At 44.3% G+C, this 55,162-nt stretch carries 59 protein-coding genes, 3 pseudogenes and 1 other annotated feature (1 of these 63 cut by a window edge); of the genes and pseudogenes, 28 read left to right on the top strand and 34 right to left on the bottom strand.

Translation table 11 applies throughout. The features are described from left to right. From ACIFQN_RS33685 to ACIFQN_RS33670, 4 genes and pseudogenes are all read right to left on the bottom strand, one after another. On the bottom strand, positions 1 to 64 hold the start of the coding sequence (locus tag ACIFQN_RS33685) for a thioredoxin family protein (RefSeq protein ID WP_429837415.1). Its footprint begins 437 nt before the window's first position; 64 of the gene's 501 nt are visible here — the first part of the coding sequence; it begins with the start codon at positions 62 to 64; its stop codon lies off the left edge, out of view. Between the two features lie 131 nt (positions 65 to 195). Beyond that, positions 196 to 321 (bottom strand): annotated as a pseudogene (locus ACIFQN_RS33680) (hypothetical protein); the annotation flags it as partial. 102 nt (positions 322 to 423) lie between these two features. Beyond that, entirely contained in the window at positions 424 to 870 is a 447-nt protein-coding gene (locus ACIFQN_RS33675; RefSeq protein WP_429837414.1) for a disulfide oxidoreductase, read from the bottom strand. A 54-nt stretch (positions 871 to 924) separates the two neighbouring features. After that, positions 925 to 1,335, bottom strand: a complete 411-nt coding sequence (locus ACIFQN_RS33670; protein ID WP_429837413.1) for a hypothetical protein — start codon at positions 1,333 to 1,335, stop codon at positions 925 to 927. Between the two features lie 161 nt (positions 1,336 to 1,496). Here ACIFQN_RS33670 and ACIFQN_RS33665 point away from each other — a divergent pair, with 161 nt between their 5' ends. Next, positions 1,497 to 2,168 carry a hypothetical protein gene (locus tag ACIFQN_RS33665; protein WP_429837412.1) on the top strand — a complete coding sequence of 224 codons (672 nt, stop codon included), beginning with the start codon at positions 1,497 to 1,499 and terminating at the stop codon, positions 2,166 to 2,168. A 4-nt stretch (positions 2,169 to 2,172) separates the two neighbouring features. Continuing rightward, positions 2,173 to 2,910: a hypothetical protein gene (locus ACIFQN_RS33660; RefSeq protein ID WP_429837411.1), complete on the top strand. Its 738-nt coding sequence runs from the start codon at positions 2,173 to 2,175 to the stop codon at positions 2,908 to 2,910. A gap of 451 nt (positions 2,911 to 3,361) precedes the next feature. Here ACIFQN_RS33660 and ACIFQN_RS33655 read toward each other — a convergent pair whose 3' ends face one another. The 4 genes from ACIFQN_RS33655 to ACIFQN_RS33640 all read right to left on the bottom strand — a co-directional run bounded on the left by ACIFQN_RS33655 (position 3,362) and on the right by ACIFQN_RS33640 (position 7,255). Further along, positions 3,362 to 3,502, bottom strand: a complete 141-nt coding sequence (locus ACIFQN_RS33655; protein WP_429837410.1) for a hypothetical protein — start codon at positions 3,500 to 3,502, stop codon at positions 3,362 to 3,364. A gap of 152 nt (positions 3,503 to 3,654) precedes the next feature. Further along, positions 3,655 to 3,816: a protein YhfH gene (gene yhfH, locus ACIFQN_RS33650; protein WP_084765575.1), complete on the bottom strand. Its 162-nt coding sequence runs from the start codon at positions 3,814 to 3,816 to the stop codon at positions 3,655 to 3,657. A 217-nt stretch (positions 3,817 to 4,033) separates the two neighbouring features. Next, a complete protein-coding gene (gene ilvA, locus ACIFQN_RS33645; RefSeq protein WP_429837409.1) occupies positions 4,034 to 5,290 on the bottom strand; it encodes a threonine ammonia-lyase IlvA in 1,257 nt (418 codons plus the stop codon). A gap of 99 nt (positions 5,291 to 5,389) precedes the next feature. Next, positions 5,390 to 5,648: a binding site (T-box leader), on the bottom strand. A 44-nt stretch (positions 5,649 to 5,692) separates the two neighbouring features. Next, positions 5,693 to 7,255 (bottom strand): Ig domain protein group 2 domain protein, encoded by a 1,563-nt coding sequence (locus tag ACIFQN_RS33640; protein WP_429837408.1) that lies wholly within the window; start codon positions 7,253 to 7,255, stop codon positions 5,693 to 5,695. Between the two features lie 459 nt (positions 7,256 to 7,714). Here ACIFQN_RS33640 and ACIFQN_RS33635 point away from each other — a divergent pair, with 459 nt between their 5' ends. Beyond that, a complete protein-coding gene (locus ACIFQN_RS33635) occupies positions 7,715 to 7,912 on the top strand; it encodes a hypothetical protein (RefSeq protein ID WP_429837407.1) in 198 nt (65 codons plus the stop codon). Positions 7,913 to 8,001: 89 nt separating this feature from the next. Here ACIFQN_RS33635 and ACIFQN_RS33630 read toward each other — a convergent pair whose 3' ends face one another. From ACIFQN_RS33630 to ACIFQN_RS33615, 4 genes and pseudogenes are all read right to left on the bottom strand, one after another. Next, positions 8,002 to 9,432 carry a YfcC family protein gene (locus ACIFQN_RS33630; RefSeq protein WP_429837406.1) on the bottom strand — a complete coding sequence of 477 codons (1,431 nt, stop codon included), beginning with the start codon at positions 9,430 to 9,432 and terminating at the stop codon, positions 8,002 to 8,004. A gap of 931 nt (positions 9,433 to 10,363) precedes the next feature. After that, a complete protein-coding gene (locus ACIFQN_RS33625) occupies positions 10,364 to 10,507 on the bottom strand; it encodes a hypothetical protein (RefSeq protein WP_429837405.1) in 144 nt (47 codons plus the stop codon). 200 nt (positions 10,508 to 10,707) lie between these two features. After that, a pseudogene (locus tag ACIFQN_RS33620) lies at positions 10,708 to 10,985 on the bottom strand (sigma 54-interacting transcriptional regulator). Positions 10,986 to 11,173: 188 nt separating this feature from the next. Then, positions 11,174 to 11,515, bottom strand: coding sequence for a hypothetical protein (locus ACIFQN_RS33615; protein WP_429837404.1), 342 nt, complete (start codon positions 11,513 to 11,515; stop codon positions 11,174 to 11,176). A 180-nt stretch (positions 11,516 to 11,695) separates the two neighbouring features. Here ACIFQN_RS33615 and rlmD point away from each other — a divergent pair, with 180 nt between their 5' ends. The 4 genes and pseudogenes from rlmD (at position 11,696) to ACIFQN_RS33595 (ending at position 16,849) form a co-directional block, all read left to right on the top strand. Next, positions 11,696 to 13,078, top strand: coding sequence for a 23S rRNA (uracil(1939)-C(5))-methyltransferase RlmD (rlmD, locus tag ACIFQN_RS33610; RefSeq protein ID WP_429837403.1), 1,383 nt, complete (start codon positions 11,696 to 11,698; stop codon positions 13,076 to 13,078). 309 nt (positions 13,079 to 13,387) lie between these two features. Then, positions 13,388 to 14,378: pseudogene (locus tag ACIFQN_RS33605) on the top strand (IS110 family transposase). A 526-nt stretch (positions 14,379 to 14,904) separates the two neighbouring features. Next, positions 14,905 to 15,558 carry a lysozyme inhibitor LprI family protein gene (locus tag ACIFQN_RS33600; protein ID WP_429837402.1) on the top strand — a complete coding sequence of 218 codons (654 nt, stop codon included), beginning with the start codon at positions 14,905 to 14,907 and terminating at the stop codon, positions 15,556 to 15,558. Between the two features lie 583 nt (positions 15,559 to 16,141). After that, positions 16,142 to 16,849: a DNA alkylation repair protein gene (locus tag ACIFQN_RS33595; RefSeq protein ID WP_429837401.1), complete on the top strand. Its 708-nt coding sequence runs from the start codon at positions 16,142 to 16,144 to the stop codon at positions 16,847 to 16,849. A 132-nt stretch (positions 16,850 to 16,981) separates the two neighbouring features. Here ACIFQN_RS33595 and ACIFQN_RS33590 read toward each other — a convergent pair whose 3' ends face one another. Continuing rightward, on the bottom strand, positions 16,982 to 17,563 hold the full coding sequence (locus ACIFQN_RS33590) for a type 1 glutamine amidotransferase family protein (protein ID WP_429837400.1): 582 nt from the start codon (positions 17,561 to 17,563) through the stop codon (positions 16,982 to 16,984). Positions 17,564 to 17,910: 347 nt separating this feature from the next. Beyond that, positions 17,911 to 18,504: a YdeI/OmpD-associated family protein gene (locus ACIFQN_RS33585; protein WP_429837399.1), complete on the bottom strand. Its 594-nt coding sequence runs from the start codon at positions 18,502 to 18,504 to the stop codon at positions 17,911 to 17,913. Between the two features lie 268 nt (positions 18,505 to 18,772). On the opposite strand from ACIFQN_RS33585, the gene ACIFQN_RS33580 reads away from it, so the two are divergent. Next, positions 18,773 to 19,108, top strand: a complete 336-nt coding sequence (locus tag ACIFQN_RS33580) for a hypothetical protein (protein ID WP_429837398.1) — start codon at positions 18,773 to 18,775, stop codon at positions 19,106 to 19,108. A 30-nt stretch (positions 19,109 to 19,138) separates the two neighbouring features. Continuing rightward, positions 19,139 to 20,425, top strand: coding sequence for a leucine-rich repeat domain-containing protein (locus ACIFQN_RS33575; RefSeq protein ID WP_429837397.1), 1,287 nt, complete (start codon positions 19,139 to 19,141; stop codon positions 20,423 to 20,425). A gap of 75 nt (positions 20,426 to 20,500) precedes the next feature. Here ACIFQN_RS33575 and ACIFQN_RS33570 read toward each other — a convergent pair whose 3' ends face one another. Then, positions 20,501 to 21,844: a hypothetical protein gene (locus tag ACIFQN_RS33570; protein ID WP_429837454.1), complete on the bottom strand. Its 1,344-nt coding sequence runs from the start codon at positions 21,842 to 21,844 to the stop codon at positions 20,501 to 20,503. A gap of 203 nt (positions 21,845 to 22,047) precedes the next feature. On the opposite strand from ACIFQN_RS33570, the gene ACIFQN_RS33565 reads away from it, so the two are divergent. Beyond that, positions 22,048 to 22,848, top strand: coding sequence for a TatD family hydrolase (locus ACIFQN_RS33565; protein ID WP_429837396.1), 801 nt, complete (start codon positions 22,048 to 22,050; stop codon positions 22,846 to 22,848). A 430-nt stretch (positions 22,849 to 23,278) separates the two neighbouring features. On the opposite strand, the gene ACIFQN_RS33560 is transcribed toward ACIFQN_RS33565, so the two are convergent. Further along, positions 23,279 to 23,644, bottom strand: coding sequence for a carboxymuconolactone decarboxylase family protein (locus tag ACIFQN_RS33560; RefSeq protein WP_429837395.1), 366 nt, complete (start codon positions 23,642 to 23,644; stop codon positions 23,279 to 23,281). 183 nt (positions 23,645 to 23,827) lie between these two features. Here ACIFQN_RS33560 and ACIFQN_RS33555 point away from each other — a divergent pair, with 183 nt between their 5' ends. Both ACIFQN_RS33555 and ACIFQN_RS33550 read left to right on the top strand, forming a co-directional pair. Further along, complete coding sequence (locus tag ACIFQN_RS33555) at positions 23,828 to 24,325, top strand: RNA polymerase sigma factor (RefSeq protein WP_429837394.1); 498 nt, start codon at positions 23,828 to 23,830, stop codon at positions 24,323 to 24,325. Next, positions 24,318 to 25,295, top strand: coding sequence for an anti sigma factor C-terminal domain-containing protein (locus ACIFQN_RS33550; protein WP_429837393.1), 978 nt, complete (start codon positions 24,318 to 24,320; stop codon positions 25,293 to 25,295). Before ACIFQN_RS33555 ends, ACIFQN_RS33550 begins: the two co-directional genes overlap by 8 nt. Before the next feature lie 28 nt (positions 25,296 to 25,323). Here the strand turns inward: ACIFQN_RS33550 and ACIFQN_RS33545 are convergent, their stop codons facing one another. Beyond that, positions 25,324 to 26,043, bottom strand: coding sequence for an SDR family NAD(P)-dependent oxidoreductase (locus tag ACIFQN_RS33545; RefSeq protein ID WP_429837392.1), 720 nt, complete (start codon positions 26,041 to 26,043; stop codon positions 25,324 to 25,326). 189 nt (positions 26,044 to 26,232) lie between these two features. Between ACIFQN_RS33545 and ACIFQN_RS33540 the strand changes: the two genes are divergently transcribed. The 3 genes from ACIFQN_RS33540 (at position 26,233) to ACIFQN_RS33530 (ending at position 28,256) form a co-directional block, all read left to right on the top strand. After that, on the top strand, positions 26,233 to 26,655 hold the full coding sequence (locus tag ACIFQN_RS33540) for an NUDIX domain-containing protein (RefSeq protein ID WP_429837391.1): 423 nt from the start codon (positions 26,233 to 26,235) through the stop codon (positions 26,653 to 26,655). Between the two features lie 131 nt (positions 26,656 to 26,786). Then, the gene (locus tag ACIFQN_RS33535; RefSeq protein ID WP_429837390.1) at positions 26,787 to 27,647 is read left to right on the top strand and encodes a helix-turn-helix transcriptional regulator; all 861 of its coding nucleotides are present in this window, start codon (positions 26,787 to 26,789) and stop codon (positions 27,645 to 27,647) included. Between the two features lie 90 nt (positions 27,648 to 27,737). After that, on the top strand, positions 27,738 to 28,256 hold the full coding sequence (locus ACIFQN_RS33530; protein ID WP_429837389.1) for an ankyrin repeat domain-containing protein: 519 nt from the start codon (positions 27,738 to 27,740) through the stop codon (positions 28,254 to 28,256). 109 nt (positions 28,257 to 28,365) lie between these two features. Here ACIFQN_RS33530 and ACIFQN_RS33525 read toward each other — a convergent pair whose 3' ends face one another. Both ACIFQN_RS33525 and ACIFQN_RS33520 read right to left on the bottom strand, forming a co-directional pair. Next, the gene (locus tag ACIFQN_RS33525; RefSeq protein ID WP_429837453.1) at positions 28,366 to 31,476 is read right to left on the bottom strand and encodes an ATP-binding protein; all 3,111 of its coding nucleotides are present in this window, start codon (positions 31,474 to 31,476) and stop codon (positions 28,366 to 28,368) included. A gap of 339 nt (positions 31,477 to 31,815) precedes the next feature. Further along, the gene (locus ACIFQN_RS33520) at positions 31,816 to 32,070 is read right to left on the bottom strand and encodes an alpha/beta fold hydrolase (RefSeq protein ID WP_429837452.1); all 255 of its coding nucleotides are present in this window, start codon (positions 32,068 to 32,070) and stop codon (positions 31,816 to 31,818) included. Positions 32,071 to 32,245: 175 nt separating this feature from the next. On the opposite strand from ACIFQN_RS33520, the gene ACIFQN_RS33515 reads away from it, so the two are divergent. Then, positions 32,246 to 32,671, top strand: coding sequence for a VOC family protein (locus ACIFQN_RS33515; protein WP_429837388.1), 426 nt, complete (start codon positions 32,246 to 32,248; stop codon positions 32,669 to 32,671). A 61-nt stretch (positions 32,672 to 32,732) separates the two neighbouring features. On the opposite strand, the gene ACIFQN_RS33510 is transcribed toward ACIFQN_RS33515, so the two are convergent. Continuing rightward, on the bottom strand, positions 32,733 to 33,689 hold the full coding sequence (locus ACIFQN_RS33510) for a helix-turn-helix transcriptional regulator (protein WP_429837387.1): 957 nt from the start codon (positions 33,687 to 33,689) through the stop codon (positions 32,733 to 32,735). 108 nt (positions 33,690 to 33,797) lie between these two features. Here ACIFQN_RS33510 and ACIFQN_RS33505 point away from each other — a divergent pair, with 108 nt between their 5' ends. Further along, on the top strand, positions 33,798 to 34,733 hold the full coding sequence (locus tag ACIFQN_RS33505) for a Gfo/Idh/MocA family protein (protein WP_429837386.1): 936 nt from the start codon (positions 33,798 to 33,800) through the stop codon (positions 34,731 to 34,733). Positions 34,734 to 34,760: 27 nt separating this feature from the next. Here the strand turns inward: ACIFQN_RS33505 and ACIFQN_RS33500 are convergent, their stop codons facing one another. The 7 genes from ACIFQN_RS33500 to ACIFQN_RS33470 all read right to left on the bottom strand — a co-directional run bounded on the left by ACIFQN_RS33500 (position 34,761) and on the right by ACIFQN_RS33470 (position 41,751). Continuing rightward, on the bottom strand, positions 34,761 to 35,240 hold the full coding sequence (locus ACIFQN_RS33500; protein WP_429837385.1) for an RrF2 family transcriptional regulator: 480 nt from the start codon (positions 35,238 to 35,240) through the stop codon (positions 34,761 to 34,763). Between the two features lie 18 nt (positions 35,241 to 35,258). After that, a complete protein-coding gene (locus tag ACIFQN_RS33495; RefSeq protein ID WP_429837384.1) occupies positions 35,259 to 35,981 on the bottom strand; it encodes a DsbA family oxidoreductase in 723 nt (240 codons plus the stop codon). Between the two features lie 143 nt (positions 35,982 to 36,124). Beyond that, complete coding sequence (locus tag ACIFQN_RS33490; RefSeq protein WP_429837383.1) at positions 36,125 to 36,766, bottom strand: ABC transporter ATP-binding protein; 642 nt, start codon at positions 36,764 to 36,766, stop codon at positions 36,125 to 36,127. Continuing rightward, on the bottom strand, positions 36,763 to 38,418 hold the full coding sequence (locus tag ACIFQN_RS33485; RefSeq protein WP_429837382.1) for an ABC transporter permease: 1,656 nt from the start codon (positions 38,416 to 38,418) through the stop codon (positions 36,763 to 36,765). The genes ACIFQN_RS33490 and ACIFQN_RS33485 overlap by 4 nt, the downstream gene beginning before the upstream one ends. 2 nt (positions 38,419 to 38,420) lie before the next feature. Next, positions 38,421 to 39,533, bottom strand: a complete 1,113-nt coding sequence (locus tag ACIFQN_RS33480; RefSeq protein WP_429837381.1) for a Fe(3+) ABC transporter substrate-binding protein — start codon at positions 39,531 to 39,533, stop codon at positions 38,421 to 38,423. 137 nt (positions 39,534 to 39,670) lie between these two features. Continuing rightward, positions 39,671 to 41,071, bottom strand: a complete 1,401-nt coding sequence (locus ACIFQN_RS33475; protein ID WP_429837380.1) for a HAMP domain-containing sensor histidine kinase — start codon at positions 41,069 to 41,071, stop codon at positions 39,671 to 39,673. A 2-nt stretch (positions 41,072 to 41,073) separates the two neighbouring features. Continuing rightward, the gene (locus tag ACIFQN_RS33470; RefSeq protein ID WP_429837379.1) at positions 41,074 to 41,751 is read right to left on the bottom strand and encodes a response regulator transcription factor; all 678 of its coding nucleotides are present in this window, start codon (positions 41,749 to 41,751) and stop codon (positions 41,074 to 41,076) included. Positions 41,752 to 41,926: 175 nt separating this feature from the next. On the opposite strand from ACIFQN_RS33470, the gene ACIFQN_RS33465 reads away from it, so the two are divergent. Then, positions 41,927 to 42,460: a superoxide dismutase family protein gene (locus ACIFQN_RS33465; protein WP_429837378.1), complete on the top strand. Its 534-nt coding sequence runs from the start codon at positions 41,927 to 41,929 to the stop codon at positions 42,458 to 42,460. A gap of 58 nt (positions 42,461 to 42,518) precedes the next feature. On the opposite strand, the gene ACIFQN_RS33460 is transcribed toward ACIFQN_RS33465, so the two are convergent. Next, complete coding sequence (locus ACIFQN_RS33460; protein WP_429837377.1) at positions 42,519 to 43,367, bottom strand: 1,4-dihydroxy-6-naphthoate synthase; 849 nt, start codon at positions 43,365 to 43,367, stop codon at positions 42,519 to 42,521. Position 43,368: 1 nt separating this feature from the next. Then, positions 43,369 to 44,028 (bottom strand): futalosine hydrolase, encoded by a 660-nt coding sequence (locus ACIFQN_RS33455; protein WP_429837376.1) that lies wholly within the window; start codon positions 44,026 to 44,028, stop codon positions 43,369 to 43,371. Between the two features lie 162 nt (positions 44,029 to 44,190). On the opposite strand from ACIFQN_RS33455, the gene ACIFQN_RS33450 reads away from it, so the two are divergent. After that, on the top strand, positions 44,191 to 44,979 hold the full coding sequence (locus ACIFQN_RS33450) for a class I SAM-dependent methyltransferase (protein ID WP_429837375.1): 789 nt from the start codon (positions 44,191 to 44,193) through the stop codon (positions 44,977 to 44,979). A gap of 81 nt (positions 44,980 to 45,060) precedes the next feature. On the opposite strand, the gene ACIFQN_RS33445 is transcribed toward ACIFQN_RS33450, so the two are convergent. Further along, entirely contained in the window at positions 45,061 to 45,423 is a 363-nt protein-coding gene (locus ACIFQN_RS33445; protein ID WP_429837374.1) for a VOC family protein, read from the bottom strand. A gap of 349 nt (positions 45,424 to 45,772) precedes the next feature. Here ACIFQN_RS33445 and ACIFQN_RS33440 point away from each other — a divergent pair, with 349 nt between their 5' ends. The 3 genes from ACIFQN_RS33440 (at position 45,773) to eutH (ending at position 48,511) form a co-directional block, all read left to right on the top strand. After that, complete coding sequence (locus ACIFQN_RS33440; protein WP_429837373.1) at positions 45,773 to 46,372, top strand: nitroreductase family protein; 600 nt, start codon at positions 45,773 to 45,775, stop codon at positions 46,370 to 46,372. A gap of 269 nt (positions 46,373 to 46,641) precedes the next feature. Then, positions 46,642 to 46,842 carry a cold-shock protein gene (locus ACIFQN_RS33435; RefSeq protein WP_023556290.1) on the top strand — a complete coding sequence of 67 codons (201 nt, stop codon included), beginning with the start codon at positions 46,642 to 46,644 and terminating at the stop codon, positions 46,840 to 46,842. Between the two features lie 391 nt (positions 46,843 to 47,233). After that, a complete protein-coding gene (gene eutH / locus ACIFQN_RS33430; protein WP_429837372.1) occupies positions 47,234 to 48,511 on the top strand; it encodes an ethanolamine utilization protein EutH in 1,278 nt (425 codons plus the stop codon). A gap of 101 nt (positions 48,512 to 48,612) precedes the next feature. Here eutH and ACIFQN_RS33425 read toward each other — a convergent pair whose 3' ends face one another. Both ACIFQN_RS33425 and ACIFQN_RS33420 read right to left on the bottom strand, forming a co-directional pair. Further along, positions 48,613 to 48,939 carry a YnfA family protein gene (locus ACIFQN_RS33425; protein WP_429837371.1) on the bottom strand — a complete coding sequence of 109 codons (327 nt, stop codon included), beginning with the start codon at positions 48,937 to 48,939 and terminating at the stop codon, positions 48,613 to 48,615. Positions 48,940 to 49,043: 104 nt separating this feature from the next. Then, complete coding sequence (locus tag ACIFQN_RS33420) at positions 49,044 to 49,511, bottom strand: SRPBCC family protein (RefSeq protein WP_429837370.1); 468 nt, start codon at positions 49,509 to 49,511, stop codon at positions 49,044 to 49,046. Between the two features lie 203 nt (positions 49,512 to 49,714). On the opposite strand from ACIFQN_RS33420, the gene ACIFQN_RS33415 reads away from it, so the two are divergent. Together ACIFQN_RS33415 and ACIFQN_RS33410 are read left to right on the top strand one after the other, a co-directional pair. After that, positions 49,715 to 50,596, top strand: a complete 882-nt coding sequence (locus tag ACIFQN_RS33415) for a YitT family protein (protein WP_429837369.1) — start codon at positions 49,715 to 49,717, stop codon at positions 50,594 to 50,596. A 126-nt stretch (positions 50,597 to 50,722) separates the two neighbouring features. Next, the gene (locus ACIFQN_RS33410) at positions 50,723 to 51,217 is read left to right on the top strand and encodes a GNAT family N-acetyltransferase (RefSeq protein WP_429837368.1); all 495 of its coding nucleotides are present in this window, start codon (positions 50,723 to 50,725) and stop codon (positions 51,215 to 51,217) included. A 34-nt stretch (positions 51,218 to 51,251) separates the two neighbouring features. On the opposite strand, the gene ACIFQN_RS33405 is transcribed toward ACIFQN_RS33410, so the two are convergent. Beyond that, a complete protein-coding gene (locus ACIFQN_RS33405) occupies positions 51,252 to 51,956 on the bottom strand; it encodes an HAD family hydrolase (RefSeq protein WP_429837367.1) in 705 nt (234 codons plus the stop codon). Between the two features lie 107 nt (positions 51,957 to 52,063). On the opposite strand from ACIFQN_RS33405, the gene ACIFQN_RS33400 reads away from it, so the two are divergent. After that, on the top strand, positions 52,064 to 52,354 hold the full coding sequence (locus ACIFQN_RS33400) for a hypothetical protein (protein WP_429837366.1): 291 nt from the start codon (positions 52,064 to 52,066) through the stop codon (positions 52,352 to 52,354). A 40-nt stretch (positions 52,355 to 52,394) separates the two neighbouring features. On the opposite strand, the gene ACIFQN_RS33395 is transcribed toward ACIFQN_RS33400, so the two are convergent. Continuing rightward, positions 52,395 to 52,820 carry an acyl-CoA thioesterase gene (locus tag ACIFQN_RS33395; protein ID WP_429837365.1) on the bottom strand — a complete coding sequence of 142 codons (426 nt, stop codon included), beginning with the start codon at positions 52,818 to 52,820 and terminating at the stop codon, positions 52,395 to 52,397. Between the two features lie 163 nt (positions 52,821 to 52,983). On the opposite strand from ACIFQN_RS33395, the gene ACIFQN_RS33390 reads away from it, so the two are divergent. The 3 genes from ACIFQN_RS33390 to ACIFQN_RS33380 all read left to right on the top strand — a co-directional run bounded on the left by ACIFQN_RS33390 (position 52,984) and on the right by ACIFQN_RS33380 (position 55,019). Then, positions 52,984 to 53,439, top strand: a complete 456-nt coding sequence (locus tag ACIFQN_RS33390; protein WP_429837364.1) for a DinB family protein — start codon at positions 52,984 to 52,986, stop codon at positions 53,437 to 53,439. Continuing rightward, positions 53,436 to 53,954 (top strand): GNAT family N-acetyltransferase, encoded by a 519-nt coding sequence (locus ACIFQN_RS33385; protein ID WP_429837363.1) that lies wholly within the window; start codon positions 53,436 to 53,438, stop codon positions 53,952 to 53,954. Before ACIFQN_RS33390 ends, ACIFQN_RS33385 begins: the two co-directional genes overlap by 4 nt. A 144-nt stretch (positions 53,955 to 54,098) precedes the next feature. Further along, entirely contained in the window at positions 54,099 to 55,019 is a 921-nt protein-coding gene (locus tag ACIFQN_RS33380; RefSeq protein ID WP_429837362.1) for a DMT family transporter, read from the top strand. The last annotated feature ends 143 nt before the right edge of the window (positions 55,020 to 55,162 follow it).

Here is a 55,162-nt window from a genome sequence, read left to right as displayed (position 1 = left end):
TTCCTAAAACAGAAATGACAAAGCCCAAAACTATTACTAATCTTCCTGTTTTTATTTTTCCCATATAAATCTCTCCCTCAATAAAATAAAGAGTCTCTCTGTTCCTCTCACTCTTTCGAACATTTTCATTAATAACAACTGAAGCATCATCGGAAGAAAGTAGAGTAAAAAGTGAAAATATGGAAGGGTGGCAAAGTAACGACCGTCTCGAACGAGCGAAGCGACAACTTTTGCATCCTTAATGTCATTCTTGGTTGGCGAATTGTCGTCAAGCTCTTTTCTCTTCTTGACATGGTAATAAGTAAAAAGGACCACCTGAATCTGTTGATTTTGATTGCTTGATTGGTTATGATTCCTAGCTAGCGTCCTCCTTAGATTAGGTCAGTGTATGTGCACATCATCGATACCCAGATACAGATGGCGCTATTCTTTTTTCAAACTATGCGTTAATTCATTACAGGAATGCTCCCTAACCCTTTTCCAAACAGTAAAAGATGTAATACTAATTATTAAAAATGCTATTAATGCAAGGAAAGGAATGGTTATGAAGCCAAACCAATTTAAATAATCAACTGTACAGGGAACTATTCCGCAAGAGGTTTTGGATTCAAAAGGAAGCATTTGAATCAAATAGTGTAATAGAGCTATTAGCCCTCCCAAAATTGAAAGTATACATACATAGTAGGCTTGTTTGTAATCTCTTTTTAGATAAGCTAATCCTAATATTAGGGTGAGGGGATACATCATAATTCTCTGAAACCAGCATAATTCGCAAGGAATAAAATACATGACTTCCGACAAAAACAAACTGCCTATTGTGGCTATTATAGCGACGGCCAAACCAATAAAAAGTAGGGAATTTTTTGACAACAATCTTTTTCCTCATTTCTCGATAATATATGACTAATTTTTACCCAAGTACTATTACTCAGACTGTAAATATCCACCGTACATATCTACTGTCCAAATATTATTAAACTCCGGCCATTGTTTTATGCTTACTTTGTATAACCACCTATCTTTCGTAATCACCAAAATATGGCGTCCATTATCGTCTTTATTTATGGTTTGAAATGACTCAATTTCCTTCTGTAAATGCTGCGTAAAGAATTCGGAAAGAACTATTTTATAATCCTTGCGTTTTGATTCATTCTGTATTTCCTTGAGCTTTTCCGTGTCGAACTCCTCACCAGAATTAAAGTCATGAATTAACTGATATTTCTCTACAAGTTCGTCACGATCTACAATAGAGGATGGGGATAGGGATATCAGGTTATCTTTTGCCTCACATCCAATTAAAAGAAAAACAACTAGACAAGAAGTTACCATTTTCATCAACATTCCCCTTTTTTTGGAAATTATGTATTGTGTTTCTATATCAATGATTATAATATAAGCTTGTACTGATTTCCACAATTTGCTTTTAAAGGGGGAGGTTTACTTATAATGAAAATTTTTATTTTCGATATTTAAAATAATTCAGGAGGTATTGAGTAATGAGAAGAATGTTTCAATTTCTAACCTTATTTTTACTGCTTATGCTTCTAGTTCAATCAACTGCATCTGCACACCACCCCTACTCTCCTAAGAGACATATTGTAAGCACACATTTAAGATCAGTGGATGAGTATTTTTGTGTCGAGACGGCAAAATCCTCATCTTGGAGTCAAAAAGATGCATACACTACCATTCGAGATATACTATATGCTGAAGGAGGATGGGATGAATTAGCAAATAATAGAGTTTATTTTTTTGGTCAAGGGTACAATAGTAATTGCAGTGACTTGACTTCTGCAGAGGAAAAAGAAACAACTTTTCGCTATTACATTGAGGATAATACGAACTCCACAGTAAAGTGCGATGATGAAACCAGCTTTTCCAAATACTCCTGCATACGAAGGTATGGCTTAGTTAAACAACCTGATGGCCATGAACACTGGAATTATGGTGTTGCTTATATACGATCAGTGGATTTAACCAATGGAGGGTCACACACGATAAATCATGAAACTGGCCATCTGCTTGGTTTAATAGATGGGGGAACTAAATTGGGGAATTCATGCACGAAGAGCATAATGCATAGTAGAGCTTATGGTTGTTCTACAAATTATGCACAACCGACACAGCTAGATTTAGATTCAGTTGATGCAGAAGTCAGGGGGGATTAGTAAAATGAATAAGAGAAATATTGGTTATTTTACTGTTATTACACTAATCGCTGCGATACTGATTGGTGGAAATTATTTTACTCAAGCTAAAGCAGCGTCTAATGAATCCGAAGAACTCTCCCATGAGCATGAAGACAATATGTTCGTAGGAGGTACGCTCTTAACAAAAAACCGTTCAAAAATGATAGTTTGTGTTGATAATGTTTCCACTATTCGTGGTAAAGATGTAAGTAATGACAAAATTGTAAAAAGGATCGAAAAACAAATTGAGAAGTTAAGTAAAGGACATAAGCGATATAAAGAAGTTAATTATCATTTAGTTGATGTGGAAGTTACAGCAGGTTGTTCCTTTACTCCCTTTCTCAATGATCCTAATAATTCTCATCCCTTGTATGGAGGAGGAGGGGGAGATAGAGTAGTTGATCAACCAAGTGAAGAATCTCTTGGCATATTTATTGTTGATCAAGAGATCATTGATAAGAATTTTAAGAAAGCTACAAATAGATGGTCTCCAGAAGAATTAATATGTGAAGGGCATGAATGCTTTGAGGTAACAAAAGGTATTTACTTCACTCCCGATGAAATCAAAGATGTAACAAAAGAATCAGCCTTATATCAAGAATTAGTATATGGATTTGGCCTAGAATCAATGATACCTATTGAAGGAAATGAGACTAAACAGAAAAAAGATCGTGAGAAGAAGGAAAAAGAGAAAAAAGAAATGAAGAATAACCAGCTTTAAAAGGATTTCAAGAAACGTCGGGGGTCTGTCAAGAATTTCGTGTAAACTCAATCAAACCGACATATGAAAAGGTTTCAACTCCATAATTGGGATATCTTTTTCGGAGCCAACAGAGTCAAGGGCGCAAGGCGAAGCGAACCCTTGACACGTTGGTGAAGAGAAAGATAATCCCTTCGGGGATGAAGCCTTTCATTTGTTAGCGAATGTACGGCTGTACACGATCCTCAAAGAAAACAGATAGCTGCAAGAGATTCTGACTCCTGTTCCGTAGTTTTCCTGTACACTCTCCTAATATCAATATTTTCCTGGAAAGGATGCAGTGTCGACCAGACGCGAATACTCTTCGCGAATCTGTGTACAATGCTACACAGAATATAGAGGATTTGGCTTGGTAGGATCAACTGAGATACATTCGCGATCTTCTGGCGTCGCCAATGGTATGCGTACTCCCTCAAGAGCACGTACCCGCATTTGCCTCTGCTTCCAATTGATCTGGCAAGGCATGAATAGCGGCACTTGCTCGTCGATGACACTGCGCTAACAATTTTCCCGCCTCTGTATTCACTCTGGCAGAAAAAGGAACGATTTTCAAAACGTCTCATCCTCTCTAGTCTCTTCTTAAATGTTACTACATTCTGAAGAGACACTAGGAGTACCTTGTTTGATCCCTTACAATTAAACAAAAAAGGCGCACCTGCTTTTGGCTGCTGCCAAGCGGTACACCTTATCTCTCGAATCGGTTCATTAGCGTTTTTGGTGGTAGTGCTTGTAGGCGTCGAAGGATGCCTGTTCCTGGCAAGTGAAGCATTCTGTAGCGTAGGATTCTGCCTGTTCGTTGATGGTTTGCCCGCAAGCAGCGCAGCATTTTGCTTCCAAATTGCGAAAGAAAGTAGTGATCGGCGTCATGATTTTAACCCCCCGTGTGTTGTTATCTGTATTGTATTACAACAGGGGCTGTTTTATAAAAGTTTGTTATAATACATTACGCCGCATTATCTTTCTCTCGCGCTCAATCTCTCTCGTTTGCTCTCTTTTTCGCTGTATTCATACATTTTTGCAAATTCGCAATCTGTTGTAACACAATGATCACAGCTCTGCTTTCCAGACTGTTTTAATAGCCCTTTTAAATCAGCAAATTGAACAGATAAGGATCATTTGTAATCTCTACATAGCTGATTCCGTGCTGTTTCATACGTGCTATCAGCGGCTGATAATCTGCCTGACACTTCATTTCAATTCCTACTAATGCAGGTCCATTTTCCTTGTTGTTCTTCTTGGTGTATTCAAAACGCGTGATATCATCATGCGGCCCGAGCACCTTTTCCATAAACTCGCGCAATGCTCCGGCACGCTGCGGGAAATGAATGACGAAGTAGTGTTTCAATCCTTCATGTAACAGAGAGCGCTCCTTGATTTCCTGCATCCGGTCAATATCATTGTTGCCCCCGCTGATGACACACACGACATTTTTGCCCGCAATCTGTTCGCGGTACAAATCAAGGGCTGCAATCGACAAGGCTCCCGCTGGCTCTACCACAATCGCATTGGTGTTATACAAATCCAGGATCGTTGTGCACACTTTTCCTTCCGGCACTACCACAATGTCATCCAGCACATCGCGGCAAAGCGACATGGTCAATTGACCCACCTGTTTAACAGCAGCTCCATCGACAAATTTATCAATCTCATCCAAGGTCACTACATCGCCCAGCTCCAGAGCCGCTTTCATAGACGCTGCTCCTGCCGGCTCGACCCCGATCATTTTTGTGTCAGGGCTGATTCCTTTCACATAGGTGCCTACACCCGCTGCCAATCCGCCGCCGCCAATGCTCATAAAGACGAAATCGGCAGGCTCCTCCATATCGTTCATAATTTCCAAGCCAACGGTTCCCTGTCCGGCTACAACCAGCGGATCGTCAAATGGATGAACAAAGGTCCGATCTTCCGAGATGCAGTATTTCATCGCTTCCGCAAAAGAGTCATCGAAAGTATCGCCGATCAGTACGACTTCCACGTAGGATCCACCAAACAGTTTGACCTGTGTTACTTTTTGACGGGGCGTCGTCGTCGGCATGAAGATGGTCCCCTGAATTTTCAGCTGATGGCAAGAATAAGCCACACCTTGGGCATGGTTGCCCGCACTGGCGCAGACGACGCCGTTTTCCCGCTCGCTTGCCGAAAGATTGCGAATAAAATGATAAGCACCGCGGATTTTAAACGAGCGTACCACCTGCAAGTCTTCACGTTTCAAATAAACATTGCATCCATAACGCTCTGACAACACCTTGTTTTTTTGCAGCGGTGTTTTTTCCACCACATCTTTTAACGCATGGTTGGCTACCACGATCTCTTCTACGGTTACTGTTGTTACTGTATTCATCTATTGAATGCTCCTCCCAAAGGTGTCTCCTGTCTCTATCGTTTTCATGGAAAAAAGAAAAGCCCCCGCCCCGCCAGCAGCGCTTGTGTGCGCATGGCTGGCTGAGGCGAGGGCATCGCGGTACCACTCAGCTGTTCTGTTTCCCTCACGAAAAACAGACTTAAGGAAGTTCAACAAAAGGAACTCCCGTCTGGTAACGGAGACGAACCCGTTGTCCTTTACTCACAGAAAGCTCCTCTTTTCTAGGACACTGCTCCAAGGTGATTTTCAAAACAGGCCGGCGGTCCTCCTTTCAGCACAAGGGACGACTCTCTGCACGCTGCTCACTGCTTCTACTCTTCCTTATCTACGCAACTACTAACGAACTATTCAAATTAGTTACAAATTATAAATGTACTCGTCCTAGTTGTCAAACGTTATGTTATCAAAGTTGAGGCGCTTGCCCGAAGTACCCGCAACGACAATTTTGAAACGGACGTTGCCCGTTTGGTTGACTGCGAAGCTTTGTTCTTGCAACGAGGCCGTGCTGGATTGCAAGCTGCTGACATCTTGCCACGATTGCCCGCCGTTCACCGACTTTTGCAGCTTCCACTGCGCCCCGGTGTCCGTGCTGTAATTGGCATGTGAAATCCTAACCGTCGTAACGTTGCTGACGTCAAAATTCATGGTGATCGCCCCGGCCGCACGCGCTCTTACCGATTGACTGCCCAGCTTTTTATCACTGGTCGTATTTCCGAGTAAAGCGTTGTCCAAATTCCACGATCCACTCGCGAGCGTCACATTGCCAGCTGCATAGGCGGCTTTTGTACCTGTCTCAAAATCTTCATATGCCTGTCCCGGATTGGGCGTGGTGCTCGCCGTGCCATAGGAACCTGGTTTAAACGTAGAGGAATCCCACCATTTGTAGCCGGCAGCAGGTGCAGCCCAAGGCTCCGGTACGGGTTCCGTGGAGGTTTGTGGGTCTTCCATGGGGAGGAGCTGTGTCACGGGACTCGGGGTAAAGCCGCTCAACTGATCAAAGCTGGTGTAAGACTCTGGTTCAGCCAGCCATTCGACCAGATTGACAAGCAGCGTGCCATCATCTTGTTCCTTGAATCCATCGTACGTCTTTTTGGCTGCCCCATTTTCTTCTCGCAAGTATTTTGGTGTAGCATCCTCCACAGGCGAAGAGTCCCCGATGAATGCTGCTTTCCCACTTCCTGCTTTGGAGATGGCCACATAAGGTCCCTCGTTGATACCCCCGCCGTTGTAGACTCCCTGATCCACCGCGTTGCCCCACTTCACATTCGTGTTCGGGAGATAGACAATCCCTTTTGCACGATTCGGGTCGACGATAGCCAGGGTCGAGCCTGCATGCATCGCTACTGTACTCACACCGGTCGTAATGCCAAACGCTTCACTCGGTGGGACTACATTATTTGCGGTGATGTCGCCAAGTGCATTGTAACGGAAGCGAATGCCAAAGTTATTTCCGAGCCAATCAGAGCTTGCTACATTTTGCATGACCGCTGAGTTGCGCTCCTCCGTGCCCATGCCTTGGGCAGGATCTGTCCAGGCGCCGCGTCGGTAGCCGTTAAACACTTCGTTGGCATCCCAACGGTTTTTGTTGCGGTCCGCATTGTAATGGTCCCCGATGAAAAAAATACTGCCGCCGTTTTGAACGTATTGCAGCATCGCTTGCTGTTCAGATGTTTGATAGGGAATATTTGCTTCCCCAATGACGAATACCGCATAATCCTGCAAATCGCTGAGCGTGATAGGCGTAGATTTGCGCAGTTCTGTTACATAGTACCCTTCATCCGCTAACGCATGACCGAAATCGAAAAACGCTCCGTCAATGACCCAATCGGCTGCCCCTGCCGTCTGTCCGTGCGTGTTGTCAAAGAGAATTTTTTTGCTGTTGTTCTCATTGACGACGCCGGGTGTCAAAACGGGTGCCGGATCGAGTGGTCCCTCTGCCTGCACGACAGTGGTACTCGTCAGTGGCAGTGTGAAGATGCCTGCGAAAAGCGCGAGGGAAAGAAGGAAGGAAGCCTATGCTGCTTGTGTTTGCTCATAGTGTCCAACTCCTTACGGTGGGATGGGGTGATCATTTCTAGATTACCATATTTATCCTGTATTTCGGCATACACCTTTTTACGTTCTTCCCGATCAAGCACCGATCTACCTTTTTCCAATAAGGCGTCCAGTTCCTTGCTGTTGACGTGCCCGCCGTTCAAGCCGCCTATTTGCGTAGCATGCAACATGAAGAACAGAACATCAATCTGCTGATTGTTTCAGACACAGTCATAGAAGTCCAGTGTACGTCCAATTAATCCGGCTCTTCAGAAATCCCAATGGTAATGGTTCCTACTATGGTAAGTTCACACTAAAAATTCTAAAGATTGGAGGTAGTATGAATAATATTCTTTTTGTAAGGAGATTTTGGCAAGAATTTCATACACTTTTAGCGGAATTGCTTTTGTCGCAAATAAACCGGATGTGATCGCTCCTACTCTGGTGCCGATCTCATCCGGTCGCAGTTATGTAGAGGTGATCCTACATCATCATACCGACTACCACAGTTACCCAAACCATCAAGTTGCCTGCTTCGAACGCCGGAGCCTTGTATTGGAAAATTGAGACATTTTTATCTTACTTGAACTTTTTCCCTATGAAAAAAATGTTAGAATTGCTTCCATCTGATTATAGGTCTGAATACGTTTAACTAATTAGAATGGTCCAAATTTAATGAATTGTGCTATCAAAAGGAAAATTACCGAACTGCAAATCCAAATTAGAAGCAAGGGAATGTAGAACTTCGCCCATTTTTGCCATGGTACGCCGGCAATTGATATCGCTGCCATAAAATAACCCGAAGTAGGCCAGAAATAGTTTGTAAATCCATCACCGAATTGATATGCCAGAACAGACGTTTGCCTTGTGACTCCGACTATGTCAGATAATGGTGCAAGAATTGGAAATAATACTACGGCCTTCCCACTCCCCGATGGTATAAGAAAGTTGAGCAGTGAAACTGAGAGTAAAATACAGAGGACGGTAAGAAAAGATGGAGTACCAGTAAGCAGAATTGACAGACCGTGAACCACAGTGTCAATGATTTGTCCATCAGTCATCACGACCGCAATAGCACGAGAAACACCTATAATTAAGGCGCCAATCATCATATCCTGACAACCAGCAACTAATGTGTTACAAAGATTATCTACTTTTAGACCAGCAATGATACCTGCACCCACACCCATAGCCAAGAACAGAGCACATATCTCAGGTAAATCCCACTTAAACTGGATTATTCCTACCAACATAATGCCAATCAAAACGATGGAGTAAAAACCAGCTAATTTTTGGCGTGTATTCAACTGGTAGCCGTCACCTAATATTTTTGCTTTTTCTGATAATTTGTGACGTTTTTCAATATCTTCTTGATAAACACTACTCAACGATGGTTTTTTTTGTATTTTGTTTGCATAGCGCATGACATATATTACACCAATCGTCAAGGTAACCACGAATGTAATAATTCTAAACTCCCAGCCGGAATAGAGTGGGAGCCCGCTAATTTTTTGTCCGACCGCAATTGTAAATGGATTAGTCAGAGCAGCAGAGAAACCAGCTGCAGAACCACATAAAGCAACTGCACATGCAGTAATTGAGTCAAAGCCAAGACGCAACATTAGAGGTAAAATCATAGGTACATAGACTATAACTAGCTCAGGCATACCGATAAAAGCATCCGTTAATGCAAACATAAACATTAAAATGGGGATTACCAAGATTCCTTTTGACTCAAATTTCTTGGACAGGAAATTGATACCGGCCGGAATGACGCCGATTTTTTGCACTACAGCAATTCCTGCACCAACAAATAACGTGACGGCAACAATCCAGCCAGCATCTACGAAACCACGAGGGATCGAAGTGAAAAATTGCATAAAAGTAACCGGCGTGCTCTCTACAAGGTGGTATGAGTCTGGATCCACCACCATTGTACCATCTGCATTTTGTGTTCGTTCATATACTCCAGCTGGAATAAAATACGTGACAACGCTTACAACCATAATACAAAAAATTAATATAACAAAAGCATGGGGCATTTCAAATTTTTTCTTCTTGCTTGATCCCTGAACATTTTGTGACATGCATAATCTCCCCTTTTAAATAATTCCGAACAACTCCTTGTTGCATGGCTAGTTTCATACCAAACAAAATTTCCACATACCAAAAAGACAGCTTGTCCCATTGTCTCGATAGCCTATCCATGCTACCCTTCTCTGATAACCAATTGAGACATATGGGAGATACTTTGTATTCGTTCATTATTGAAAATCAGATTCGTTCATTTTCCATGAGAATATTCGTATTCGTTAAAACAGATTCAAAATCAACCCATTCTACAGATTCATGGAGGCCAAATCCAGATGCACCAATATTCACTGTAAGAATACCTGCCTGCTGGAATATGGCGGCATCTGTCCAAACTCCCCACCCAACACTTTCAGGCTCATTTCCTACTAAGGATTTGTAAGACTTTGTCACGTGCTGAATAATTGATTCTCCGTAATGTTTAAATAATCAGAAATTACTCATCTTTAAATTGAGGCGAATAGAAGATTTTGGGGTCCATTTTATATCGCTTTGAACGGTTTTCTTCATGGAAGACACTCCTAATTACATTTTGCTATTACTTCTACTTGAACTAAGGCACCTTTAGGTATAGCAGAAACTTCGACGTGGCTTCTAGCCGGCTTAAGCAAAGCCATTTACTGTAACAGCTTGAGAATATGGTCCAACCGCTATGTCATTTCCCCTTTCATGTTTTCATCGTTACAACAAAGCAAAAATCATACCAAACGATTAAATCCTTATCTCATAAGGTTTTAAACAAAAAAAAGCAGCCGTTTCGTATCAAAATGATACTAACAGTTGCTGATTTATTGTAAATTCCAGATAGATCGTAGCAAGAAAGTGATAGTATCAAAATAAGACTAAGTATCAATTTGGTACTTGTTAATTTTTCTAAAACAAAGTTGCTCTTCCAATTCCCAGAAGTTCGCTTGCTTTGTCGAATTTTCAATGATGATAATGGACATAATCAAGTGCTTTTTTAATCATTTCTTTTTCCATCTCTAGAAGAGAAAAAGTTGGTGTGATTATTGCGGTATTTTCCTTTTTAATCTCTAATTTCCGGTAAATTAGCTCTTCGGCTTTGTCCATTGTTATCCATCCGTTATTTTAATGAAATTAAACAAATACTCAATAAAATTCTTTAATTCCTTGACTTTCCCTTTCCAGGGATAATTTAGCATTAATTCTTTCACATCTTTTCCAAACCCTTGGAGATTTGCTTGAAAAAGATCATTAAACTAAAAAATGAACTACTCACTCAAAGCAAGTATATCTTCTTTACGGCTTCTTTACGGCGGGATCATAATCGGAATAACATTTAGTCTAAAATACAAATCCTCTCTGAAAGTACCCGCTTTCACCATTTCCTGCAGATCTTTATTTGTCGCAGCTATAACACGTACATCAACCTGTATGGGTGCAGTTCCGCCAAGATGCTCAATTTCTCTTTCCTGCAAAACACGTAATAATTTAACTGGTAGTAACGGAGGCATTTCCCTATTTCATCAAGAAAAATGGTGCCCTTATGAGCCAATTCAAACTTGCCAGGTTTGATGTCGAATTTCATTTACATCTTGAAGGATAAGTAAATATTCGGAATAATGCCCCGCGGCAGATAGCTTTTGCTTGTTCAAAAAAAACGATCTTTCTTCATTGTTGATGGTTATGCTTATCGTTTGACAATCCATTTCCTCAAGGTTTTTTGCCATCAAAAAAATGAAGCCCGCTAGCGGACTTCATCTTAGTTAATGGCATTTATACAGCTTCGTAGATTTCTTCGTAGCGTTTACCGATTTCTTCATCAGTCAAGCCCGCTTCACGCAGACGGCCGATGAGAGCGTTCGCCCAGATTTCTGTGCGCTGTGCCATTTTCGCATATTTTTTGGCTTCCTTTTCTTTACGCTTGGCACGGTCTTCCCCATTGGATTTGAGGTTATCGAGGATGAACAGCATCTTCATGGTGTCCTCTTCGTTCAGACCAGTCCAGTTGTCGTTTAAGAACGCAACCACGCTTTTATAATAACCATCAAACTCGTCGAAGGAAATCTCCGTATCCATATTGAGATATTCTTTCATTTTGTCAAATAGATCTTGCATCTAGCGTCACAACTCCCTCATTATTCTCCGCACTATTATAACAAAAACAAAGCGGAGGAGGAAGTTTCCCTTATCTGGAAGAATCCTTCGCTTTCTTGGGGGATTCCTGCTTGCATGCATCCGTGCTCTATATGCTTTATAATTAAGTAAATCACGAAACGCTTGAAGGGAACGGAAGAGATGAAATCGTATCAAAAAGAACAAGACGTCAGCATCCGTGTCGGCCAGCAAATGACGCTCACGATCAAAAGCCTGGGCATCAATGGCGAGGGAATCGGCTATTTTAAAAGAAAGATTGTATTTGTAGATCGCGCGCTGCCAGGTGAAGTCGTGCATGCGAAAGTGACTGAGGCCAAAGAAAAATACGCCGTTGCCAAGCTGCTGCGCGTGGTAGAGAAATCTCCTTCTCGCATTCAGCCGCCTTGTCCCGTCTATGAAGAATGCGGCGGATGCAGCTTGCAGCATATGGAATATCAGGCGCAGCTAGCGAGCAAGCAAGAAATTGTCGTGGAATCTTTGCGCAAGTACACCCGCTTGAACAATCCTCCAGTCGCACCTACCATCGGAATGGATAACCCGTGGGCTTATCGCAACAAGGCGCAGTTTCAGGTCGGGAAACAAAACGGCAAGCTCATCGCCGGACTGTATCAGACAGGCAGCCACAAGCTCGTCAATCTGGAGGGCTGCCAGGTCCAGCATGAAGCAACCACGCAAATCGTGCAGGCTGCCAAGCAAATCGTCGAGGAGCTGGGCATTCCAGTCTACGACGAGAAAAAACGGACAGGCGTCATCCGCACCATCGTAGCGCGTGTCGCCTTTGCTACGGGTGAAACGCAACTGACGCTGGTAACGGCGACCAGGGAAATCCCGCGCGTAAAAGAGCTCATTCTGGAGCTGCGCACTCGCCTCCCCCAGCTCGTCGGAATCGCACAAAATGTAAATACGCAAAAAACATCGCTGGTCTTTGGTGAACAGACGATCTCACTTTGGGGTCAGCCATCTATCGCCGAGCAGCTGGGCGAATTATCGTTTGACTTGTCTGCACGCGCCTTTTTCCAGTTGAATCCGGAGCAGACCCAAAAGCTTTACAATGAAGTAAAAGCCGCTGCAGGACTTACAGGCAACGAGCTGGTACTCGATCTGTACTGCGGTACGGGCACAATCGGCTTGTGGCTGGCTCCATATGCAAAAGAAGTACGCGGAATCGAGCTGATCCCCGAAGCTGTCGAGGACGCCAATCGCAATGCCCAGCGTAACAATGCTTCGAATGCCAGCTTTCACGTAGGCCGCGCCGAAGTGCTGATGCCCAAATGGGCGAAGCAAGGCACGCGCCCGGATGTCGTCGTAGTCGATCCGCCGCGGACGGGACTGGATGATGCACTGATCCACTCTCTGCTCGATGTGAAGCCGAAAAAGATTGTGTACGTCTCCTGTAATCCGTCGACGCTGGCGAAGGATATTGGCAAGCTGATGCAGCGTTATGAGTTGGTGAGTGTGCAGCCGGTGGATATGTTTCCGCATACGGCGCATGTGGAGTCGGTCAGTTTATTGGTGAAAAAATAGAAAATAGAAAGGTGGCTAAACCTCTTGATACTTCTAGGGTTTAACCACCTTTTTTACTCATTTCATGTAGATTCTTCTTACTTGAAATAAGACATTGACCACTTTTAGACCAAATACATATGCTTAATGGACTTTTTTTGATAAGGCACTGTTATTATTAATTGTTGATTTTCATTATTAAACTAACGAGCAGCATTCCTGTAATGAATAAAAATGACGTTTGTGCATAAAAAAGGCCTCTTGGTATCATAAGTGTTGTCCTGAGCTGGCCAGCAAAAAGGACGAACACAAATACCAGGAGGCTGCAAAATGAATTATAACCAAAATGATAAGATTGCTCAAATTACTTCACAGACGTTAATTATCGGCGTCGATATTGCTAAGCACAAGCACGTTGCACGTGCGCAGGACTTTAGAGGGATGGAGTTCGGGAAAGCTTTTTATTTTGAAAATACGAATTCAGATTTTAATCACTTTCTGAATTGGATTCAACAACTTATGAATCAACAAGGCATGGAGAAAGTGGTTGTAGGAATGGAGCCAACGGGTCACTACTGGCTGAATTTAGCTCATTTTCTAATAGAGCAGCGCATTAACTTTGTCGTCGTAAACCCGATGCACGTTAAGAAAAGCAAGGAGTTAGATGACAATTCACCTACCAAAAATGATGTGAAAGATGCCAGAGTGATTGCGCAGTTAGTCAAAGATGGGAGATACGCTGTACCTAACATTCCACAAGGAGTGTATGCCGAACTTCGTGTGGCGAGAAAAATACGCGATCTTTTATCGGTTGACCTACAAGCGGTTCAAGGACAAATCCACAACTGGCTAGATCGCTTTTTCCCCGAGTTTTAAACAGATTCCAGGTGTTGAACAAATGTTAGCCATCACAGGTATAGGTAAAGATACGGTTGCAGGCTTTTTTTCAGAGGTAGGTGACCTCAGTAACTATTCCCACCCTCGGCAGATCATCAAATTAGCTGGATTGAGTCTGAGGGAGAATACATCTGGAAAGCACAAAGGACAAACCAAAATTACGAAGAGAGGGAGAAAGACACTCCGAGCCCTCCTTTTTCGAGTAGCGATGCCTTTGGTCGCTAAGAACAGTGCCTTCAAAGCTCTACATCAATATTTTACAAAACGGCTAAATAATCCTTTGAAGAAGATGCTGTCTCTCATCGCAATTTGCAATAAGCTGATACGAATTCTGTTTACGATTGGCAAAAAGCAATGTGAATTCAGTGAAGAACGTATGTTAAAGGACATTCCTCAAATGGTAGAACTTCTGAGAGCAGCTTAGATTGACTTTTGAATTCTCAACGTGAAGCAATAGATAATAACATTTGAAGCACGGAGTAGTCAGTAAAGCAACTATAATACGGGCAAAGGATCCTGTCGGGCAGCATGACTGACATCCACCTCATGGAAAGGTTGAACGAAGGAATTTGGGAGCGAAGACTCTGTGAGATTTGGGAGGGTTGACCTCCATGAGATATGTGGACACCCACCAGTGCGACCATAATTCTACTAGCAATCCACTTTTTGGATAAAAGTGGTTAGGTAACTATGGTTCGTTTTTTCTCATCGTCCCCAAAATTAACCTTAAATACAGCCTTATTCCAGTATTCAAATGATTAGAAACCAACAACGCTATGAAAACTTGAGAAAACAAATGAAAACGAGAGATTTTGCTTTCTATATAGAGGGAGGATAGTTCAAAAGTTTTTGCGAATACCCTACATATGGGATTATTTACGAAGTTCGTGAATAAGACGTTATGCGCCATTACCGGTAAATATTAAAAATAATATTTAAGGAGATAATTTATGAAAGGTAAGATACTCTTATTATTTTTTATTACGATAATGTTTTCATCTTGTCAAAATATTAGTCAATCGACTACTTTGAACAGCGAAACTAAATCAATAATGAATTCTGAACTGCCTCCTGATGTAGTGAGTACAGGTAATGGAACAGAATCGAAAGAAATAACTGAAGGTCGATCAGATCCTTCTAACAATGAAGTGTTATCCATGAACATTGGGAACTATGATTTGACTGGAGAATTTTATGATGAAATGCTTCGAAATCCTATAGATCATGATTATGAAGTGGAATTTAATGAATTTCAAAATTCCAAAGAGATTAGTACAACATTGGGATGGGGGGCTTTGGAAAGCAAATATACAGAGATTTGGGATAAAGAGTTGAATCAAATATATAAAAAGCTTCTTTCTAAGTTGGATAGAGAACCAAGAGAAGCACTAATTGAATCGCAGAAAGAATGGTTACAGTATCACTTAAGGGAAACAAAATTTGTAGAGAAGACATTTATTAATAATGGTTACCTTGGATCACAAGGATCGGTAAGCCTAGGCACGGTTATACGGGAGAGAATTAGGGAAAGAACAATGCAATTATTTGAATATCGATATTTGCTAGATGGTGAAGTTGAGTTTTTATACCGAAGTAAAAAATAGAGTTGGAATCTTGATCAAAGGTTTTTAGGTGATGCTTCGAAGACAGTAACGGCGCATAACACTGTATTCACGCTGCGGGGCTACCACCCCTTGGTTGTCAGATGTATAATCTAGGAAGAAGCTCAGACAACAAACGGCCCGCCTAAGATAAGAGCTATCTAGGGCTGGGCGTTTTCGTGAATACAAGAACGTTGGATTGAAATTTCCGCAATCCCAAGCTAATTCAACATGTAATCTTGTGATGAAAAGTTAAATTGTGCAACGTACACAAAATATTCCGCACATAAGCGGGAGGTTATCCATAACTAACACGAAAAGCTTATTAGAGCAAACACCAATCTGTGGACACAAATTTTTATTTGTTTTCACTGTCTACTCGTCACATGTTGAAAGTGTTGCGTTGTTGGTGAGGAAAGACTAATAGTTGGAATGTATGGGCGGAAATATTTAAGCGGTGCGATTTAAAAGGGTATCCATAGTCTGAACACTAAAAAGTGCGGATTATGGGTACCTTTTTGTATAGTAGAGAAAGCAAACGAGAAATGACATGAGTAATGGATTTTAATGAAAGAAGTGATATGCGATGGATTTAGAAATGGTCATGCATGAACTTGAAGCTCTCGGCAAGGAACGAACCAAAAAAATTTACATATCCAATGGAGCTCACGAACCACTTTTTGGCGTGGCTACAGGAGCTATGAAGCCACTCGCGAGAAAAATCAAGATCAATCAACCCTTGGCTGAGCAGCTTTACGCCACGGGGAACTACGACGCCATGTACTTTGCCGGTGTGATTGCAGACCCAAAAGCAATGACTCAGGCGGATTTTGAGCGGTGGATGGATACAGCTTATTTTTATATGCTGTCCGATTATGTGGTTGCAGTAACCTTGGCTGAAGCAGATATTGCACAAGAAGTTGCCGATCACTGGATCACAAGCGGCGAAGAGCTGAGAATGTCAGCAGGCTGGAGTTGTTACTGTTGGCTTTTGGGTAATCGCCCAGATCGTGAATTTTCCGAAAGCAAAATTGCAAGTATGCTTGAAACTGTGAAAAATACGATTCACAATGCTCCCGAGCGAACGAAGTACGCTATGAATAACTTTATATACACCGTGGGGACTTCCTATTTGCCACTTCACGATAAGGCGGTAGAAATCGCAAAGGCAGTAGGTCCAGTTGAAGTCCAAAAAGACAAAGCAAAAAGCAAGTTTCTAAACGCTTTCGATAATATTCAAAAAGCAGTAGTGAAAGGACAGCTTGGTTTCAAACGGAAACATGTAAGGTGTTAGTCTCGTTTGTTACTACAATCGGCATACGGGACATGTGGAGGCAGTTGTGAGACTTGACCTGATTTAGTGTCTGAATAAATAGGAAAGCACCCCAGCGTGTATGCTTTCGTGCTTTCCTATCAGACTAAAATGCTATGAGGGAAAGTAGCCCTTTTTAAACATTTCGTACCATTCATTCAATTCATTGCCTTCTAATACACCCAATCTCTCCAAGATATGTCTTGAAAACTCCAATGCACCGCTTCCATTCGCAGTGATTAGATTCTCGTCACGGACAGACTGAGCATCTACATAATGTTGATCTCCTCTGTAATTCGGAGCTCCTTGCTTCAAATAAGGTAAAGTATTGCCTGTATGTCTATGATTATCCAAATATCCGTGGTTTCCCAAAAAAGTAGTAGCATCGCAGATCGCTGCGACAGGAATATCCTTGCTCACACAATAGTCAACAATTACTTTTGCTTGCTGATTCTTTGCTTCTCTCCATTCCGTTCCGCCAGGTATGATTAACATTGCGATATCGAAATTCGGATTGAATTCTTTTACGCTATAATCTGGAAGGACCGTTAACCCCCCCATCGAAACCTTAGGCTCCTGATCAATCGCGATTGTCTTTACACGATATCCTGTTTCTGGCTTGTTTAGCTCTGAACTGACGTAACTTGCCTCCCAATCAGCAAAACCATCCGTTATAAAAATTAACACTTCCTTCAAAGTGATTCCCTCCTTATAAAGTTTTGTACAAATTAATAGTAAACCAACTTCACTGACAATTATGGTCAGGAAAGATAAGTTTTCTCTCGGCCGATGCATTCCTCTTTACTAGGAGTGTACTCCCTGTCACCTCAACACACGTGGAGAGTGTGACGTTGTTGGTCAGGAAAGACTAATAGTAGAGATGTATTGGCGAATATAACAACGGAGCGGGTATTGTCCCGCTTTTTTTTTTGAGCAGATTTAAGATTAGGTGGCGGCTATTGGAAGTCTCACAAAGAAACCCCTACCTTATCGGCGGGGCGAGAATAGGGAGCGAGATGGCTATAGTATTGAAAAGAAGACAGCTAATCATTTAATCCCTTTCCATCGAGAATTTGCTGCATATATTTTTCAACCCTTGATTCTCGAGTTTTGGATTGTTTGGGTCCAGAAAAATAAAGAATGTATGCTCTTTGCCGTCCGGGCGTCAATGCTTCAAAAGCAGTTTTCAAGGCAGGGATTTCATCGAATTTATTTTGAAGCTCTTCAGGAATTACGAATTCTGTATTCTTTTTAAAATTCACTTCCAAACCGGCTTTTTCAACCTCAATGGCTTCATGAATATAGGCTTTCAAGATAGTTTCCATTTCAACTATTTCTTGAACATTGGTAAACCGAATTTGGCGCGCCGCCTGTACATTCTCCGTTTGTTGGATTAGAATCCCATGGGCATCCTGTAACAAGGCACCTTTGTGAAACAGAAGCGCACAATATTCTTTAAATCCATGTATTAAAACTATGTTTTTTTTCTCAAACGTGTAACAAGGATGCATCCACTTAAATTCTTCGGTCAGCTCACAGTCAAGAACAATATTTCTCAACTTCTCATATTCCACCTTCCATTTTTTGGTTTTACTCAAAAATTCATCAACCTTAGGATTCATTCTACTATTTGTCATCAAGGAACACCCCTCTTCATCATCTTTTTCCTAGATACCATCATAACAAACCTTTATTTTCTATGCTTGCTTATGTCCCGTGCAGTTAAAAAGCTTCCAGTTTGATCAAGGTAACAATAGCATGGGGAAAGTATCGTTCGATTGAAGAAGGAACGCAAGCAGTTTATAGAAATAGACGAATTGACCCCTGAAATGATACATCCCTCCTCATTCGTCATCAATGGATTCCACTCAAGCCTACGTCCCGACGGGCATGTTCATAGCCTGGGTGATCAAAAACGATCTGGTCGGTAAGCGAAGCCGCAAAGAAGATGCCCCGGAAATCGAGCTTGTCAAACGCAATGAAATGACAGGTGCCGAGTTTTATCGGAAAAACTGGGATGGCGTGTCCAGCTCGAATGAATTGTCGGATGAAGCGGATGCGTTTGCTCGCGAATACCTCGATATCCACAATGATCTTTATACAGCTGTTGATTTCACGAACGTATTGGCGGCCGGCTTGCCGACAATCTACCATGTGGAAGATTCGATTGAAAACTATCACATCATCGAGCCGATTATTACACAGCGCTACCAGGACTGGAAACGGCGAAAAAAGTCATGAACCGCTGAGCTTGCCCCAAGGAGGAGTGCCATGAATATCACCGAGGATTTCATTGATGAGCGATTCAAAGCATACGTTCTAGAAAAATTCTGCGATAATCGCGAATGGATTCAGACGAGCGATGTGGATCAAATCGTATCGCTGCAGCTAGCGAACCATCGCTATTCCAGTCTGAAAGGGATTGAACATTTCACGTCTCTTGAGGTGCTGGATTGCTCGTTCAATCATATAACCGAGCTCGACATCAGCAAGAATATCAACCTGAAAACGTTGGATTGCGGACGGAATAAATTACCTTTTCTGGACACTAGTTATAATCCGAAATTGGAAAAGCTGTCTTGCCAATACAACGAGCTGGCCCAACTGGATATCAGTCGCAATCCGTTGTTGAAGGAATTGAACTGCAACAAAAACGAAATTCATGCCTTGGATTTGACGAGCAATATCATGTTGGAAACGGTCGATTGCGGTTTTAACCGAATTCGAAATCTGGATGTCAGTCAAAACGCCATGCTCGCCAAGCTGGACTGTTATTGGAACCTCCTTTCAGAATTGCAGTTGGATCGGAACACGAATGTTAAAGAATTGAACTGTAGTTACAATTCAATGTTTGATTTGGATTTAGCTCAAAATACACGGCTTACCCATCTCGATTGCGGACACAATTATTTGATCAGCTTGAACATAAAGGGCTGCTCGAAATTGATTGAAATCCGCTGCAATAATAATCACCTGGTGAATTTGGATGTAACCGGAAATCCGGCCTTGCAAAGTTTAAGATGTTTCAATAATCACATCACAAAATTGGATATCAGCCATAATGTGCATGTAGTCGAGCTCTATTGCCCGGAAAATAAAATCTCGAAGCTGGATACCAGTCATAATCCAAAGCTGGTGCGACTGGACTATTCCAATAATCTCATCATAGAGCCAGATCATACTGTCGAGGGGACGGGAACATTTCGGTACGATGTCTCGCTTTCTTCCTATACATCCAGGCTTCTTTATAAAGGGAAGGAGCTTTCCGTTACAGTGGATGTCCCCGCCAAAGCGGATATGAAACGGCTGTCGCCCATCATCAAGAAAGCATGGGGACATTTTGACGAGTTGAGCGATAGAGCGATAGACCTGATTGCCAAAACGCATCCTGACGAAGATGTAACCGAGTTAGTTCTTTCCGAGCTCGTATTTGATCAAGACAGCACATTTCGATTGGGTTACGATGCAGGCGATACTCCGGCCGGACAACTATACATTTACGTGGCTTTTAATAAAAAGCTTGAAATGAACACCGAGCTCGTTTATGAAACTTATTAATACCTGTGCTTCAAGATTGCCTTATGAGGAAAAAAGCTTCTTGCCTCATCATAAAGAGCGGCAAGAAGCAATGAACTACAAGTCTTTCCAAATGTAAAATCCGATCCATTCCTCATGAAACACATCTTTACCTTCCAGATTGAGTAACGGACCAAACCCAAGCTCGAAATCTTTGTTCTTTTCGAAATGCTCCGCCGGAACCAAAAAGACCGTCATGGTCTCCACACTTTCACCCGGTTGTAACTGATCCTTTATTTGGGGCGTCAATCCGTTCGAGGCTTTTACGCTGGCTTTAGTTCCAGGAAGCTCAAGCGTCGCAGATAAACTGTTGACATTAACCGTTTCAGCTGACCCATTATGAATACGGTATTTGGCTGTTAAGGCGACAATCCCCTTATCACCGAACCCTTTAAAAGAGTTGGTGTGCGCTGGCTCGATGGTCAGTTTTGCCCATTGATAGCTGTCTAGGGTAATTTTTATGTTTTTAAGTTGATCGCTTTTGTTTGGTTTGAAGGTAAAGAGCACCTGTTTTTTGGCTATTTTTTTTGTCGTTAGAAAATCTGCATAAGGTTGTTCTGGAGGTTGAGGTTTAGAACCGGATTTTCCATCCGCGATCAGGAAGTCGCGGCCGCCAATACGCAGCATTTTTGTACTTGGCTGTTCAGGCAAGAAAAACAGATGCTTTTTCGCTGTACCATCTTTATATTTGAAAGATATAGTATAGTTTACAATCGCGTAGGTTCCCGATGCTTTGGACTGCGAACCAACGCTGGTAGACACGCCGGAGTTATCTCCGGTACTTGAACCGTCGGTTGTAAAGCCTGTGAAGCTGCTGTCTATAAAGGTACCATCCTTATTAAAAGTGTACTTAATCGAGCTTGCCAATCCGCTGCCAAGGGGGTTTGTAGTATAGCTGAATGATTCGTACTTGCCTTGAAGTTTCAGTCCGCTGGATGACGAATATTTTGTATACTTATCTCCATCGATCTCCAGTTCGTTTGGCGAATTGACTTTAAATGAGTACGTTTTTCCATTACTGAGAACGAGTTTGTTTCCTTTGATTTGGTAGGTCAAACATTTATCCTTACTGCAATTGAGTGCGTCAAGTCCACCATCAGGGAAGACTGTTGCCAGCTGCTTATCGTTGATGAAGTAATAATAGTCCCAGCACAACGAGGAGCATCCTCTCATTCCGCCTACATCCATTTCCCATTTTGCATAGAAGCCTCTAGGTGCACCTATAGCGGCGGCCGCAACACTTTTGCTCGTGTTAAAAATAATGGTTTTACCATCGATTTGGGCTGTTTGCTTCTCTTCCTTGCCTTGTGCCCCTTCTACAGACAACGCAAAAGGCAGCAGCATGTAAGTAAGCAAGATGACGTTCATCACCAAGATGGATATTTTCTTATTCCTGGTCACTAACAATAGGTAAACCTCCCCTAGCGATTCAGTTCTTTGACGACAGTACGCCGACGAAAGAAATCCATTCATGTGCCCCTTCATTATTATTCTTTGCCTGACGTTAACAGACCTGTAAATCATTCACATTCAGACGTTCATTTTGAAAGTACCTTTCTTTCAAGGAATGGCAACTTCAACTACTAAGTAATGCTTAGAAAGGATTGATTCTTTTGAACACACAGATCATTGATATCGGAGTTAATCTCATGCACCGATCCTTTCAACAAGATCGAGATGAAGTTGTTTCCAGAGCCGAGGAACAAGGAGTATATCCGCTCATTTTGACGGGGACAAGTTTGAGAAACAGCGTAGATGCCTCAAGATATGCCAGTCGGTCCAAAGGAAAGCTGTATTCTACAGCAGGCATTCATCCTCATGATGCAAAAAGCTGTGACGAATCTACCATCAAAAAATTGAGGGAACTTGCCTCCCTACCACATGTTGTAGCTATTGGAGAGTGCGGTTTGGATTATAACCGTGATTTCTCTCCTCGTGATGTTCAGAGAAAGTGGTTTATCGAACAAATTGAATTGGCTGTTGATCTCCAAATGCCACTGTTTTTGCACGAAAGGGATGCTCATCTTGATTTTGTCTCTATTCTCAAAGAACATCGTCAAAGAATAGATCAGGCGGTCGTACACTGTTTTACCGGAAACGCCAAAGAATTGGAAACCTATCTGGAAATGGATTTATTTATCGGGATTACGGGATGGGTTTGTGATGAACGACGGGGAAAGCATCTTCGAGAGCTGGTCAAAAGAATTCCCTTGAATCGATTAATGATTGAAACCGACGCACCATTTTTAACGCCTCGTGATTTAAAAGAAAAACCTTTGGATGGACGAAATGAACCGATGTATTTGAGACATATACTGAATGCAGTCGCTGATTGCATGGGTATGACACCTGAGGAAGTCGCAATTGCTACTACTCAAACAGCGAGGGGTTTTTTTAGAGTATAGGTCAGTACATGTGATCAACTTTATTTTAGCCCCTGGTTGTAGTTCATTCAGACTTTCGAGACAGCTCCATTATTTAAGGATTAAGTGCTCTCGCCGGGACCGCGTGGGAAGACAGCTCCCTGTCGTCGGTACCTTCGCCCAAATACATGCTCCAAGCCTCCAAATTGCTCGTTCGGTTCCAGGGCGCGTTTTCTTCCGTAATTTCATGGCTCGACGCCGTAATATTGCATCTCGTCCAAAACGATCATTTGTTGATAATTCCATAAAAGTGATGCTTACATTGCTTGAGTCAATTGAATGAGCAGTCAAAATTTATATCGAAAAAGCTCAAGCGAAACGAAGCCTGAGCTTTTTCTTTATTTAAGTCACTATCTATCATGCTAGCCGTAATATGTTGAATAATGAAGAAATTGTAGGATAGGAAAAAACACTACTGCTTCTGTTGGTTTAATTCACGAATACTCTCTTGGACAAGAGTTACTGCCTGGCTCATTGATGCCCCACCGCCAAACGCAGCCGTCACTCCAACAGCTTCAAGAATTTCCTGTTCAGAGCATCCCTCATCAAGACACCCTTTCGTATGGTAAATGATACAATATTCATCTTGAGAATACAGACTGATGCCCAGAGCAATAAGCTGTTTTTCTTTCTTAGATAAAGCACCTTCTTTAAAACATTCTTCTGTAAAGGCATTAAATTTTTCAGCGAGTGTAGGCATTTTTTGGGTAAATAACCCCAATCCGGCTTTATAGTGGTGCAGGGAGGCTTCCGTAGAATTTCTAGCTTCAAATTGCATATACACTTCATCTCCATTTTATTTTAGTAACTCAAGTTAGTATGAGCTAAATAAAAATAATTAATCTAATCATTGGGGCGAAGTGATATCCAATTGATCCTTTAGCAAAACCTTACAATCTTTTCGAACAGATTGTATACTTTTTCGGTTTCAGATCGTTTTAGTAGCGAAAGGAGGCTGGAAATGAATTGGCAGGATCGAGAATGGGTCCAAAACCAAATGAATAGGATGTATTTTTATTTGGTTAAAAACGGTGCGAACAGCGAAGATGCGAAAGATATCGTACAAGAAACTTTTTATAAAGCCTTTCTGTATGCGGACTCTATCCCTTCCGATAAATTATCCTCATGGCTTTTCAAAGTTGCGATTCATGCCTACTACGATCTTTGTCGCAAACAGCATAAACAAATTTCATGGATACCCGATATGGACTTGATTTCACAAGACATTATGCCGGAAGAAGCGTTGTTATCGAAAGAATCCCAGCAAGAAATTCAAGATGTGTTAAAGCAACTATCACCAACCTATAAAGAGCTGCTAGTCATGAAATACGAAAAAGAAATGACTTATCAAGACATGGGCCACTCTCTACAGATGAAGATAGATAAGGTGAAAACGTATTTATCCCGTGCCAGGAACCATTTTTCAAAGCATTACAGGAGGTATAACGACCATGACTGAGCAGGAAAAAAGAATGATGAAAACAGGGCCCTTTGATACTCAATCGGTTGCAAAAGTAATGAATAAAGCAAGAACAACGAGCATCATCCGAAACATCATTATCTCCACGATCGTTAGCATCATCGTTCTTATTGGAGGGAACATCGGGAATTCATTAATCGCCAATCTGAGAGGCTGGGATGCATTTAAACCTATTGAATGGAATGCCAAAATCACCGGTCCAAACGTCTACTTAGCCCGCCCTACATTTCAATACGGATTTTTAGGTGGAACATTGAATTACAAAACGTTTAAGGTTATCGAGAATCGTGTCATTCCTTGGGACGATCCACGTTTCGAATTTAATGTGTTTAAAGGACAAGCTACTCGGTTAGTGGGTGGGGGTTCTGGTATTCAAGTGATTGAGGAAGACCAGTTGAGTCGTTTCTACAACGAATCAAACGGGAAAAGGGAAATGCTTTTTTATCATCCATCCCTTCCGTTTCAACAATATGTGAATGATGTAGCGCTATTGGATCAAGTGAATGATGATAAATATATCGAGATGGGATTATCGTTTGATAAGGGATACACCCTTGATCAGGTGAATGAGATGCTTCCCAAAACAGTCCATCCTACTTGGTATTGGGCAAATAGCTTTCTGAGTCATGATCTGGAAATCTTAAAAGAAGTCCAGGAACCTCTACGGGCAGCCAGTATCTATGGTTTTCACGCTTATAGGGACAGACTAAACCCGCTTATGAAAACAACCGAAGAACAATTTTTTCAGGATGTTCAAAGGGTAGCATCCAGTAAAAACATTCATTATTCCGAACCTGCCCAAAAGGTCTACCAGGCAATCGCAGAGAACCAGAAAAAAGGACTCATCATTGGCGTTGTCGTAACGGGAACAAAAGATCAGTTGAAATCGTTAAAGGGATTGCCGTTTATTAAAGCAGCTACGCTCGGAGCAACTGTCGATAAGTTTTAAGCAGGCCTTATATGCATTCCAAAACCAGTTACGCATTCCTATCAAGCATGGCCGGAATATGAATTTCTTTCACACAAGATACCTTCGACAGATTGACCACGCATTTTACCAATGAAACCATATCTTGAACGGGAATACGCGTGCCGTTGTACAAGGAAATCGCTTTTTTTGCGCCTTCTTCATAAGGGACATTCGCTGCAATTTCACCAGGATTCACACAAGTTACGCCGATACCATACTCCCTCGCATGCTCGCGCAGGGCATTGCCAATGCCGCGCAATCCGAATTTTGACGCAACGAATGTCACTTGTTTATTGTTTGTATTTTCAATGCCTGCGGTTGAACCGATTAAGATCACTTTCGCATTTTCCGATTTTTTGAGATTCGGCAACAGCTTTTGGATGCACGTAATAGGCGAAGTTACATTCACATGGATCATCGTTGCTATTTCCACAGGATCGTCTTGTTCAAAGTCATAGTGTTCTTGAAATCCTTCCTTCTCCCAGATCCCAACATTATAGATCAGTGCATCAAGCGTATGGCCTTCTAGCGCAGCAGCTATCTGATCACAAGCAGTCGGTAAAGCTAAATCTGCTTCAATCCAATGACGCTGGACTCCGTCATTTACATCTAAACTCTTTGGCCGGCTTCGCGAGACGATCCACACGTTGTCATTTTTCTCTGGCAACCCCTTTACAAAGGCATCGCCTAATCCCTTGCTTGCACCGAAAATGATATAATTTTTCATCGTGTCCTCCCCGCTTGTAGAAAACGTTTCTCTTCTCCACATTTTCTTTCAAAACCCTTCATAATCCTCCAGACGTCCACTAATCAAGTATAATGAATTAGAATTCTCAATCCAAAAGTCTTCCATTTTCCAGATAAAAGGGATTGAGAGTCGGTAACTTTAGTAAAGAAAGGTACAAGGTGAATAATCATGACAAGCACTCTTGGTCTCCCCCGCTTAGGTGTTGGGGCTGTTATCCTAAACGAGCAGAACGAAATTTTATTGGTACTGCGCAACCGGAATCCAGAAAAAGGCACATGGAGCATCCCCGGCGGAAAAGTCGACCCTTATGAAAAGCTGGAGGACTGTGTCATTCGCGAAATTAAAGAAGAGGTGGATCTCGAAGTAGAAGTAAAGGGGCTGCTCTGTACGGCCGAAACGATACGACCGGAGAATACGGAGCATTGGGTTTCTGCCATCTATGAAGTGGGCATCAAGAGCGGAGAGGCGCGCAATATGGAACCCGGCGGAGCGATTGGGGACTTGAAATGGTTTGCTCTTGATCATTTGCCTGCAAATTTGGCGTGCTTTACGCTGCCTGCAATGGAAAGTTTGCAAAAGCGCAGGAAGTAATGCATTTTTTGAAGACGTGGATTAGATGATCCGTGTCTTTTTTTGTTTCTATCGCCGTTGATTCAAACAGGATAATGGAGCTCTCTGGCAGAACATATGGAAGAAAAAATTATTTTGATTAGGTGAAATGTATGTCTACAGTTAGCCATAAGAATCCTTATTCGAATTGTATTCTCCACGCTAAAAGCGCTATGTATTATTGGAGGGGGACAGGTGCACTCTCCATTAAAACCTTTACGCATGGGCGAGCCTACTATCATGCTGGTCAGGGGCACTTCGCAGTCGATGAAGGGAACTACCTTTTGCTAAACGACGGTCAGGAATACTCGATCACAATCGAATCAGAGGTGCCCGTCGAATCATTTTGTCTCTTTTTCCCTGAGATGATGGTTTCAGAAGTCTATCGCAGTTTACTTACCTCCACTGAGCAGCTATTAGATGACCCATTTTTACCCGTGCCAAAATCCATTGATTTTGTGGAAAGAACCTATACGGATACATGGTTGACCGCTTCGTTATCACAAATAAAGACTGAGTATACAAGCAAGCGTCTTGATCACACCTGGCTAGAAGAAAAGTTCCATGAGCTTGCTCAGGGACTTCTAAACGTTCACCGGCAGGTTCATCAAGAAATGGTAAAACTCCCATCCTTAAAAGCATCAACAAGAGAAGAATTGTATAAAAGACTCCATCTGGGTCATGATTTTATGGCAGCCTACTTCCATCAACCCATAACCTTGACCGATGTAGGACGAGTCGCATGCTTATCCACCAACCACTTCATTAGAAGCTACAAGCAATTATTCGGGATATCTCCCCATCAATTTTTAACGGAAAAAAGGCTTCAGGAAGCAAAGCGACTTCTCCTGCATACCGAAATGCCCATCACTGCTATCTGTCTGGAAGTTGGTTTTCAGAGTTCCAGCTCGTTTAGTGGTCTGTTTTCTAAACGATTTTCCATGTCTCCTTCTCAGTTCCGCCAAAAAAAGTGATTTTCAAGAAGTCAGGTCTTATATTTGTTGCTATCCTTTTACGTACACCCGTATATGACATAAAAAAACAGGCAAATGGAGGATACGTACATGGAATCGACCCAAATTGATGATGTTTTTCAAGCAGCGCAAGCAGGTGACGCGGCGCGGCTAAAGGAAATCCTGGCATCTCATCCGCACCTGACCAATACGGAAAATGGCGTGGGACTTACCCCTTTGGGATATGCGGCGCATTTTGGAAACAAAGACGCTGTGCAGGTCTTGCTCGATTATGGAGCAGAGATTGATGCAATATCCCATTCTAAAGTTTCTTACATTCCATCGAATACAGCCCTGCATGCAGCGATTGCAGGCGAACGCAATCTGGATGTGATCAAGCTGCTTCTGGCTCACCATGCCAAGACGACGATCTTTGACAGCAATGGCCATACTTGCTTGCATTCTGCTTCCTTTCATGACGACAACCTCGAACTTATTCGTTTGTTGATCGAACATGGAGCGGACGTCGATGCCAGCGTCGACGGAGGAGAAACGGCACTGTCTCTTGCAACGAAGCAAGGGAATCATGAGGTTGCCCAGTTTCTTCGACAAAACGGAGCATCCCTATAAGCCATTTTAATGATGCCGCTGCTACACGCGCGCTACCTTCACCACTAATCTTCTCAAGTACAGATCAAAGCCCTTGCTTAATCGCCAGGGCTTTGATTGGCAATGGACACTAACAGCTGTCAAAAGGGAATCCTGTTGCGAACATAAAAGTTACCTTTGTCCCTGTACCTGGCGTGCTTTTTATCTGAAGCCCTGTTCCGAAGTGCCGTTTTAATCGTTGATCCGTATTAATTAATCCTACTCCTGACCTACTATCTGCTTTTCTTTCCAATATTCGTTGCAATTGAACTTCGTCCATTCCGATCCCGTCGTCTTCAACTGAGATCTCTGTATGCGTTTCATTGACAGAAATCCGAATAGTAATCTTGCCCCCACTAGTTCGCTTCATAATGCCATGTCTTATCGCATTTTCAACTAATGGCTGGATTGTAAGAAAGGGGATTTTTAATTCCGCGCAGTCATCTATCTTCCAAACAACCTGTAGCTTTTCTCCAAAACGAACCTTTTCAATATATAGATAAGAACGCACTAGACTTAGCTCATCTTCGATCAGAACAAATTCATCCATATTTTGAAATTTAAATTTATTCCTCAAATAGTTGCTGAATTCATTAAGTAAATGACGCATCTTATCCAAATCCATGTCACTTAAAGCTATTACAGCATGTAATGCATTGAATAAAAAGTGCGGCTGGATTTGCGCTTGTAGCCATGCAGCTTCTAATCGTAATTGTTCCCGAACACTTTGTTTGACCGTAGTTAGCGCATCAATCCGCGATCTTATTTCTATTGCTTCCACTGGCTTTGTCACATAATCGTTTGCTCCCGCTAAAAAGCCACTTTGAATATCTTTCGGTTGGCTTCTTGCGGTAAGGAGCAAAATAGGGAGCTCTGTGAGTGTAAACCGTTTACGAATCATTCGTGTCAGTTCATAGCCAGACATCTGTGGCATCATAATATCAGAGATGACGAGATCCCATTCCTTCGTATCCAGTATAGCCAACGCTTCTTTACCTCTCGTTACCATCGTTACATCATATTCGTCTGGTGGCAGTATTGCTTCGAGCACATGAAGGTTGACAGGATCATCATCAACAATTAATATAAGCGGGCGATCACGATTCATTTCTATTAAAGTTGTTTGTTTTGTAGCTGGTAGGTTTACCTCTTCATCCAAATCAATCTGAATAGGCATAGCTTTCAAGGCTACCTGTTCGAATGTGTTAGAAACATCATTTTCTTCCTCCGCTTTCAAATCCGCTAGCTGTAAAGAAAAGGTAAATTCTGAGCCTTTTCCTAGAACAGAGGATACTTCTAACGTACCTCCATGAAGCTCAACCAGCTGCTTGCCTATACTTAAACCCAGCCCAAATCCACCTTCAATCAATGTCTCACTCGAGCTAGCTTGCTCATACGGACGAAATAGGCGCAAAAGCATGTCCTCATCCATTCCAACTCCGGTATCTGTAATCACAATAAAAGCCATTCCGTCCTTTGCAAAAGCTTGAATCGAAATTTCCCCTTCATTTGTATATTTCACAGCATTATGAAGGATATTGAAAACGATCTGAATCACCCTATTCTCATCCGCCATCACGGGAGGAAGATCTTCAGGAATTTGATTTACAATTTTCACAGGCTTCACTTCAGCGTAAAATTGCAGCATATCAAGTACTCCGGTCACAATCGGCTGGATCAAAATGACTTTTTTCTGTAGACGCGGATTGCCTTCCCGTAAGCTCATCACATCAATCAAATCATTTAAAATCAATGTCAGCCGACGTCCGACAGATAAAACCGTTTCAAGCTCTTTGATACTCCTTTCCTGTAACAAATGTCGTTCTCTTTTTAAAACAGATTGAGACATGTTAAGAATGCCGTGAAGCGGATTTTTAAATTCATGTGAAGTGTTTGCCAAAAATTGATCCTTATGGTCATTCATTCTTTGCAATGTGGCGGCAAGCTTCTTCGTGTTGGCATGCATGCTAAAATAATCATGAAACCATACAGAGACATAACAGCCCATCGAAATAATCAGATCAAACGGATAGTGGACAACACTCAAGCCGCTTTCCCGCCAGATTAACGTCCAAATTAAATGGTTAACCAGCGCAAGAATGGAAAAGAGCAGTAGCAGATGGCTCTTGATATCCTTAATGACTTTTTTAAAGATGGCAATGATCGTGACTACAGCCGCGATACTAACCAATAGAAAATAAACCGGGAAAAGCATAATGACCTGATAAGGAGCTAGAAACAACGTAATGCCTGCAGTCCCTAAATTCATTACCTTATAAAAAGGGTATATCCTGCTCCAATAAGGTAGCTCACGATGATCCGTACACTCCAGCAAAGCATAGGCTCCAATCATGAAAGCGGCATTTGACAGCCGAAAATCCCAATCAAAGCCGATGTAAAATAATAGATGAAACAGCTTCTCATCATTACTTAATACACTTGTAAGTGCTACAGATAGCGTCAGCAATGAAAAATAAAGCAGCTTCTTTTCCCGATTTCCTAGTAAAAACAAGATAAGCGCATAGACAGCATGCATAAGAAATATAATGACCGCCAGAAGCTGCATAGAAACGGAGATTTTCATTTCCTTTGCAATGGCTTCTTCTGAACCAAATTTGAGCGAGCGAATAATGCCGCTACTTCGACTATCCGCATAATTTGCCGCCTGAATCACAAGTTCGATTACGCCATTTTCGTCTGCCGTGAAGGTTGTAGAATAAGGCAGGTTCTTCGCAATATATTCATCCTTCGTTTTCGCTACCCGCCCGGATTTAGCAAGCAATCGGCCATTTACATATAATTCTGATGAAGTGCGCACACTGGATACACGAATACTATAATTAAGGTCCTTTTCCGGATTTACATAAAGACGCAAGCGATAGGAAGCAAATCCATATGGAGTTGACTTTTCAGCATGCAAAGCTTCATTCCATCCTCCCGGAACCTGAATAAGCCTTGGTTTATTCTCGCCTAATACTTGTTGCCGTCTGCCATCCATCAACCATTGCGAGGGGTAAAACTCCCATTCCCCATCAAGTAAAAGAACGTCGCCATCTTCTGCATTCCAATCCCGTAAATCGAGTTGCCCATTCTGAATTGACACCTGTTTTTGATCAGGAAACAATTCCATCCATAAAATGCGCGAGCTGGATAAAATGACTAATAGTAACGCTAGTAATAAAATAACAAGGCTCTTTTTCATTGGGTAATTTGGCGAATCCTTTGCCAAGAAGTCCTACTCTCTTCGTAAATTTTTTATTATTGCGCATGTGATTATTTCATGATTTTAATCCCTTAGACACAATGATCAATAACAATACGTAATTCGGTATTCCCGACATTACCGTAGCGGTTTCGGCTATCGTGCTGGTTCACCCAAAATATTGCTGTCGGTCAGTTGAATTACTCGATCTACCATCCATACATCCTACTGCCCCCTCCTCCTATTTTTCTTCATCTGATCTTCCTCCTACCAGTCAATCCTTCTTCGAAATCCACTGCCGCAGCTGCTGCTCGATCGGTCCAGCACCTACTCCTCGCCTCAATTGTACAAAAGAATGAAACGAAGAGGAAATTTTCTTGTAAAAAAGAAAAAATAAAACAATTGTTCAATGAATAAAGGGTATTCAAATCGAATTTTTCCATTAAAATACCCTGATTCAAGCACCTCGCCAGTTTTCTCGACAGACACGAGATGGGAGGCGTCATCAATGATTCTCAGTCTGGCCTCCGGGATTCGTTGTTGAAATTCTTGTGCGTACAATACGGGAACCAGTCCATCTTGTCTGCCCCAAATGAAAAGAGTAGGAGCGGGTTCGTCGAGGCCTCATTTCGTAAGGTGGAAGATGCGACCGGTAAAAACAGCAATTGCAAACATATGTTCTTTGTATTACAATTGAGTCATGGGTAATACTGGTATATGAAAATGATACATACACCCAAATTGGAGCGACCGAGGAGCTGATTTTATCATGTCATTGCGTTTGACCCCTTATGTAGTGCTGGACGGAAACACGAAGGAAGCCATTGCATTTTACGAAAAAGCATTAGAAGCCAAAGTTATCTTTTCTCAAACTTTCGCAGATATGCCTGCAAACCCTGATTTCCCGCTCCCGGCCGAAGCAAAAGACCGCGTGGCACATGCATCGTTAAAAGTCGGCGATTCTGACTTGATGTTTTCTGATACGTTCCCAGGTCAATCCCACCAAAATGGTGACCAAGTTACCATCTGTATCGTATCCGACGATGTAGAGAAATCGAAACGAATTTTTGATGCCTTGCAAGATGGCGGTCAAGTCAATATGCCGCTGCAAGAAACTCATTTTAGCCCTGCTTACGGGAATGTAAAGGACAAGTTCGGTATCACATTCCAAATCTTCACCGAGGGCAGACAGTAACGAACCATACAGATCCAACTAGAACGGCTCTGCTCGCATTGATTGCGACAGAGTCGTTTTTTTATGCATACATGTTGACAAGACCCGTTACTTTTTCTTTGGCAAAGACCCGAAGCATCTCTGGCTCTATGACCTCGATATGTCCCAGCAAGTCTACAATGTCCCTGCACGCCCTTTCGTAACTGTACAGGTTTACCGTTAATAAGAAATACTCCCCGGCTTGCCTAGAACCAATAACCTCCAGCCTTTCTTTTACGGTCTTATTCGTCATACGCAGCTTGATTTTAACTGGATAGTATTCCCTCACCCGGCAGCCCTGCTTGAAATCCGCTGCCTGCCGATTCCAATGTTCCTCGAGTGAAAAATCCGGTGGAATCTCGAACGGTTCCCCTATCGGTTCAGCTGTTGTTATTCTTTCACACTTAAATGTTCGGATTTCCCCTGCAAAGGCGCAATAAGCTTCGAGATACCAATCCGCCGTTTTCACCACCAGCCCATATGGATAGACGATTCGAACGGAGCAGGCCCCACTCACTTTTGTGTAGGCAATCCGCAGCTTCTGTGAGCGCCAAACAGCTGCACGCAAAGCTTCCAGACTTGGAATCGCAGCACGCTGGGTCCACCACGGCGCATCGTCAAAATAAAATCGGGCCTTCGCTTTCTGAATATCTGTTTGATAAGACGGGGGCAATGTTTTTTCCAGCTTTAACAAAGCATTTTTTAATTTCAGGCCGGTCTCGGTTTGCCCGCCTGCATAAACCCCCATCCCCGTCAGATACAAGTGAATGACCTCGTCACCGTTCAGTTGCTTCAGATTGACCGTATATCCCTCCATCAGTTGGATACCGCCGCTTGGACCTGATATCGTCACGATCGGAATCCCGGCTTCAGCCAGTACATCAATATCTCGATAAATAGAGCGGACAGAGGTCTCCAAAGCATACGCGAGGTCTTTTGCTTTCATCCGTCCCCTTGATTCGATTAATAACAAAATAGCGATCAACCGATGCAGTCTCATGAGCGAACCTCCCAAAAAACGTGTAAACGTCTCTTCCCTATCTTTCTATTGGTGACACCCAGTTGTCAACAATATAGCGTTACGATGGAGCAAAAAGGAGGGCTATATATGAATATTGCTATTTTGGGGACAGGATTTGGATCGTATCACGTACGGTTGTTGAAAAATATGGTGCAAGTTGATAGAGTCGTCGTATTTGGCCGGAACGAATCGAAGCTGGAAACACTGAGAGAAGAGCTCGGGGTAGAAGTCACGAATCGAATCAACGAGATTATGGATGATCCAGACATTGATGTGATCGATATTTGTTTACCCTCGCCTCTCCATAGACAATTCGCGGTGGAAGCACTAAACAAGGGCAAGCACGTAATTTGCGAGACGCCGGTTTGCCTGGACCTCGAAGATGCACGCGCCATGAAACAAGCGGAGAAGCAGTCTGGAAAAAGAATACTGGTCAACCAGTTTATCAAATTCGAGCCTGCTTATTGCTATCTACGTTCTGCTATTGAAGAACAGACGTACGGGAAGCTTTTGTCCCTCACTCTCAAAAGAGAAACCGCTCCCCTGTGGGGCGATCTAGGGCTAGCCTCCATCACTACCAATCTCATGATCCATGAGTTGGATTTTGTTACAGCGGTCATGGGTTCCACGGACGATATGACCGTTTGGGGTACGGAATCTCAAGACAAAAGACAGGCTCTCGTACGAGCATGCTTCAAGTGTCCCGAGGCGCACACAGAAATTGTTGCTTCTTCCCAAATGCCTGCCTCGTATCCATTTACAGTCAGTTATGAAGCCTACTTCGACGATGCAAAGCTTGTTTTTCATGAAAGGGACGCAAATGGAAACACTCATACTGCCTTGTATGAGCACACTGCTTCGGGAAAGCAAAAGCTTGCTCTAGAGCCTCTTAATCCTTATGAAAAGAGTCTCGAACATGCAATCCACTGTTTTCAAAATCATACCGAACCCTTGATTTCCCTAGATCATGCCCTTCAATCATTGGAGATAGCGATTAAACTGAAGAAACAGCTAGTAAAGTGAACCCCTCAAACAAAAAACCGACTCCCCTCACTCGGGAATCGGTTTCTTTATGCCTTCTGTTTCTCTCTGTTCCATTTGTTGAAAATCAATGTGGGCCATCACATCAGCCAATGTATGCTGACGCAAAAACGAAATGATCTGCTCCTCCGCCTGGCTCATCAACACTTCCAGCTCGCGATCCAACTGCCTGCCCACTTCCCCGCAATCCAGGTCATCCTTTGGATCATGCTCTCGCTCATCCGGAATCGCTGCGTAAATGTCGGCAAGCGTCAATTCTTCCGGGCAGCTCTGCATGTAGTAACCGCCGTCTCGCCCTTCTTTGGCTTCTACGATTCCAGAGCGGGTCAGCTGCGCAAGAACTCTGCGCAAAAAAGTGGCATGCGAGTTTACTTGACTGGCGATGGCCGTGCTGGAGAGGACACCTCCACTTTGCGCGAGCCAGACGAGCACGTGAATGGCAATCCGAAACCGAGGCTTGGCAATTTGGTCAATTCGATGCAGCTTCATGACACCACAACCTGCTTTTTATAGTTTGCATGAGCCATCTGCGCAATTATCGCCAGATGACTCTTCCTTTTCATCCGTTTGGACGAACTGCAAGGTAGGTGCAGCGTTTTCTTCCTCCCACACCTTGTTTAATACATTTACAAAGACTTCCCCAGGCTGTGCTCCGGATAGGGCGTATTTATCATTAAACACAAAGAACGGAACGCCATTGATCCCCAAATTAGCACCTTTTTGTTTGTCCGCTTGCACCTGCTCTGTGTATTCGTCTCCTGCCAGCATCGCGAGAGTTTTCTCCCGATCCAATCCGATCTCGGCTGCGAGCTGTGCCAGTACTTGGTGATCACCCAAGTGGAGAGAGTCCGTAAAAAATGCTTTCAGCAGACGCTCGACCATTTCCGTCATTTTTCCGTTCGCATTGGCGTAGTGAGCCAGCCGATGGGCATCGAGCGTATTGGTCGAAACCACCGTGTCAAAATGATAGTCCAGCCCCACTTCTTTTGCTTGCTGGGCCACCTGTTCCGTCATGCCCTTGGCTTTTTCCACTGGCATTCCATACTTGGCAGCCAAAATTTCATAAAGGCTTAAATGCGTATCACGTTTGGCGTGCGGGTCCAGCTCGAAGCTGCGGAACATCGTCTCTACCTTATCTTTATGCGGAAATTGACTCAGTGCTGCCTCAAGACGTCGCTTGCCGATATAACAGAACGGACAGGCAAAATCAGACCAGATTTCTATTTTCATCTTTTCTCCTCCTATTTGATGGCATCCATTAGCAGTAGGATGTCCATAAACTGCAATCGTTACAAGCACATTATACAACAACTCCCCCTCCTGACTTGCACTTTGGAGAGGGAGTGTACACTTTGGTGCTTTATTCTTTGCACTTAGCGTGCCATCCGTACGATCCGATCACAGATTGTCTGGGCATCTTCTTTGTCATGGGTGACCAAAATCGAGGTGATATTTGCCGCTCGCAGCATTTGCTTTAGTTCTTCGCGTATTTTTTTCTTCAAGTCCGCATCCAGATTGCTGAATGGCTCATCCATCAAAAGAATCGACGGGCGCGGAGCCAATGCTCGTGCAAAGGCGACGCGCTGCTGTTGCCCACCGCTCAATTCATGCGGAAAACGCCTGCCGTACTCTTCTAGCTGCACCAACTCCAGCATCTCACCTAGTCGCTCTTTGCGCTCAGTTTTTGTGAGCCGATGCAGTCCAAACAAAATATTTTGCTCTACAGTCAAATGTGGAAACAGGGCATAATCTTGAAAAATCATGCCCACCCCGCGCTGTTCCGGCTCTACAAATTGCCGCTGATCAACCAAGACTTTGCCATTGATGACGATTCGCCCTGCAGTAGGCTCCTCCAAACCGGCTATCAACCTTAGCAGCGTGCTTTTGCCACAGCCACTTTGACCCAATATCCCAACGATCTCCCCCTGCTCCATCCGCAGCGAAAAATCCCGTATGACCCGATCATTCCCTTTCCCATATCCAAATGATATCTCTTCCATTTGAAAAAAAGTCATTTTGCTTGTTTCTCTCCTAACCAGTGATAGAAAAAAACAGAGACGATCCCAACCGCGATAATACAGAGGGAGGGAATAGAAGCTTGGTGAATTTGTTCATCGCTGGCATATTGGTATGCTTTCGTCGCCAATGTCTCGAAGTTGAAGGGGCGCAAAAGCAGTGTTAGCGGTAGCTCTTTGATGATTTCCATGAAAACCAAAATAAAGCCAGTTACTACCGCCCCTTTGATCAACGGCAAATCCACTTTGAAAAAGGTCCGGGTCATCCCCATTCCAAGGAGCCGGGATGCTTCCATGTATCGGTTGCCCGTCTTTTCAAACCCCGCTTCGACAGCGTTATAGCCAACGGCAAGGAACCGGATAATGTAGGCGAAGATCAGCATAAACAAAGACATGCTGAGCACCAGCTTGCCTTCTCCCCAGCCCAGCCATGCGTAAACACCAGACAGCTTTTGGTCCAGAGAGATGACCACCGCCAGCACCCCTATGGACAAGACCGCTCCCGGAATCGAATATCCCATCGAAATGAGACGAGTCAATACGAGAGCAAAAGTAGACCTGCGAGAAGAGCGGATAACGTTTGCCACAATCACCGCAAGCAGCATCAAAATGAAGATGGAGACAAAGGAAACGGACAGCGTATTTGCGAGCAAGTGAATAAAGATGTCGTTCAATACGTCTTCATACGTCCACGTCGCCCAGACGATCAATTGAACAACAGGGACGAAAAAGGAAAAAGAGACAACGACCATGCCCAAGAATATGGCCAAAAACTTTGGAACACCCTTTAGTTTACGCCTTTTGAGCGGATTCATCTTATTCGTCGGAGAGCTGTATCTTTTGCGCCTGCGCAGTAGTCTTTCGACAACAAACAGCCCAATGATAAAGCTCATCAGCCATGCAGCCAGCCGGATCGCCGAGTCTACGTCAAACATGCCGAACCACGTTTTGAAAATGGCAGTCGTAAAGGACTGAATCCCAAAATGCTTCGTGACCCCAAAATCGTTCAGTACTTCAAAAGCGACGAGACTGGCGCCACCCACGATCGCTCCTTGTGAAAGCGGCAGTACAATTCTGAAAAAGATATGGAACGAATTTTTCCCAAGCAGTCTTGCATTTTCGATGAAAGCTGCACTTTGACCCACCAAAAATGCTTTCGTAATCAAGTACACGTACGGAAACAGAAACAGCGTAAAAATAAAAATGGCACCCTTCATCGACATGATGTCAAAGTATCGCTGATCCGGGGTCCAACCGAGTGTATTGCGGAAAAAGGTCTGTACGCTTCCTGTATAGCTCAGCATGGAGCCGTACGTATAGGCTGCAATATAAGGCGGAATCGCCAGCGGTAGAACAAACGCCCAGTTAAAAAAACGTCGCAGCGGGAAATCATACGCCGCTACCAACCAAGCAAGTGCAACGCCGACGATGATCGTACAGGCGCCTGTCCCCAATACAAGCCATAGCGATTGCAGGGCGTAATCGACCAGCATGTACTCCTTTATATGCTGCCAGTTTTCATTTTCTTTTTGGAAAAGTCCGAACAAAATATAAAGAGACGGAAGAAGGGCCAAAAAGGCCCCTATTACGCTCAGCGTTACCCAACCATTTATATTTCGCTTCAAATTTCGCAGCAACGCCAATCCAACCATGTTTATTTCCAACCTGCTTTACCCAGCAGCTCAACCGCTTTTTTGTTATGCTCTCCCAGCTTGGCAAAATCCAGTTGTTGTGTTTTGAATTCTCCCCATTCCTTCAAGAGCGCTGGCTTGTCAGCCTCTGCATTTACTGGGAATTCAAAGCTGCCTTGTGTCAGCATGGTTTGTCCTTCTTTACCTGTGATGAATTCGATCAGCTTGACGGCATTGTCTTTGTGCTTGGCATGCTTCGCCAAACCTACGCCACTAATATTTACATGCGTACCCGTTGTGTTTTGGTTCGGGAAGAAGACCCCGATGTTCTCTGCTACCTTCACTTCTTCTGCATCTTTGGAATGGAGCATTTGTCCTACATAGTAAGTGTTCATGATGGCAACATCGCCGACCTTGGCTGCGATTGCTTTAGCCTGATCCCGGTCTCCGCCTTCAGGCTTGCGCGCAAAGTTGTTCACCAGACCCTTTGCCCATGCTTCTGCTGCTTGCTCGCCATTCAGCTCGATAAAGGAAGCGACCAGTGACTGGTTGTACAAATTGGAAGAGGAGCGCACCAATACTTTTCCTTTCCATTTGTCGCTAGCCAAATCTTCGTACGTGGACAATTCTTCTGGTTTTACCCGATCTTTCGCATACACGATGACCCTTGCACGCGTCGCCATTCCGATCCATTCATTGTCTTTATCGCGCAACTCTTTCGGTACGTTTTTGTCTACTTCTGCAGATTGAATCGGTTGCAGTACCCCGTTTTGTTTAGCATAGCTCAATACTCCGCCGTCTACTGTAATAAACAGGTCTGCCTCGGAGCTTTCGCCTTCACGCTTCAAGCGCTCAACCAATTCTTCAGCCGTACCTTTCACTTCATTTACTTTGATGCCAGTCTGTTTGGTGAATTCAGCGAACACCTTGCTGTCTACATCGTAATGTCTTGCGGTAAATACGTTTACGACTTGCTCGCCGTCTTTTTTGGCAGGCTCCTCCGTCTTTGGTGCTTCAGCTTGCGGTTGTGGAGCGTTTGAATTGCTATTTCCTGCCTGATTTGATCCGCAACCAGCCACAAACGGCAAGGTCATCATCGTGAACAGCATAAGTCCTAACATGAATTTTTTCTTCATTTCGATTCTCCCCCTCTATTCTCGGCTCTTCTGATAATGATAATGAATATCATTTACAACGACAATGCTTATTGTAGCTGACAAAAATGAGAAAATGATGTGAAAACCAAAAAATATGATTGATTTCTTGCAACTAATTATTTTAAGCTGACCGGCAAAGAAAAACTGACGGTCGTTCCTTGCTGCCATGCGCTCTTAATGGTTAGATTTCCGTTGTATCTTTCTATTAAACGTTTGGCTATGGACAATCCTAGCCCATGCCCGCTCTGTCCTCTGCTTCTCGATTTATCGACCCGATATAATCGATCCATCACAAATGGCAAATCCTGCTCTGGGATTCCAATTCCGTGGTCGACGATTTCGATACAGGCTGTTTCTTGCCACACGGCCACTCTGATCTCTACCCGTTTGCTCTCCCCGGAATATTTGACCGCATTGTCCAGCAAAATGAGCAAAATTTGCTCCAAATGCTCTTCTCCCACAGCAAGGTGCAGCCCGGATAAAGCATCCAGATCCGCTGTGAACTGAATGGCTGGATGAAGCAGCCCGACATTTCGGATCATTTGGCGAATGGCTCGATCCGGATCGGGCAGCACGGCATTTAGCTCCCCCTGCTCCTGCTCCGCACGCGTCAATGCCAACATTTCCTGCACAAGACCTTTGAGCCTGGTCAGCTCTTGAATCGACGCCTGCAGCGATTCCTCCAATACAGCTGGGTCGTTTTTTCCCCACCTCCGAAGCAAGGCTAAATGTCCCTCGATGATGGCAAGGGGTGTCCGCAGCTCATGGGAGGCATCTTCGACGAATTGCCTTTGTTGCAGGAAAGACCGCTCGACCTGATCCATCATTTTATTGAACATGTTCATCAAGGATGCGATCTCATCCTGATTGTCATGGAACTGCACGCGCTCATGGAGACCTTTTTGCTTAATATTTCGTATCGTCTCATTCATGGATTGAAGAGGCTTGAGCAGTTGACGTGCCAGCAGTCTGCCTCCCACCCCGCTGATGACCACAGCCCCTAGACAGCCGATAGCCATGACCTGGAACAAAGCCCCGCTCAGCTGTTCAAACTCCTGCATGTTTTTTAAAATCTCTACTGTTCCCGTAAACTGAAAAATCGTAACTGGCCCACTCCCCAATACGAGGTTGCCATCTACATAATCCGTTTTTGCATGATCAAAACGGGATACAGGGATCGATTGCAGCCGTTTGTTCTGAATGTCATCGGATACGACAACAATCGGGTGCCCTTCTTTGTCCAAAATACGAATGAGCTGGTTTTTCTCATTGATTCTCTCTAAAAAACCACGAATATCCGCCAATTCCGTTTCTTTAAAAGAAAGCTCTTTTTCCAACGAGTAGTTGATGATCTCTCGCATCGTTTGCTGGAGAATCAGTTCTTCTTTCTTGATCATCCACTTTTCCATGAAAATGTATTGAACCGCATTATAGCCAACAAACACGAGAAACAGGAGAACAGAAGACCAGATCGTCAGCTTCCACTTGATGGGGATCCTCGAAAAAGAGAAGTCCATGCTCATTTTCTCATCACATAACCAATGCCACGGACGGTCTGAATGTAGCTTGGTTCCTTGGGGCTGTCTATTTTGTTGCGCAAATAACGCACATACACATCTACCACATTGGTCTCAACTGCCGCTTCAAATCCCCATACAGTATCCAACAGCATGTCTCTCGCCAGCACGCGATTCACGTTTTTCATGAGTTTCACGAGCAGATCGTACTCTCTTTTGGTCAGTTCAATGATTTGGTCTGCTTTGCTCACTACTCGCGCATTCAAATCCACTTGCAGTTCTCCATGCATGAGAAGGGATCGCTGCCCCGCCATTTGTTCTTCCTGTCTGCGAAATACGACCCGCATCCGTGCCAACAATTCCTCGATGGCGAATGGCTTTGGGATATAATCATCCGCGCCGCTGTCCAGTCCGAAGACCCGATCCGTGACACTATCTCTTGCCGTCAGCATAATAATCGGTGTTTTTTTCGTAGCTCTTATTTTTCGGCATACTTCCAGCCCGTCAATTCCGGGGAGCATCAGATCCAATAAGATGACATCCCACTCTTCCCCAAGGGCGAGGTCCAATCCTGTTTTTCCGTCATAAGCCACCACGATATGAAACGATTCATGGCGCAGCTCCAGCTCAATAAACCGAGCCATGTTTTTTTCATCTTCAATCAGCAGTATATTTTTCATGCGTGTCCCGCCTTTTGTTTACTCCTCTACATGTATCCATATGATTGTAGTTGATAATCATTTTCATCGTCAATTGGTTTATCATTGGTTACATCCAGAAAAAAGCGGAACCCGCCGCCCACCCGGAACATAGGATACGTATCAATACGATCCTAAATACAAGGTGGAGTGAGCAATGTACGGATATCAACCATATGAATACGGATATTACCCGCAGGTCGTATCCTCTCAATACGAACAGGGACCGACCAAATCGTACGCAGAAATCCAGGGCGGCCCGCTTGCTCCCAATCTGAATGGGTATGTCGTATTCACCGATGTGCCATACGGGACGGATGTATACGTGGAAGTGAACGGTCTTCCTGCTTACAGACCGGCTTCTGGTGACAACCCGCAGATAGGTCCGTTTGGTTTTCATATTCACGATAAAGGAGTCTGTACAGTCGGCAAACCAGATGATCCTTTTCTTGCAGCAGACGGGCATTGGAATCCTACGAATCAGCCTCATGGCAATCATGCCGGAGACTTTCCTGTGCTTTTTTCCAATGATGGATACGCCCGGATGAATTTTTTCACAAACAAATTCTCAGCAGCGGATGTCATTGGAAAATCGATCATCATTCATCAGAGCCCGGATGACTTCCGCACGCAGCCGGCAGGAAACAGCGGGAAACGGTTGGCATGTGGGGTCATCCAGGCAGGAGCATAGCAAAAAGGCACAGAGCAGTTGCTCCGTGCCTTCTCTTTTTCATCTCGCAGCAGCAGTTCTAAATCCGCAGTTTCGACAAATCTACGTGCGGAACCAGGCCTTCCTCGGCTGCTCGCCCCAAGAGCGCAGTGATTGCGGCATAGCCATCTTCACCCAAATTGCGGGTAAACTCGTTTACGTACAAATTGATATGCGCCTGCGCAACTTCCAGAGACAGCTCCTGAGCGTGGCACATGACGTACTCCTCGGAGGCCTCTGGATGAGCCCAAGCGTATTCGACCGAGGCACGAATCCAGTTGGTAAGTGACTCCAGATCCATGGATCTACGAGCAATGATAGCCCCCAGCGGAATCGGCAGACCCGTATCTGACTCCCACCAGTTACCGAGGTCTGTCATGAGAGACAAGCCGTAGTTCTGATACGTAAATCTCGCTTCATGGATGACGAGTCCTGCATCGATCTTGCCATCGCGAACAGCGGGCATAATTTCGTGGAAAGGCATTACGACGATTTCGCCTACCCCGCCAGGAACGTTTTGTGCTGCCCATAGACGAAACAGCAGATACGCAGTAGAGCGCTCACTCGGAACGGCTACTCGTTTTCCGGACAAAAGGGCTGGGTCCTGCTGATCGGTACCCGCAGCATTCCCCTGTGTCAATACAAGTGGTCCGCACCCTCTGCCTAAGGCACCTCCGCATGGCAGCAAGGCGTAGTCTTTTAGCACCCATGGCAGCGCTGCATACGAGATTTTGAGAACCTCTGGACCTTCTAGCTCTGTTGCCAGGGTATTCGTAATGTCGATGTCGGCATACATAATGTCAAGTTGTGGCGCACCAGGAATCAACCCGTGCACCCAGGCATGAAAAACAAACGTGTCATTTGGACATGGAGAAAACGCGATTTTCATTTTAAAGGACCTCCCGAAGCACTGAGCTTGCTTTTTCTAATGCCCCCAGCGCGTCTTTGATGCGCCAGGCTGACTTGTCACGCGGGCCAATGGCATTCGATACCGCTCGAATCTCCAAAATCGGCAGGCCTTGCTGCTGGGCGGCAATCGCAACTCCATACCCTTCCATTGCTTCTGCTGCTGCATCCGGCATTCGATTAGCCAGTGCTGCCGCCGTTTCAGCCGAACCTGTTACGGTCGATAACGTGAGCACTTGTCCCATTTTGGCAGCCAAGCCTTGGGACTGCATCGCATTTGTCACTTGTGTCGCCAGATTCTGGTCAACCTCTGCACGGGAGGATCCGAAGCCCAGCTCGTCCACAGCACAAAATCCCTCCGGTGTCTCTGCTCCCAAATCAGCACAAATGATATCACTCGCCACGACCAAAGAACCTACTTCCGCTCGTCCATTAAAACCTCCGCAAATGCCGGCGCAAATGACCAAATCGTACTCGCTTGTCGCAAGCTCCCTCGCTGTACTCGCCGCGGCAGTTGCAGGTCCCACTCCCCCTATCAGGAGCGTAAATCTGTGGTCGCCTTGCAATCCACGCAGCACCGCATCGCGTTCTGCTTCAACCGAAGTCACGACGAGGACGCGCCTTGTCTGTTGATCCGCACCCATTTGCACGACTCCCTTCTGATCTTGTAGCCTGTATCCTGTCTTTCTTCCATCTCCAACGTTATCGCTACTTTCATTCCATGTAAAGTGTTTAAAGCGTTTGTCAAAACACAGGAAAATAATTACAATAAGACTTTCAGACTCCTATTCCAAAAGAGGTGACATATGAATCCACTTTTGACTAACCCCAAAAACCACCCGGACTGGCTCGCCCCTCATTCACTTCCCTGGTATGAGCAGCTGGCAAGCTTGACAGGTGAGTATGAATATCCGTGGCGTTCTACTATTACCGAGCCAAACGGCGAGTCCCTTTTCACAGAAGAGGTGGCTCGCATGGTACCAAGCAAAAAAGTGCTCGACATTGGATGTGGACATGGTGCCTTCACCATGCGCTGGTCTACGGAAGCAATGCAAATCGTTGGACTCGATGCAACGGAAAGCTTCGTGCAAACTGCCAAGGAAACGAGTCATCCAAACGTATCTTTTGTGGTCAGTAATACAAAAGCGCCGCTCCCGTTTGAAGAGGGCGAATTTGATTGTGCCTACAACCGAAAAGGTCCAACCTCCGTCTATCCTCACTGTAAGCGAATCATCAAAAAAGGGGGGCAAATACTCGGACTGCATCCCGGAGACTTGTTATCGGCCGAGCTCTCCGAATGGTTCCCTCAGCTATTTGAACCACGTCCCGCCGGAACACCTATCCTCGATAATCTGACAAAGAGACTGGGCCAAGCGGGATTTAGCCATTTAGACATTGAACCCGTAACCAGTACAGAGTATTTTCTTTCGCCGCTTGATGTCATCAAAATGCGTTGCTTCGGCCAGCAACCCGCTCTGACGCAACAGACGATTGAGCTGCATCTCGAATCTGTACAGCAAATTTTTGACAAGCACGCGACGGCAAAAGGTTTGCCCGTCACCTTTGCCCATTACTTTGTTCGCGTCATCGTGTAAGAGAAAATGGCCACATGCAAAAAACCTCGATCCAGCATACGTTTGTCCGGATCAAGGCTCTTTTGACAATTTCGTTCATCCTTATCCTTTTAATAAGAAAGAATTGCCGTCCTCGTCTCGAAAGCTGGCAAAAGTGCCCCACTGCATTTTGTTCAGCTCTCCTTCAAATTCGACGCCGTTTGCCCGCATCGTTTCATATGTTTGCTCGATGTCATCACAGACGAAGACAATCGAAGGCTTTAGCTCCGCCCAATTTTTCATCATACTTCTTGGATAAATGACAAGAGCGGATTCGGCACCTTTAGGACCTACCTCCAGCCATGTACTGCCTGGTCCCATTGGATGCTCTTGCTTGATTTCAAACCCGACCTTTTCTGTCCAAAACACTTTTGCCTTTTGCTGATCTTCTACATAAACAGCTACCGTCGCGATTTTAGTAATCATCGTTATCCTCCTCTTATAAAAGTTCTGACAAGAAGTGATGGGAAAGTGCGTTCTCATTCCATTTCCTATTATGCCGTAAACATAACAAAAAGTAACCGATTTTACGTGAAAATGAGATCGGTTATTTTTTATTTCCGCCAAAGCGCAGTCGCTTATCCTTGAGGAGGCCCCAGTTAGTTTTTTAATGCGATTTAAATTTTTTGTAAATTTAACTTTAATAAATATAGTTACTTGACAATATACAGTTTATTTCATACACTAAATTACGAAAAGTAAGAGTGTGCATACGAATAAGAAAGTCTGTTCCAAAGCATCATGTTAAAGAAAAAAAATCTAGGAGGTAAGTATCATGGGAAAAGATTTCTATACAGCCTTAAAAGACAGAAGAAGCTATTATGGCATCAGCAAAGAATCGGTTGTTTCAGATGAGCGTATCCAAGAGGTAATCAAGGAAGCCGTTAAGCATACTCCTTCCTCCTTTAACTCCCAGAGTGCCCGCGTAGTTGTTCTCCTTGGCGAACAGCACGATAAACTGTGGAATATCACCAAAGAAACGCTGCGCAAGATTGTACCTGCAGATAGCTTCGGCCCTACCGAAGATAAAATGAATGCTTTTGGCAGCGGTTATGGCACTGTTCTCTTCTTTGAAGATCAAAGCGTCATCGAAAACCTGCAAAATCAATTTGAAGCATACAAAGATAACTTCCCGATCTGGTCTCAACATTCTTCGGGCATGCTTCAATTTGTCGTTTGGACAGCTTTGGAAATCGAAGGCTTCGGCGCTACCTTGCAGCACTACAATCCTTTGATTGATGACGAAGTCAAACAAACTTGGAATGTACCTAGCGAGTGGAAGCTGATTGCCCAAATGCCTTTTGGCAAACCTACATTTACACCAGGCGAAAAAGAGTTCCAACCACTGGATCAGCGCGTAAAATTTCACTCCTAAGAAGAGCTTTCATAAGGACAGATATGCGACGACGGAAGTCCCCTGTGACTTCTGTCGTTTTTCTATAATTTCCATATCAAAGAGCCATTTTAACCAATTGCTTTTGGCAGATGTCTATGGTAGAATGCAGTTAAACAAAAGACTTTTTAAGCGTTCACATATTGTAAAGGGTTTACATTTATGTTTGAACCTTTTCCAATGTGTGAATTTTTATTTTATCCACAAATAAAAGTTGCATATTCATTTTAATTTTTTTGGAGGTAACACCCATGCAAACAGGTACAGTAAAATGGTTCAACGCTGAAAAAGGCTATGGCTTCATCGCAGTTGAAGGCGGAAACGACGTATTCGTTCACTTCAGCGCAATCCAAGGCGAAGGTTTCAAATCCCTTGAAGAAGGCCAACGCGTTGAGTTCAACGTAGTTGAAGGCAACCGTGGACCACAAGCTGAGAACGTTGTAAAACTGTAAACAGCCCACACAAAGCCGTCCCTACTTATGGAGGGGCGGCTTTTTTTATATGTAAAATTCATACTTTCTTCCTAAAGAGGCAGTTGACAATACGTACACCTAACCATATAATCACGTTATAATGCAGATTAAAGCAACGGCGCTTTAGAGCATGAATTTTTAGACTAAACACATGATTTTGTGGAAATATGGTTCCAGGCTTTATTTTTTAAAGCCGTTTGAAAGCGGTTCCAGTTGGTTTATCAAGCAAGTACCTGTAAACAAGTTTATACCACAATAAGCAAAGGCGCTTAGGACTATCTCGACAACGAGATCCCTAAGCTTTTTTTCTGTGAAAGACGTCGCGACGCAGGTTACAGTTGTTTTACATCCTGAAAAGGTGGGGTTGTCTTTGGAACACATTGGAAGTGTCATTATTTACATTATCATGTTATGCGCAGTCATAGGGGCTATTGCCGCCATCCGCAATAGCGACGAAGGACTCGGCAAAGAGTTCATGGAAGGGATTCACTCTACCGGTTATATTTTTGTACCTGCTGCCGGTATTATGGCTTCCCTCCCCTATATTTCCTGGTTTGTAGAAAAAGCCGTATCCCCTATTTTCAATAAGATTGGAGCAGATCCGGCACTTGCCGCTACTGCGATTCTGGCTTCCGACATGGGCGGATATCAATTGGCGAACATCCTGAAAACCTCTACTGAGGGTTGGGTCATGGCAATGGTCGTCGGTTTCATGGCTGGTGCCACCATCGTATTCTCGATTCCAATGGGGCTTGCGATGTTGGACAAACGCGACCATAAATATATGGCTTTGGGTGTCATGTCCGGTATTTTGACCGTTCCGATTGGCGCTTTCATCACAAGTGCGATTCTTTCTTTGACAAATGCTAATGTACGCGCTGAAATCGCTTCGAATGGCGACTCTACTTTTACTTTTGCCATTGGGATTGGACAGGTGCTCCTGAATCTCTCCCCCATTTTGATCTTTGTATTGGTTATCGCTGCTGGTCTGCGCTTCCTGCCTGACCTGATGATTCGTGGATTTATGCTTTTCGGAAAAACAATGGATGCCGGCATCAAGCTGGTACTCGTATTCTCTATCGTCCAGCACTTTACCGGAATCTTCTCTACCATTTTTGGCGCATGGGGATTCGATCCGATCATCGCCGATCCTACTGACCAATACCGCGCTTTGGAAACAGCTGGTTATATCGGCATCATGCTTGCTGGTGCTTTTCCGATGGTATACTTGCTGCGTAAATACGCAGCCAAGCCGCTCGAATCTTTGGGTAGTAAATTAGGTCTGAGCTCCACTGGTAGTGCTGGCTTGTTGGCAACCATCGCGAATATTTTAGCGATGTTCCGCCTGGTACGCTCAATGCCACCAAAAGACAAAGTCATCAACATTTCTTTTGCGGTTTGTGCTGCGTTCCTGCTTGGTGACCACCTGTCGTTCTCCGCAAACTTTCAACCGAACATCATTTTGCCGGTTCTGCTCGGAAAATTGGGCGCTGGCGTGATCGCTATCGCACTGTCGTATTGGCTTTCTGTTCCAAAAGCACTCGAGTTGGAAAAACAAGACCGCGCCGCTGGCATTATCGGCCCGGACGAATATTTGGATGACCAACCGAAGGCTGCTGCTTCTGAAGTAGCTGCTACAAAAGAATAATATGAAAACCTCTATCGAGGCCTTCACAAGGAGGAGCGACCGCGTTTTCTTACTCGTTAAAAAAAGGAGCTGTCCAGATGAAGGACGGCTCCTTTTCTTATTCACTGACGGGGTGCCCACAAGATGATGCTCACACCTGCAAGACAAACCATCGCCCCAATCCAATCGTATAAATCAGGTGTTTTCTTATCAACCAGCCATCCCCAAAATACGGCTAGAATGATAAAGACTCCCCCATATGCAGCGTAAACGCGCCCAAAGGAAGGAAAGCTTTGGATAGTCGGAATCACCCCGTACACAACCAAGATCAATCCCCCTATCAATCCATACCAGTATGGCTTTGATTCACGCAGCCAAAGCCAGATCAAATAGCCTCCACCGATTTCAGCCAAGCCTGCTATTATAAACAACAAAATCGCAACTGTCATTCTACGCCTCTTTTCATTTTAATAAGAAGGATAGAACGATTATACACTTCCCTTACAAAAATCACGTCTGAAAGCGAACCGTTTCACATATTTTGTATTGTGTTTCACACTCCACAACACAAATTGCCTTTCCCTGATTCGAGCGCAGACTTCAGGCTCGACAAAACGTGTGACCAGGCCATTTCATGCCAAGCGCGAGCCTTGTCCCACTCCTCTGATTCCTTCCAGCCAAAATGCTCGATTACCACTTTTGTCTTCCCTGCATCTTCAGATAATGTGACCAGAACATATGTCAAAGCATCGTCCTGATTCATGAGGGTTGCAAAATCATCTGGGCCCTTCCAAGTAAAACCCAGCCGCTCTTTTGGTTCAAAGAGAGTGATGAGGCATCCTCTGGTCCCCATTTGATCACGGTTGCTGGGGTCAAAGAACAGCTCATATGAACCGCCCAGACGCGGTTCAATATTTGCGTCAGGAGCAAACCACTGAATCACCCGATCTGCTTGCGTAAAGGCCAACCATACTAACTCCAGAGGAGACGCTACCTCTGTTTCCATTTGCAAGGTACTCATCGTCATTCTTCCTCCTCAATATTTTCCTAACAGTTTGAAAATAACAATCCTATCATTGGCAGTCAATATATAATCAAACAATTGATTCTCGATAAATCAGATCTGAATGTACTATTTTTTGTGGTAACTGCATTTTCAGCGTAGTCAAGTATAAATGAATGTTATAATGGAATGGAATTAAATCCAAATTGGGGAGAGGAACGATGGAACAAACAGTCGCAAAATCAGCTCACCAAAAACTACCGTTCAGTAAACTGCTAAAGAGGATTTTCTTCATCCTCGTCGGTGCCTCCCTCGTCTCGGTTGCCTTGGAAATTTTTCTCGTTCCAAACAACATTATTGACGGCGGAATCGTAGGCATCTCCATTATTGCCTCGCATCTGACGGGAATGAAGCTCGGAATCTTCCTATTTCTCTTGAACTTGCCTTTCCTCTTAATCGGGTACAAGCAAATTGGAAAGACATTCGCCATCTCAACCCTGTTCGGGGTAACGGTAATGTCGGTAGGAACAGCTTTACTTCATCCAGTACCCGGCTTAACAGATGATCCCCTGCTCGCTGCTGTTTTCGGTGGTATCATCATGGGCATTGGTGTAGGTCTTGTCCTGCGCTACGGCGGTTCACTCGATGGCACGGAAATTATCGCTGTCCTGTTCAACAAGAAATCCCCATTCTCCGTTGGTGAGATCGTGATGTTTATAAACCTATTCATTTTGAGCAGCGCCGGATTCGTGTTCGGTTGGGATCGTGCGATGTACTCGCTGATCGCCTATTACATTGCTTTCAAAATGATCGATCTGACCATCGAAGGCTTCCAGGAATCGAAAAGCGTCTGGATTATTAGCGACAATCATAAAGAGCTAGGGGATGCGATTGTTGCTCGCCTTGGACGGGGTGTTACCTACCTGAAAGGTGAGGGAGGCTACACTGGTGACGATAAGAAAGTCATTTTTTGCATTATTACCCGTTTGGAGGAAGCCAAGCTCAAACTAATTGTCGAGGAAGTAGACCCGACTTCCTTTTTGGCCGTCGGCAACATTCACGACGTGAGAGGCGGACAATTCAAAAAGAACGCGATTCATTAAAAAATCGTGAATACAAGAAAGTGTCGCCCTGTTATCAGGCGGCACTTTTTTTGTTTGACATTTTCATTTCCAATTTCAGATTGACCATGTACGATAGAAGTATCCCATTTGTAAGGAGGCATTTCCTTGCTTGACACCTTAACAGTAGTGAACGTTCCCGCCCAGGAAAAACAAGCCTTGAAGCGTTTATTAGAATTGTACATATACGACTTCAGTGAATTTTTGCCTATTGATGTAGATGAGGAAGGTATTTTTGGTTATCCGTATTTCGACGAGTATTGGAGTGATCCTGCCAGACATCCTTTCTTTGTAAAGGTAGATGGAAAGCTAGCAGGATTTGTACTGGTTCGCAGCTTCCCTAATCAAAGCAACGAATCTATTTATTCCATTGCAGAATTTTTTATCATGAAACGCTACAGAAGACATGGCATCGGCATGGCCGTCTCCCATCAGATTTTTCGCCAGTTTCCTGGTAAATGGGAGGTATTTCAATTGAAGAGCAACTTGCCAGCCATAGCGTTCTGGCGAAAAAGCATTGCTGACTTTACCAACCGACACTTTCAGGAACGCGAGGAAGACAACAAGGTTTTTCAAACATTCTCATCCCAAGCAAGCGTCTGATCTGGATGAGCTGCAGGCTGCTGCTCTTTTTGAATTATACTAGAGGCAAAAGCTGATCCAATCGCTCGATGACAGCCAAAGGAACATGTTCTGACGTAGGCTTTTTCCCCCTTGGATTGATCCAGACTGCTGAGAAACCTGCATCCATTGGTCCTGCTACGTCTGCTTCCCACGTGTCACCGACAAACAGCACTTGCTTGCTCTGGACGCCCAATTGCTCCACCACGGTCGAATAAATTCGCGGGTCTGGCTTGTGATAGCCGATCAATTCGGAAATAAATACGCGTTCTTTCGGGAAATATTCGGACAGTTCCAAACGGTCCAGCTTGATAAATGCCATATCTACAGGACCATTGGTAACAATCCCGAGCGTATGGTGCTCTGCTAGCCTTGCGACGGTACCCTGTACGGCTGGATCAGGCGTGACAGCATTCATGCAAGCAGCCGCATAGGCACGCTGGAAATCATCAATTTGCTGGGCCCCTATCTGTCTGTTGAAATCAGCCATGGAGCGTTGCAAACGAAGCTGGCGATACTGAGCAAAATCGTAGCGCTTGGCTAGCACGTCGACCCACAGATCGTCTCCGTGTCGCCGAAGTGCCTCCAGCATTTCTTTTCCATCCAGATCAGCTGTGAGCGGATGGGTGGCAATTGTATGCTGCATACCTTTCTCCCAGCAAGCCGAAAAGTCAAACAAGGTATCGTCCAGATCAAATAAGATCGTAGTGAAAGCAGGCATGTTGCGCTCACTCCTTTTCCTCTTTCTTTCCTGCAAATATTCCTGCGCCAGCTTCTTTCTTTTGCTATGATTATTTTAACGGAAAAAACGGAAAAGGGGGGAACAACATGTCTATGGATAAACTAGATTTATTATTAGAAGGGATGAATGAGTTACGTCAGGTTACCCGTGCCATTCTGGATCGGCAGGATGAAACCGACGCCAAGCTGGATGCATTGACCATGGAGGTGCATCAGTTAAAAGGCGAGGTTGCGGAGCTGAAGCGAGATGTAGCCGAACTAAAGCAAGATGTTGCCGATTTAAAAGACGGCCAGGATCGCCATGAGCGCGTATTGGAGACACTTGCCCTGCGAGCATTGGAATGGAATGCGTACCGCCTCGATCAGTCCCGCAGATAGCCAAAAAAATCCGGCCCAAACGAGCCGGGGTCGTCACCACTTACACCGATTTCTCTTGATTTAACGCCAGTTCAGCGTGCAGTGCGTCTGTCAATTCAGCAGGCAATAAAGTGGAGCGGCGTGTATTTGCATCAATCATGACCATCGTGACATCACCATCAGCCACCAGTTGCTCCGCTTCATTGTACAGCTCATGTCTGATCACAAAGCTTTTTCCCCCCACTTTGACGACAGTCGTTATGGCATGCACCTCTTCTCGCATGTGCAACTCTTTTCTGTAGTTGATATTGATGTTTACCACTACAGGCATAATCCCCCGTCGCTTTAATTCATCCAGGGTAAAGCCTTGTTGCCAGATCCAGTCGAACCTTGCCCACTCCATGTACTCTAGATACTTTGCATTATTCACGTGTCCAATTACGTCAATATCTGTGGAACGCACGGTAAATTCAAAGCGATGTGCCATATCCCTCACTCCCCAGTCTTTTTCTTTAGTATAACGAATTTCAGAAACTGAGTGAACATTCATTCAAATTATTCCGAATGATGCGCCTGTTCTTTCTCGGTTTTTTTCCTATAATAAAGGTAAGCGTTTTTGAACACTCCGTGTTAGTCGAAAGGATGATTTCATGTTTGAACAAGCACTGCTCCCTGCGCTGCAAACAGCTCGTTCTCGCTATCTGGACGTCCTGGCCAATCTTGAATCAGAACAGCTTACATGGAAATTGGCCCCCGGATCGAATTCGATCGGATTTTTGATCCATCATATTGCTGAGGTCGAGTACCGCTTTTGCTCCATGTTCTTTCAACAGCCACTCCCTCAGGAGATCGCCTTGGCGACCATTGGTCCTGTCAAAGATGAGGGGAATTATACAGATCTGGCCGCATTGCATGCCATAAAGGAAGCCTCTTACGCTCATCTGCTGCAATCTCTCAGCTCCTTGCCACAAGACGCTTGGGATGTCCCATGCGTGGCCCCAATCGGCACCTTAACCCCCAGACAAGCGTTGGGTCGTCTCATTTATCATCTCGGGTATCACGGAGGGCAAATTGGTCTGATTCGCAAGTACGGAGGCAATCCATGAGTCTTCAGCTATCGGGAGAACGGCTCGTGTTACGTGAAATGACGCGCGATGATCTCCCAAGCGTAGTTGATGTGTACAACAGCAATCCCGGCTACAATCTCTTGAAGAATGGCGAAAGCTTAGTGACGCTCGAAGAACTCGCGACCGAATACGACTCCACTCATTCCATTCCCTCAGGACATTGGCTCGCTCTTTATACAGAGGACAAACTGATTGGCGTTATGCATTTGATTGTTTCTAATCCTGCCGACGAAAAAAGCTGGATCAGCATGCTGCTCATCCATGTGAGCTATCAACAAAAGGGCTACGGCAGGGAAGCTGTACAACTCGCTGAACAGCACTGCCTGGAAGCGGGTAGCCGCCATATCCATCATGGTGTTGTTGCCCATAACGAGCCTGCCCTCCTCTTTTGGGGAAAGCTCGGCTATGAACAGTATCGACAAGTCCAGGCACCTCTCGGACGGTTAATCCAGCCTGTCCTATTGGTGGCCAAATGGCTTTATACATCACAATGAGGAGGTGAAACGTATGACACGCCTTTTGTTCGAATGTGATGTGCCTGTTCTCCTCTCCTAGCAGACGAGGGAACGATGCAAAATCTCCCCCCTCGACTGCGGAATTTCGCTTACTGATCGACTATTCCGAGAGGGGCTTTGGTCATGAACCATTTACACTGGAAACAACAATTATTTGGTGCGCTCTGCCTGACGCTGGCTGCTGCCATTTGGGGCGGTGTCTATGTCGTTAGCAAGGTGGTGCTGGAGGTCATCCCGCCTTTTACGTTATTGATTTTGCGGTTTGGCATTGCCCTTTTGGTCTTGGGCGCATTCGTCGTCTCACGAAAAGAATACATCGCCAAAAAAGATTATCCGATGCTGATGGGAATTGCTTTTGTCGGGGTTACCATCTCGATTGCCGCCCAGTTTCTTGGCACCAAGCTTTCAACTGCGCATATGGGAGCCCTGATTACCGCTGCATCTCCCGCGTTTATCGCTATTTTTGCGGTTTGGCTGCTCAAGGAACGTATCAACTGGAAGCAGTTAACAGGTATTCTGCTCGCTACCTTAGGGGTTGTTATTGTAATCGGCGTACCTGATCAAGCAGATGCGCAATCATCCCTCACAGGGAATCTAATCCTCTTGGTAGCTGCGGTGAGCTGGGGACTGTATACGGTTCTCAGCAAAAAGGCGACACAAATCTATTCGTCTCTCGCAGTCACCACCTATGTCGCCTTATTCGGGCTGATCTTCACCAGCCCGGTCATGGTCTGGGAGCTGTCCGTCACCCCTGTCTCCTGGCAATTTGGGTGGGATATATGGGCTGGTGTCCTGTATATCGGGATCATCTCTACAGCAGGGGCGTTTTATCTTTGGAACAAAGGCTTTGAGCTGATGCAGGCAGGAAGCGGTGCTGGATTTTTCTTTGTCCAGCCGATCGTCGGTGCTTTTTTGGGCTGGCTCTTGCTCCATGAACATCTCGGCGTAGGCTTTTTCGCAGGGGCCTTCTTTATCTTCCTCGGGGTTGCCTTGTCTAACCTGCAAAAACCGAAAACCTCCAATCAAGAGTCGAAACAGATGTAAAAAAAACGCGGGAAGTGCGCCCGCGTCCTTAGGTTAAGTGGTCGGTGAGGCTGTGGCGGAGAAGGAGGAAAAGGGAGAAAACGCTCCAGCTTCTTGGGTCCCCTGCGAGGGGTCATCCCTGTACGGTTCCATGAAAAAAGGGA

It is taken from the genome of Brevibacillus sp. NRS-1366 (genome assembly GCF_050467985.1).
This window is presented reverse-complemented; position numbering and strand designations above follow the sequence as displayed.

What these genes read in the sequence shown, in the direction of transcription:
- ACIFQN_RS33470 (WP_429837379.1), bottom strand. Translation starts at nt 41,751, where the DNA reads ATGAAAAATATACTGCTGATTGAAGATGAAAAAAACATGGCTCGGTTT.
- ACIFQN_RS33405 (WP_429837367.1), bottom strand. Translation starts at nt 51,956, where the DNA reads ATGCCTGCTTTCACTACGATCTTATTTGATCTGGACGATACCTTGTTT.
- ACIFQN_RS33455 (WP_429837376.1), bottom strand. Translation starts at nt 44,028, where the DNA reads ATGGGTGCGGATCAACAGACAAGGCGCGTCCTCGTCGTGACTTCGGTT.
- ACIFQN_RS33420 (WP_429837370.1), bottom strand. Translation starts at nt 49,511, where the DNA reads ATGAGTACCTTGCAAATGGAAACAGAGGTAGCGTCTCCTCTGGAGTTA.
- ACIFQN_RS33445 (WP_429837374.1), bottom strand. Translation starts at nt 45,423, where the DNA reads ATGATTACTAAAATCGCGACGGTAGCTGTTTATGTAGAAGATCAGCAA.
- ACIFQN_RS33465 (WP_429837378.1), top strand. Translation starts at nt 41,927, where the DNA reads ATGTACGGATATCAACCATATGAATACGGATATTACCCGCAGGTCGTA.
- ACIFQN_RS33440 (WP_429837373.1), top strand. Translation starts at nt 45,773, where the DNA reads ATGGGAAAAGATTTCTATACAGCCTTAAAAGACAGAAGAAGCTATTAT.
- rlmD (WP_429837403.1), top strand. Translation starts at nt 11,696, where the DNA reads ATGAAATCGTATCAAAAAGAACAAGACGTCAGCATCCGTGTCGGCCAG.
- ACIFQN_RS33670 (WP_429837413.1), bottom strand. Translation starts at nt 1,335, where the DNA reads ATGAAAATGGTAACTTCTTGTCTAGTTGTTTTTCTTTTAATTGGATGT.
- ACIFQN_RS33555 (WP_429837394.1), top strand. Translation starts at nt 23,828, where the DNA reads ATGAATTGGCAGGATCGAGAATGGGTCCAAAACCAAATGAATAGGATG.
- ACIFQN_RS33385 (WP_429837363.1), top strand. Translation starts at nt 53,436, where the DNA reads ATGAGTCTTCAGCTATCGGGAGAACGGCTCGTGTTACGTGAAATGACG.
- ACIFQN_RS33510 (WP_429837387.1), bottom strand. Translation starts at nt 33,689, where the DNA reads ATGAGACTGCATCGGTTGATCGCTATTTTGTTATTAATCGAATCAAGG.
- ACIFQN_RS33390 (WP_429837364.1), top strand. Translation starts at nt 52,984, where the DNA reads ATGTTTGAACAAGCACTGCTCCCTGCGCTGCAAACAGCTCGTTCTCGC.
- ACIFQN_RS33575 (WP_429837397.1), top strand. Translation starts at nt 19,139, where the DNA reads ATGAATATCACCGAGGATTTCATTGATGAGCGATTCAAAGCATACGTT.
- ACIFQN_RS33660 (WP_429837411.1), top strand. Translation starts at nt 2,173, where the DNA reads ATGAATAAGAGAAATATTGGTTATTTTACTGTTATTACACTAATCGCT.
- ACIFQN_RS33480 (WP_429837381.1), bottom strand. Translation starts at nt 39,533, where the DNA reads ATGAAGAAAAAATTCATGTTAGGACTTATGCTGTTCACGATGATGACC.
- ACIFQN_RS33585 (WP_429837399.1), bottom strand. Translation starts at nt 18,504, where the DNA reads ATGACAAATAGTAGAATGAATCCTAAGGTTGATGAATTTTTGAGTAAA.
- ilvA (WP_429837409.1), bottom strand. Translation starts at nt 5,290, where the DNA reads ATGAATACAGTAACAACAGTAACCGTAGAAGAGATCGTGGTAGCCAAC.
- ACIFQN_RS33490 (WP_429837383.1), bottom strand. Translation starts at nt 36,766, where the DNA reads ATGACTTTTTTTCAAATGGAAGAGATATCATTTGGATATGGGAAAGGG.
- ACIFQN_RS33395 (WP_429837365.1), bottom strand. Translation starts at nt 52,820, where the DNA reads ATGGCACATCGCTTTGAATTTACCGTGCGTTCCACAGATATTGACGTA.
- ACIFQN_RS33475 (WP_429837380.1), bottom strand. Translation starts at nt 41,071, where the DNA reads ATGGACTTCTCTTTTTCGAGGATCCCCATCAAGTGGAAGCTGACGATC.
- ACIFQN_RS33540 (WP_429837391.1), top strand. Translation starts at nt 26,233, where the DNA reads ATGACAAGCACTCTTGGTCTCCCCCGCTTAGGTGTTGGGGCTGTTATC.
- ACIFQN_RS33665 (WP_429837412.1), top strand. Translation starts at nt 1,497, where the DNA reads ATGAGAAGAATGTTTCAATTTCTAACCTTATTTTTACTGCTTATGCTT.
- ACIFQN_RS33545 (WP_429837392.1), bottom strand. Translation starts at nt 26,043, where the DNA reads ATGAAAAATTATATCATTTTCGGTGCAAGCAAGGGATTAGGCGATGCC.
- ACIFQN_RS33425 (WP_429837371.1), bottom strand. Translation starts at nt 48,939, where the DNA reads ATGACAGTTGCGATTTTGTTGTTTATAATAGCAGGCTTGGCTGAAATC.
- ACIFQN_RS33525 (WP_429837453.1), bottom strand. Translation starts at nt 31,476, where the DNA reads ATGAAAAAGAGCCTTGTTATTTTATTACTAGCGTTACTATTAGTCATT.
- ACIFQN_RS33595 (WP_429837401.1), top strand. Translation starts at nt 16,142, where the DNA reads ATGGATTTAGAAATGGTCATGCATGAACTTGAAGCTCTCGGCAAGGAA.
- ACIFQN_RS33500 (WP_429837385.1), bottom strand. Translation starts at nt 35,240, where the DNA reads ATGAAGCTGCATCGAATTGACCAAATTGCCAAGCCTCGGTTTCGGATT.
- ACIFQN_RS33615 (WP_429837404.1), bottom strand. Translation starts at nt 11,515, where the DNA reads ATGCAAGATCTATTTGACAAAATGAAAGAATATCTCAATATGGATACG.
- ACIFQN_RS33515 (WP_429837388.1), top strand. Translation starts at nt 32,246, where the DNA reads ATGTCATTGCGTTTGACCCCTTATGTAGTGCTGGACGGAAACACGAAG.
- ACIFQN_RS33435 (WP_023556290.1), top strand. Translation starts at nt 46,642, where the DNA reads ATGCAAACAGGTACAGTAAAATGGTTCAACGCTGAAAAAGGCTATGGC.
- ACIFQN_RS33505 (WP_429837386.1), top strand. Translation starts at nt 33,798, where the DNA reads ATGAATATTGCTATTTTGGGGACAGGATTTGGATCGTATCACGTACGG.
- ACIFQN_RS33535 (WP_429837390.1), top strand. Translation starts at nt 26,787, where the DNA reads ATGTCTACAGTTAGCCATAAGAATCCTTATTCGAATTGTATTCTCCAC.
- ACIFQN_RS33415 (WP_429837369.1), top strand. Translation starts at nt 49,715, where the DNA reads ATGGAACAAACAGTCGCAAAATCAGCTCACCAAAAACTACCGTTCAGT.
- ACIFQN_RS33400 (WP_429837366.1), top strand. Translation starts at nt 52,064, where the DNA reads ATGTCTATGGATAAACTAGATTTATTATTAGAAGGGATGAATGAGTTA.
- yhfH (WP_084765575.1), bottom strand. Translation starts at nt 3,816, where the DNA reads ATGACGCCGATCACTACTTTCTTTCGCAATTTGGAAGCAAAATGCTGC.
- ACIFQN_RS33380 (WP_429837362.1), top strand. Translation starts at nt 54,099, where the DNA reads ATGAACCATTTACACTGGAAACAACAATTATTTGGTGCGCTCTGCCTG.
- ACIFQN_RS33560 (WP_429837395.1), bottom strand. Translation starts at nt 23,644, where the DNA reads ATGCAATTTGAAGCTAGAAATTCTACGGAAGCCTCCCTGCACCACTAT.
- ACIFQN_RS33495 (WP_429837384.1), bottom strand. Translation starts at nt 35,981, where the DNA reads ATGAAAATAGAAATCTGGTCTGATTTTGCCTGTCCGTTCTGTTATATC.
- ACIFQN_RS33600 (WP_429837402.1), top strand. Translation starts at nt 14,905, where the DNA reads ATGAAAGGTAAGATACTCTTATTATTTTTTATTACGATAATGTTTTCA.
- ACIFQN_RS33485 (WP_429837382.1), bottom strand. Translation starts at nt 38,418, where the DNA reads ATGGTTGGATTGGCGTTGCTGCGAAATTTGAAGCGAAATATAAATGGT.
- ACIFQN_RS33530 (WP_429837389.1), top strand. Translation starts at nt 27,738, where the DNA reads ATGGAATCGACCCAAATTGATGATGTTTTTCAAGCAGCGCAAGCAGGT.
- ACIFQN_RS33625 (WP_429837405.1), bottom strand. Translation starts at nt 10,507, where the DNA reads ATGGACAAAGCCGAAGAGCTAATTTACCGGAAATTAGAGATTAAAAAG.
- ACIFQN_RS33460 (WP_429837377.1), bottom strand. Translation starts at nt 43,367, where the DNA reads ATGAAAATCGCGTTTTCTCCATGTCCAAATGACACGTTTGTTTTTCAT.
- ACIFQN_RS33550 (WP_429837393.1), top strand. Translation starts at nt 24,318, where the DNA reads ATGACTGAGCAGGAAAAAAGAATGATGAAAACAGGGCCCTTTGATACT.
- ACIFQN_RS33630 (WP_429837406.1), bottom strand. Translation starts at nt 9,432, where the DNA reads ATGTCACAAAATGTTCAGGGATCAAGCAAGAAGAAAAAATTTGAAATG.
- ACIFQN_RS33450 (WP_429837375.1), top strand. Translation starts at nt 44,191, where the DNA reads ATGAATCCACTTTTGACTAACCCCAAAAACCACCCGGACTGGCTCGCC.